Source organism: Pseudomonas spirodelae (genome assembly GCF_034653255.1).
Lineage (GTDB): Bacteria > Pseudomonadota > Gammaproteobacteria > Pseudomonadales > Pseudomonadaceae > Aquipseudomonas > Aquipseudomonas spirodelae.
Genome location: NZ_JAYEET010000042.1, coordinates 1 through 56,381, shown reverse-complemented (window position 1 = coordinate 56,381; position 56,381 = coordinate 1). Strand labels below are relative to the sequence as shown.

The following is a 56,381-nucleotide window of genomic DNA, read 5'->3' as shown; positions in this document are numbered from 1 at the left end:
CGTCGGGCCTATGCCCAGGCCGATCAGGGTGATCACAAACAGGTAGATCGCCGAAGCCTGGCCGCGCATTGAGTTAGGCATGATCTCCTGAATGGCCGCCGGGGCCACGCCAAACGGCATGCTCAGGAAGAACACCGTCGGTGCCATCAGCACCGCGGCCCACAGCGCACTGTCCATCAGTGGGAAGGTCAGCACACAGGGCACGGCACCCAACGCGGCATACAGGCCGACGCGCATGTTGGCGTCACTGCTGCCACGCTTGACCATCCAATCCGCTAGGCGACCACCGAAGACGATGCCCAGGCAACCAAACACCGCGACAATGCTGCCGTAGACGATGCCCACCTGACCGGCATCCCAGCCATAGGTGCGAATAAAGAAAGTCGGCACCCAGGCGGCACTGCCATAGCCAGCAAACGCCAGGCCGGCAAAACCGAAGTTATGGCACAGCACGGTGCGCCGGTTAGCACGGATATAACGACCAACGTCCGCCAACGGCACCGCCACCCCGGCACCAACACCGCGCCGCGCCGGCTCCTTGACCGCCAACATAAGCAAGGTGAACAACACCCCAGCCGCGCCGAGAATCAGGAAAATCAGCTGCCATGGGCGCACCTCGCCGAATACCGGCAGCATCACATCGCCCTGGGCCGAGGCAAATTTGATCACCAGGCCGCCGAGCAAAAACGCGATACCGGAGCCGAGGTAAACCCCCATCGAATACACGCTGATGGCTGTGGCACGGCGCTCGGCTGGGAAACTGTCGGCAATCAGCGAATAGGCCGCTGGCGACAACGCGGCCTCGCCCACACCCACACCAATGCGGCAGATCAGAAACTGCCAGTACAGCTTGGCCATGCCGCAGGCCGCGGTGGCCGCACTCCAGAACAGCACGCCAATGGCAATCAACCCGCGACGGCTTTTGGTGTCAGCCAGACGGCCCAGTGGAATCCCGCAGACGGTATAGAACAGCGCAAATGACAAGCCCATCAGCAGGCTCATCTGCGTGTCACTGATCATCAAATCGCGGCGAATCGGGCCGACCAACAGGTTGAGAATCTGCCGATCGATAAAGGACAGCACATACGCCACCATCAGGATGGCGACAGTCACCCAGGCACGGGTGGAAGAGGGATAGCCGTTATTGTTGTTGGGCACTGGCAGTCTCCTCGGCACCGCTGGTGCGGTGCACGACGGTTGAAAGAACTGCCAGCTTAGGCCGAGATACAGGGCAATGAGTATCGCCCTTAGGTGTTATCAATCAGACGAATGCGCGGCATCCCTTCGAGCGAATGACAGCCGCGCCACATTCAGTTAGAGCATCAATGGAGCGCGTTCACTCAGGGTTTTCAACGCGGCCACCCAGCTTGGATGATCATTCAGGCACGGTACCAGCTGCAGGCTCTCGCCGCCCGCCTCGACAAACTGTTCGCGGCCACGGTCGCCAATTTCTTCCAGGGTTTCGATGCAGTCAGCGACGAAGGCCGGGCACATCACCAGCAACTTCTTCACCCCCTTCGCGGCCAGTTCATCGAGGCGTGCCTCGGTGTAGGGTTCAATCCACTTGGCACGGCCCAAGCGCGACTGGAACGACACCGACCACTGCTCGGGTTTTAGCCCCATGCGCAGGGCAAACAGCTCGGCGCTGCGCAGGCACTGCGCGCGGTAACAATTGGCCAGCACCTCGGGTGAGGCCGTACGGCAGCAATCATCGCCCTTCAAGCAATGGCCCGTGGCGTCCAGCTTGTGCAAGTGCCGCTCCGGCAAGCCGTGAAAACTCAGCAGCAAATGGTCGAAGTCCTGCTCCAGATAGGGCTTGGCACTGTCGACCAGAGCATCCAGATATTCAGGCTGATCATAGAACGGCGGCAGGATGGAGAAGCGTATTGGCAGCTGCTGCTCACGCACCACCCGCTTGGCTTCCTCAATCACTGTGGTGGTGGTGCTGTCGGCAAACTGCGGGTACAGCGGCGCCAAGGTGACCTGCTTGATGCCCTGACTGGCCAGGCGGGTCAGCACGGTTTGCAGTGACGGCTCACCGTAGCGCATGGCCAACTCAACCGGGCCGTGCGTCCAGGATGTTTTCATCGCCTGTTGCAAGCGCTTACTCAACACCACCAGGGGCGAGCCGTCTTCCCACCAGATCGAGGCATAGGCATGCGCCGACGCCTTGGGACGGTTGATCAGAATCAGTGAAACGATCAGCCGGCGCAGCGGCCAGGGCACATCAATCACATAGGGGTCCATAAGGAACTGGTTGAGGTAGCTGCGCACGTCAGCCACGGAGGTGGAGGCAGGTGAACCCAGATTCACCAGTAACAAGGCGTGATCGGTCATGCGTAATCCTAGTTAGGCTGGCCCAGCAAATCCGCCAGTGCCACATCCAAATGAGTGAAACGAAAACTAAATCCTTGGTCCTGCAGGCGCGTCGGCAAGGCGCGCTGGCCGCCTAACAGCAACTCTGCCAGTTCGCCCAACGCCAGGCGCAGGACAAACGCCGGGGCCGGAATAAAGGCCGGCCGATGCAGCTCACGGCCCAGCGCCTGGCTGAAGGCGCGGTTACGCTCAGGCGTCGGCGCGCAGGCATTATAAGGACCGCTGGCCTCCTGCTGCTGCAGGAGAAAATCAATCAGGGCGATTTGATCGTCAATGTGAATCCACGGCATCCACTGCCGACCATCGCCCAGAGGGCCGCCCAAGCCGAGCTTGAACGGTAATAACAGACGTTTTAGAAAACCACCGTCACATGCCAATACCAACCCGGTGCGCAGCAGCACCACACGCATGCCCAGGGTCTCGGCACGCCGGGCGGTTTCTTCCCAGGCGCCGCACAGTTGCGCGGCAAAGTCCTCGCTGACGGGCGGTGAATCCTCATGCAGCTCGCGCTCGCCGCCGTCGCCATACCAGCCCACTGCCGAACCAGACAGCAACACGCCCGGCTTTTGCTCACGGCTTTGCAGCCAGGCCAGCAGTTGTTCGGTCAGGCCAATTCGGCTGGCCCATAACAGCGCTTTGCGCTTGCGTGTCCAGGGACGATCGGCAATCGGCGCGCCCGCCAGGTTGACCACGGCATCCAGCGGTTCTTCGGCCAATTCTTCGAGCCGAGCAATACCGCGCACGGCCTCACCACACAGGGCTTTTACCTGCTCGGGACGACGGCTCCACACCGTCAGCTGGTGGCCTTGCTGCAACCAATACCGGCACAGCGCGCGGCCGATTAAACCCGTACCACCCGTCAGAAGTATGTGCATCCGTTGTTCCCTCGCATGGCCGTTGCATCGCCTTTGCATAAATGACCGCTCTTGGCGGATTTATGCGCTGCTGTGGCTTTAATCCGGCCACAGGTTGTCTTAACTATAGAAAAGACCGGACATATATCGGACTAGCTTATACACAAAAACAATATTGTATAGCTTTTGTCTAAAGCGTAGCCTAACGCTTGAACACATGAGGTAGACCATGACCACTCTTCTCCCGATCGCCATTATCGGCACCGGCATTGCCGGGCTGTCTGCCGCACAGGCGCTGCATGCCGCCGGCCACCCGGTGCAACTGTTCGACAAGAGCCGCGGCAGTGGCGGGCGCATGTCCAGTAAACGCAGCGATGCCGGCGCACTGGACCTCGGCGCACAGTACTTCACCGCCCGCGACCGCCGCTTCGTCGACGTGGTGCAGCAATGGCAGGCCCGCGGCTGGGTCGCCGAATGGACCCCAAGTCTCTACAACTTCAATAACGGCCAGCTCACCGCCTCGCCAGATGAGCAGGTGCGCTGGGTCGGCAGCCCACGCATGAGTGCGATTACCCGCGCCATGCTCGGCGCCCTGCCGGTGAACTTCTCCTGCCGCATCACCGAAGTGTTTCGCGGCGAGCAGCATTGGCACCTGCAGGACGCCGACGGCAATAGTCACGGCCCGTTCAGCCACGTCATCGTCGCCACCCCGGCACCACAAGCCAGCCCCCTGCTGTCGAGCGTGCCGAAACTCGCCGGCGCGGCCGCCAGCGTGCCCATGGACCCAACCTGGGCGGTCGCATTGGCATTCCCCACCGCGCTGGAGACCCGGGTTGAAGGCTGCTTTGTGCAGGACAGCCCGCTCGACTGGCTGGCCCGCAACCGCAGCAAGCCCGGACGCGACACACAACTCGACACCTGGGTGCTGCACGCCACCAGCCAGTGGACCAAGCAACACTTGGACATGCCCAAAGAAGCGGTGACTGAACACCTGCTAGGGGCGTTTGCCGAACTGATTGGTTGCGCCGTGCCCGCCCCGGCGCTCAGCCTGGCGCATCGCTGGCTCTATGCGCGCCCCGCTAGCGCGCATCAATGGGGGGTACTGGCCGATTCTGACCTGGGTATTTACGCCTGCGGCGACTGGTGCCTGTCTGGCCGTGTCGAGGGCGCCTGGCTGAGTGGCCAAGAAGCCGCCCGGCGACTGCTCGAGCACCTGCAATGACTCCTCAAGCACGCAGTAAGCCGGCCAAACACCGGCTTAACCCGCGCAAGCTGCTGCTGTCGAAATGGACCGCCACACAGCCGCAGAACCGCGAGAAGCATTTCCTCGTCACCGAACTGTTCTGTGACGAGGAAGGCACGGTGCTGCAGATCGAACTGCAGGCCGTACTCAATCAGCGCTGCCAGCGTCTTGACTGGCGCGTGCTGGAAAACTCCGAGCAGTGGCGCATGGGCTGGAAGTAATCGCCCCACAAAGCCATACCGTAGTTGTACAAATATATTGACTTGTACAATTACAGTCCTATGATGAACCCAAGTTGTACATCCACCAGGATCTGTACAAGTCGTCATAGGAGGTTGCCCATGCGCTCACCAGAAACCATCACCGGCAAACCCAAACTGGGCATCAGTGCCTGCCTACTGGGCTCCGAAGTTCGCTATAACGGCGGGCACAAGGAATCGCGCCTGTGTAGCCGCACACTCAGTGAATACTTTGATTTCGCCCCCGTGTGCCCCGAAGTGGGGATAGGTATGAGCATCCCCCGTGAGCCGATTCGCCTGGTCGGTGACGCGCAAGCGCCGCGCGCGGTGGGCACTGTTAACCGCGAGGTGGATGTCACTGCACCGTTGACCGCTTACGGCGAGCGCATGGCGACTGAACTGACTGATATCTGCGGCTACATCTTTATGCAGCAGTCACCGTCCTGCGGCCTGCATCGGGTCAAGGTTTACCAGGACAACGGCCGCCCCAGCGAACCAGGCCGCGGCATCTTCGCCGAGGCGTTTTGCGCCCGCCATCCCAACCTGCCCGTGGAAGAAGACGGCCGCCTAAACGACCCGGTCCTGCGCGAGAACTTCATCACCCGCGTCTTCGCCTACTCCGAATGGCAACAGCTGCTGCGCGATGGCTTGAGCCGCCAAAGCTTGATTGCCTTCCACTCGCGCTACAAATACCTGCTGATGGCCACTAACCCGCAGCAATACAAGCTACTCGGGCGCATGCTCGGCAACCTCGGCCAGCATGATCTGCATGAGCTGGCGCCGCGTTATTTCAGCGAGCTGATGAGTGCGTTGAAAAGCTGCGCCACCCGCCGCAGCCACAGCAACGTACTGCAGCACATCAGCGGCTACCTCAAGCAGGCCCTGAGCAGCGAAGACAAGCAGGAAATGCAGCAACTGATCGGCCAGTACCGTCACGGTGTGGTGCCGCTGGTGGTGCCCATGACCCTGCTCAAGCACCACTTCCGCCGCCACCCTGACACCTACATCGCGCAACAGGTTTACCTGCAGCCGCACCCGGAAAACCTCAGCTTGCGTAACGCCCTATGAGTCTTGAGTCGAGCCACCCTGAGGCGAGCGCCGACGACTACCAGGCCGCCATCGCCCAGGGTTTTATGCCGATCCGCGATGTCGCGCGCATCACCGGCGTCAACGCGGTCACCCTGCGCGCCTGGGAACGCCGTTACGGCCTGATCGTGCCGCACCGCACCCCCAAAGGTCATCGCCTGTATTCGGATGAACATGTTGCGCACATTCAGGCGATCCTGACGTGGCTCAACCGCGGCGTTTCGGTCAGCCAGGTGAAGGGCCTGCTGCGCAGTAACCAGCCAGCCTTTGCCGAAGCCAGCTCGCAGTGGGAAGCCAAGCGCCAGCAATTGCAGGAAGCCATTTGCAACCTCAACGAGCGCCGCCTGGACGACTGTTTCAACAGCGAGCTGGCGCTCTACCCACCCAACACGCTGTGCGAACAACTGCTGCTGCCGCTGTTTGAGGAGCTTGAGCTGCGCTGGCGCAATCAGTTTGGAGCGCAGGCCGAGCGAGTGTTTTTCTATTCCTGGCTGCGCAGCAAGCTCGGTGCGCGCCTCTACCACAACAACCGCCAGCACAATGGCGCGCCGCTGTTATTGATCAACGTGTCTGACCTGCCCATGGCGCCCGGCCTGTGGCTGACCGCATGGCTGGTGAGCAATGCGGGGGTTGCCGTCGAGGTCTTTGACTGGCCGCTACCACCGCCTGAATTAGCCCTGGCGGTCGAACATATTCAGCCGCGCGCCGTGCTGCTGTATTCCAGCCAGGCGCTGAACAGTACGCACCTGCAACGCCTGCTGGGCGGCTATGACTGCCCTTGCCTGCTGGTCGGCCAAGTGGTGCAGATCCACGCGGACGAACTAAAGGCCATCACCCAGCAGAACGCCGAACTGAGCCTGGCGGGCGACCCGTTGGCAGCGCTGCACAGCCTCACCGACCTCAACCTGCTGCACAGCTGATGGGACATTCCATGCTGCAATTGATGTGGTTCCGCACCGACCTACGGGTCCAGGACAACAGCGCCCTGGCTGCAGCCATGAGCAGCGGCCCGACCGTGGCGCTGTACCTGATCAGCCCTGCCCAGTGGCTGGCGCACGATGACGCGCCAAGCAAGGTCGACTTCTGGCTACGTAACCTGAAAAGTCTGGCCGGCGAGCTGGGCAAACTTAACGTGCCCCTGTTAGTGCGTGAGGCTGACGATTGGAGCGCCGCGCCGCAGGTGATCGGCGAGTTATGCCAGCAACTGCAGATCAGCACGGTGCACGTCAACGAAGAATACGGCGTGCACGAAAGCCGCCGCGATCAGGGCGTGGCCGATGCACTCGATACGCTGGGGATCCACTTCAATAGCCAGCTGGATCAGATCTTCTTCAAGCCCGGCAGCGTGCTGACCAAATCCGGCACCTATTTCCAGGTCTACAGCCAGTTCCGCAAGGTCTGTTATCAGCGGTTGCACAGCGCCTTACCGAGCGTGATCGCCACACCCAAGGCTCAAGATCCTCTGGCGATCAACAGCGATGCCGTACCGGAACAGGTCCCCGGGTTTGCCACCCCCAGCGACACCCTGCGCCAGCTCTGGCCGGCGGGTGAGGCCGAGGCGCGCCGGCGCATGGATGATTTCGCCGCAGAGCAGATCGACTTCTACCAGAGCGCCCGCGACTTCCCCGCCAAACCCGGCACCAGCCAACTGTCCGCGTACCTCGCCGCAGGGGTGATCTCGCCGCGCCAGTGCCTGCATGCTGCGTTGGCCGCCAATCAGGGCGAGTTCGACAGCGGCAACATCGGCGTGGTGACCTGGATCAACGAGCTGCTCTGGCGCGAGTTCTACAAACACATCCTGGTCGGCTACCCGCGGGTGTCCATGCACCGCGCCTTCCGACCGGAAACCGAAGCGCTGGCCTGGCGTGATGCGCCGCAGGAGCTGAAAGCCTGGCAGGAAGGCCGTACCGGCTTGCCGATCATTGATGCGGCGATGCGCCAACTGCTGGCCACCGGCTGGATGCACAACCGTCTGCGGATGATCGTGGCGATGTTTCTGACCAAAAATCTGCTGATCGACTGGCGCGAAGGCGAGCGCTTCTTTATGCGCCACCTGATCGACGGTGACTTGGCGGCGAACAATGGCGGCTGGCAGTGGAGTTCCTCCACCGGCACCGATTCGGCGCCCTACTTCCGCATCTTCAACCCGCTCAGCCAGTCGCAAAAGTTTGACCCTGACGGGCGCTTTCTGCGCCAGTGGTTGCCCGAGCTGGTTGGCCTGAACAAAACCAATATTCATAACCCGGCGGCCATGGGCGGGTTGTTCGGGATTGCCGACTACCCCGCGCCGATTGTCGACCTGAGCAAGAGTCGCGCGCGTGCGCTGGCCGCCTTCAAAAGCCTGCCGCACTTTGCCGGTGAGGAGGCCTCTTGAGCGACTTTCTACGCCAGTTCGCCCAGGACTTTGCCGGGCTGAACAAAGACAACCTCGAGCGCCTGGGCCAGCTCTACAGCGACGACGCGCTGTTTTGCGACCCGCTGCATGAAGTGCGCGGGCTGGCCAATATGCAGCGCTACTTCGCCGAGATGTACGCCAACGTCAGCGAGCTGCGCTTTGACTTCTATGGCTTTGATCAAGCGCGTGAAGGTGAAGGCTACCTGCGCTGGACCATGAGCTACCGCCATCCGCGTCTGGCCAAAGGCCAACTGATCCGCGTGGAAGGCTGCTCGCACCTGCTGTGGCAAGATAAGAAGGTCTATCGTCACCGTGACTACTTCGACGCCGGCAGCCTGCTCTATGAGCATCTGCCTTTACTCGGCTCGGCGATTCGCTGGCTGAAAAGGAGGTTGGCATGAACGCACGCCGTATTTGGTTAACCGGTGCGAGCAGCGGGATCGGCGCAGCACTGGCCGAACAGCTGCTGCAGCAAGGTCATCGTTTAGCCCTCAGCGCCCGCAGCCTTGAGCCATTGCAGGCGCTGGCCAAGCGCTACCCGCAGCAGGTGTTAGTGGTGGCCGGCGATCTCAGTGATGCCACTCAAGTGCAGGCCATTGGCGAGCATATCGCCCAAGTCTGGGGCGCCCTGGATTGCGCCATCCTGAATGCCGGCACCTGTGAGTACGTTGAGGTCAGCAGCTTCGAAGCCGCCATGATCGAGCGGGTGATGCGCGCCAATCTGTTTACCGCCAGCTACTGCATCGAAGCCGCCCTGCCCTTGCTGCGCCTGGGCAACAATCCGCATCTGGTCGGCGTGGGCAGCTCGGTGACCTTTATGCCGCTGCCGCGCGCCGAGGCTTACGGGGCATCGAAAGCCGCCATGCGCTACCTGATGGACACCCTGCGTATCGATCTGCGCGCCGAGAACATTGCCGTCACCCTGGTCAGCCCCGGGTTTGTCGACACCCCGCTGACGCAGAAAAATGACTTCGCCATGCCCATGCGCTGGCCGGTGGATAAGGCCGCCCGCTATATCGCCGAGCGCTTGGCGGCACAGCCTTATGAAATCGCCTTCCCCGGCCCCTTTATTGCCATTCTCAAGCTGCTGGGCCATCTGCCCATGCGTTTGCAAGTGGCCATCGGCGCCCGCCTGGCGCGCACTGAAGCCAAAACCAAGGACAATCCATGAAAATCGCCATTATCGGCAGCGGCATTGCCGGTTTGACCAGCGCCTACCTGCTTAACCGTCGCCACGACATTACGGTATTCGAGGCCAGCGACTGGATTGGTGGGCACACCCACACCGTGGACGTGCAGGTCGATGGCCAGACCTACGCCGTGGACACCGGCTTTATTGTGTTTAACAACTGGACCTACCCGAACTTTATCCGCCTGCTCAACCAGCTAGGCGTCGGCTTCAAGGACACCGAGATGAGCTTCTCGGTCAGCGACCCAGTGAGCGGCGTGGAATACAACGGACATGGCCTCAACAGCCTGTTCGCCCAGCGCAGCAACCTGATTTCACCGAAGTTCTGGGGCATGGTGCGCGACATCCTGCGTTTTAACCGCGAAGCCTTGAACGACCTGAATCAGCAACGTATTGCCCGCGACATGACCCTCGGTGACTACCTCAAGGCCAATGCCTACAGCGAGCGTTTTATCCAGCATTACATCGTGCCCATGGGCGCGGCGATCTGGTCGATGTCTTTGCAAGACATGCTGGCTTTTCCGCTGCAATTCTTCGTGCGCTTCTTCAAAAACCACGGCTTGCTTTCCGTCTGCGACCGCCCGCAATGGTGCGTGATCGAGGGTGGATCGAGCAGCTATGTCGCGCCGCTGACCGAATCGTTCAAGCAGCATATCCGCCTCAACTGCCCGGTCACTCGGGTTGATCGTGATGAAGACGGTGTAACCGTGCACAGCGCACAAGGTAGCGAGCGCTTCGACAAGGTGGTGTTTGCCTGTCACAGCGACCAGGCCCTGGCGCTATTGGCGCAACCGAGCCGGATTGAGACTGAAATCCTCGGCGCACTGCCTTATGCCGACAACGACGTGGTGCTGCACACCGACACGCGCCTACTGCCGAAACGGCCACTGGCCTGGGCCAGCTGGAACTATCGCCTCGGCGGGCCAGTGGATCAGCCCGCAGCCGTGACCTATGACATGAATATTTTGCAGGGCCTTCAGAGCGACACCACCTTCTGCGTAAGCCTGAACCAGACCGCCTTGATTGACTCGAGCAAAATCCTCGCCCGCTACACCTACGCGCACCCGCAATACAGCCTCGCCGGCACACAAGCCCAGGCGCGCTGGGAAGAGCTGCTGGGGGTCAATCACAGCTACTTCTGCGGCGCTTACTGGGCCAATGGCTTCCACGAAGACGGTGTGGTCAGCGCGCTGCGCGTGGCCCGTGAATTTGGTGAGTTGCTGTAGTGAAAAGCCCAACAGCAATGAACAGCGCCCTGTACAGCGGCTGGGTGCAACACCGGCGGTTTAGCCCGCGCCTGCATAACTTCCGCTACCGCATGGGCCTGCTTTACCTGGACCTTAGCGAGCAAGAGCGGGTGCTTGCACTGTCGCCGCTGGCCGGCCGTGGCCGCTTTTCAGCCTTCGCCTTTCGCGAAACCGACTACCTGCCGCAGTTCACCGGCAGCGGCATGCGCCTGATCGACGCCGTGCGCCAACGGGTCAGTGAAGCCCTGGGCCGCACGCCACTGGGCCACATTTGTTTGCTGACTCAGCCACGCAGCTGGGGCCTGGCCTTTAACCCGGCAAGCTTTTTCTATTGCTATGAGGCCGACGGCCATTTGGCGGCGATTCTCTGCGAGGTCAGCAATACCCCGTTCCGTGAGCGCTATCACTATGTCGTGCCGGCCGAGGGTACAGGGCATCAGCATGTGGCCGTGACCAAGGCTTTTCACGTTTCGCCGTTTCTACCGCGCGATCTGGAATACCGCATGAGTTTCAGCCCGGCCGGCGAACGCCTGGGTATTCATATGGCCGACTGGCAGGCGGATGAAAAAATCTTCGACGCCAGCCTCAGCCTGCAACGCACGGAACTGAACCGGGCCAGTCTGCACCGCTACCTGATGCAGTTTCCCTGGATGACCGGCAAGACCGTTGCGGCCATTTACTGGCAAGCCCTGCGCCTGCTACTCAAACGCATCCCCCTGTTCACCCATCGGGCCGCTGAAGGTGATTTCCGCGTTGCCCGCACCGCATCAAAGGACGTCCCCCATGAAAAGCTCTAGCCTTGCGTCTGCCAAACACACCGTGCGCGCCGGCAGCGGCATTGGTGCCAGCCTGTTGCGCCGTGCGGTGCTGCGCCAGCTTAAGCAGTTGCGCCATGGCCAACTGCTGGTCGTCGAAGGTGAAGAACGCTTGGAATTCGGCGACGCCCATTCCAACCTCTGCGCCGAGATCCACGTTCAGGATGGTGCGCTCTGGGGCCTGGTCGCCGGCAATGGCTCGATCGGTGCTGGCGAGGCGTATATCCATGGTTACTGGACGTCCCCAGACCTGACTGCGGTGGTTCGCCTGTTCGTCAGTAACCTCGATGTGCTGGACGCGATGGAAGGCGGTTTAGCCAAGCTAGGGCGCCCACTGATCCAGGGGCTGCACTGGCTTAACCGCAACACTCGCAAGGGCTCGCGCAAGAATATCTCCGCCCACTATGACCTGGGTAACGACCTGTTCGAGCTGTTCCTCGACCCGAGCATGATGTACTCGGCGGCCATGTTCCGCAGCGTCGACGACAGCCTGGAACAGGCGCAACTCAGCAAACTCGAACGCATCTGCCAGAAGCTCGCCCTGAAACCCAGCGATCACCTGCTGGAAATCGGTACGGGCTGGGGCAGCATGGCGATCTACGCAGCCACCCACTATGGCTGCAAGGTCACCACCACCACGCTGTCGCGCGAGCAGTTCGCCTACACCGAGCAACGCATCAAGACGCTGGGGCTGCAGGGGCAAATTACCCTGCTGCTAGAGGATTACCGTGACCTCTCCGGCCAGTACGACAAGCTGGTATCGATCGAAATGATCGAGGCAGTCGGCCACCGCTTTCTGCCCACCTATTTTGAACAGTGTGCGGCCTTGCTCAAGCCTGATGGGTTGATGCTGCTACAAGCCATCACCATCCGCGACCAACGCTATGAACAGGCGAAAAACGCCGTCGACTTTATCCAGCGCTATATCTTCCCCGGCGGCGCGCTGCCGTCGGTGAACAAGATGCTCGACGTTATCAGCACCAAGACCGATATGAACCTGCACCACATGGAAGACTTCGGCCTGCACTACGCACGTACCCTGCGCATCTGGCACGACAACCTGCGCCACGCGCGGCACAAGCTGGAGCAACAGGGCTACGACGATTACTTCTTCCGCCTCTGGGAGTTTTACCTGTGCTATTGCGAGGGCGGCTTTATCGAGCGCACCATCGGCACCGCGCAGCTGCTGCTGGCCAAACCCTCGGCCCGTCCGGCGCCACTTTTGGGAAATCTAGATGGCTAAGTTAATCGTCAACACCCTGCTGTTTCAGCTCGGTTGGTTCGCCTGCGTATTTGGCGGCGACAGCCTGTGGCTGCTGATTGTCGCAGGCGTGGTGGCCGTGCATCTGCTGTGGACCAGCAGTTGGGCAGCCGAAGGCAAGCTGTTGGTCAGCGTGTTTATCGCCGGCAGCGCGCTGGACAGTTTTCTGCTTAACCTCGGGGTGTTTGATTTCGGCGAACCGCGCACCTTGATTCCGCTGTGGCTAGCCTGCCTGTGGCTGCTAATGGCCACCACCCTGAATCATTGCCTGGCCTGGACGGCTCAACCCTGGTGGCGCGGCAGTTTGCTCGGTGCCATCGGCGCACCGCTGTCCTATTACGCCGGTGCACAAATAGCCGGGGTCGGTTTGCCGTATGGCACCTGGCAGAGCCTGTTGCTGATCGGCGCGATCTGGGCCCTGGTCATGCCCGTGCTGCACGGCTTCGCCAAGCTCTACCGTGCGCAATATGAGCAAACTCAAAGAACCCGCAAGCCCGCTTAGATTGCAGCGCCAGCAAACCCCTAGGATTCTTGTAGAGCTCTTCGCTGGGTGGCTAAAAATCACCCACCCTACGTCGGCAGCAGGCGTCGCCATAACGCCGATGGCGTACACTGCGCGGCATGAGCCAAGAGATCCCGCACACCCAATTATCAGACACCCCCGCAGTCAGTTGCAGCAACTGCGCGGCCTGCTGCTGCCAGCTGGAAGTCATGCTGATCACCGATACCGGTGTGCCTAAACGCTATATCGATACTGACGACTGGGGCGGTGAAGTCATGCTGCGCCTGGATGACGGCTGGTGCGCCGCGCTGGATCGCAACACCATGCGCTGCACCATCTACGAGGTGCGCCCGCTGATCTGCCGGGAGTTTGAAACCGCCTCCCCCGAATGCCTGGATGAGCGCAAGGGCATGGCCAGCATCTACCGCTAAATGCGCCGTCTGCTGAGATAAAAAACCGGATTGCTATCCGGTTTTTTTCAACGCTCCCGAGCTCTAGAAGCTCATGCGGTAATGCAGGGTGTAACTCTCAACCCCATCATTAGGCTTTTTAAGCCCAGCGTTCGAGTAATGCAGAGCACGCACGCCGACTTCCTGCCCGGCGAAGCGCACACCGAAACCGATGCGGTCTTCAAACTGGAAGGACGAGCCCAGGTCGTTGTCCTCCAGCTCGGTGCTGCTGAATGCAGCAATACCAATGCCCGCCTCGACATAGGGTTTGAAGCGCTCGCCAGCAAACTCGTAAACGAATACCGGGCTCAGCGACAGGCTGTGGTTACTCGCCGTTTGGTCGCCCTCCCAGTAGGTGTAGGCCCCATCCCAGTAACCGGTCAGGCGACCGACATCACTGGCAAACCAGCTCTGCTGGAAATCAAACTGCGCCCCCAGGCGATAGGTCATGGTCGAGTCCCCGCTTTGCCCAATGGCCACACTCAGGTCCATTGCCTGCACCGCACTCACCGGCCCCCAAGCCAAGGCGGCCAGCGCCGCAAGGGTGATAACTTTTCTCATGGTTATTATCCTTTTCCATTCGATACGAAAAACCGCGTAACCGCTGCCAAAGAGTATAGAAATAGTTAGGGCCGTGAACAGTTCAGCCCTGATAAAACCTATGGCAGTGCACACACCTGGGCCGCTGAACCCCACAGCAAGGGCAGCACGTGCTGCATGGCCTGCGGTTCGGCACTCGACCAAAATTGCGCAGGCTGCGCAGGGCCCGTGGCGAGCAGGTCACGCTCGGCCAACAGCCGCTGCACCTGGCGCGCTACAGCCGCCCCCGTATCGATCAAACTGACCGACTCAGGAACCAGGCGGCGCAAAAGCGGTTTGATGAAAGGGTAATGGGTGCAGCCGAGGATCAGCGTGTCGCACCCTTCAGCCAATAACGGCGCGACATAACCTTGCAACAACTCACGCGTGGCGGCAGCGTCCAGCTCACCGGCTTCGATACGTTCGACCAACCCCGGACAAGGCTGGGTAATCACCCGCACATCACTGGCAAAACGGTCGAGCAAGGCGGCGAACTTGGCGCTTTTCAGCGTACCGGTGGTGGCCAGCACGCCCACCACGCCACTTTGCGTGGCGGCTGCCGCAGGCTTGACCGCCGGTTCCATGCCCACCAACGGCAGCTGCGGGTATAACTCACGCAACTCGGCCACCCCGGCCACCGTGGCAGTGTTGCAGGCCAGCACCAGCGCCTTCGCGCCCTGAGACAGAAGGAAGGCGGCCAGCACCCGGCAGCGCTCGCGGATAAATTCCGGGCTCTTCTCGCCATAGGGCACATGGCCGCTGTCGGCGACATACATCAGCGATTCGTTGGGCAATAAGCTGCGAATCTCGCGCAGCACCGACAACCCGCCAACACCGGAGTCAAACACCCCAATAGGCGCGGCTCTTGATGCGTTACTGGGCATCACTGCCACAGACACTGCAACCCGGATCACGCTTGACCCGCAGCTCACGGAAACGACAGCCCAGCGCATCGATCAATAGCAGGCGACCGACCAGTGGCTCGCCAAACGGTGCCAGTAATTTCAAGGCTTCTAACGCCTGCAGGCTGCCGACCAAGCCCACCAGCGGGCCAGCCACACCGGCTTCGCTGCAGGTCAACTCGGCTTCACTGCCATGGCCGTAGATGCAGTGGTAACAGGGGCTGTCCTCACGGCGCGGATCGAACACCGAGAGCTGACCTTCCAGGCGAATCGCCGCGCCGCTGACCAGCGGCACCTTGGCCGCCACGCACGCGGCATTCACCGCTTCACGGGTGCTGAAGTTGTCCGAGCAATCCAGCACCACATCGACCGCTGCTACAGCGGCGGCCAGCGAGTCACTGTCCAACCCCTGACGATGGGCCTGCAGGCGCAGCTGCGGGTTGAGCGCCAGCAGACGCTGGCTCGCCGAATCGATCTTGCTTTGGCCAATACTGGCGGTGTCATGAATGATCTGCCGCTGCAGGTTGGTCAGGTCGACCGTATCGAAATCCGCCAGGTGCAATTCACCGACGCCGGCCGCCGCCAGATACAGCGCCACCGGTGAGCCCAAACCGCCCAGGCCGACGATCAGCGCGCGGCTGTTTTTCAGGCGCAGCTGCCCGTCGATATCGATCTGTTGCAGGAGAATCTGCCGGCTGTAGCGCAGCAGCTCCTCATCACTCAGCATGTCGTGCGGATTCATGGCATCACTCATTATCGAAACGCCCCAGACTGATGCGCTCATGGCCGCCCAGGTCACGCCGGCTCTCCACGGCGCTAAAGCCACGCGCACTGAGCAGCTCACGCACCGCCGCCGCCTGATCGAAACCGTGCTCCAGCAACAACCAACCACCCGTCTCAAGATAGCCAGGCGCCTGCTGGATGATCAGGCGAATATCATCCAGACCATCCGCACCCGCCACCAGCGCGCTGCTCGGCTCGAAGCGCACATCGCCTTCGGCCAAGTGACGATCATCGGCGGCGATATACGGCGGGTTACTGACAATCAGTTGAAAACGCTGGCCGGCCAGGGCGCTAAACCAATGACTCTCAACGAAGCTGGCATTCCCCAGTTTGAGTCGCGCGCGATTGCGTTCGGCCAGAGCCACCGCCTCGGGGATGCGATCGACACCAGTGACCTGCCAGGCTGGGCGTTCGCTGGCCAACGCCAGGGCGATGGCCCCCGTACCTGTGCCTAGGTCCAATAAGCGCGCCTGCGTGGCGGGCAGCAACGTGAGGGCGCTTTCCACCAGCAGTTCGGTATCCGGACGCGGAATCAGGGTGTGCTCAGCAACCTCAAGCTCCAGGCTCCAGAAGCCCTGCTGGCCGAGGATATAGGCCACTGGCTCACCGGCCTGACGCCGTGCAAGCGCAACCTGGTAGCACTCAAGCTGCGCCGCCTCAACCTCACGCTCAGGCCAGGTGCGCAGGTAGCTGCGTGACTTACCCAAGGCATGGGCGAGCAATAATTCAGCGTCCAGCTGCGGCGTTGGCGAGTCGGGCAGTTCAGTGTGGGCGAGCAAGTGTTCGATGGTGGCCATGGCATTCATTCCGTAGCCCGGATGCACTCCGGGGCAGGCTTCAACGGGCGCTCCCGGCTTGCATCCGGGCGACGAGAAAACGCGAATCAGTCGCCCAGTGCCGCCAGCTGATCAGCCTGGTATTCAACCAGCAGCGGCTCAATGATCGCCTCAACCCCGCCAGCAATCACTTCGTTGAGCGAATACAGGGTCAGGTTGATGCGGTGATCGGTGACCCGGCCCTGCGGGAAGTTGTAGGTGCGAATGCGCTCGGAGCGGTCACCGGAACCCACCAGCAATTTACGCGAATCAGAAATTTCCTTATGCGCGGCGGCTTCCTGCTGGTCTTTCAACTTAGCCGCCAGCCAGGCCATGGCCTTGGCGCGGTTCTTGTGCTGCGAGCGCTCTTCCTGACATTCGACCACTGTACCGGTGGGGATGTGAGTGATGCGGATCGCCGAATCCGTGGTGTTCACGTGCTGACCACCCGCGCCCGAGGAGCGGTAGGTGTCCACGCGCAGGTCGGCCGGGTTGATGTCGATGGCCATCTGCTCATCCGGCTCAGGCAATACGGCAACGGTACAGGCCGAGGTGTGAATACGGCCCTGGGATTCGGTTTCTGGCACGCGCTGCACGCGGTGCGCGCCCGACTCGAACTTGAGCTTGCCGTAGACGTTATCGCCCTCGACCCGAGCAATCACCTCTTTATAACCGCCGTGCTCGCCTTCACTGGCCGACAACACTTCGACGCGCCAGCCCTGCTTCTCGGCATAGCGCGAGTACATACGGAACAGGTCGCCGGAGAAGATCGCTGCCTCATCGCCGCCGGTGCCGGCACGTACTTCGAGGAACACGTTGCGCCCGTCATTGGGGTCTTTGGGCAGCAACATACGCTGCAGCGTGGCTTCCAGTTCGAGCAGCTGCTCTTTGGCCTCGGCCACTTCTTCTTCGGCCATCGCGCGCATGTCCGGGTCGCTGTCTTTGAGCAGCGCCTGGGCGCCCTCAAGATCGTTCTGCACCTTACGGAACGCGCTGAACGCTTGGTATACCGGCTCAATCTCGGCGTACTCCTTGGAGTAGGCGCGAAATTGCGTCTGATTGCTGATTACTTCAGCGTCACCGAGCAGCGCGGTCAGCTCTTCGAAACGATCCTGCAACAGGTCGAGTTTATTGATCAGTGACGCTTTCATTACAGACCTTTATTTTTGGCCGAGCCGGGCGACACGCCCTCCTCGAGGGCAAACAGTTCTTGGGCCACGCCCAGCGCATCAACGCGGCCGTCAGCAGAGAATTTCTTTAGTTGCACGCTGGGGGCATGCAACAACTTGTTGGTCAGGCCACGGGCCAGTTGTGCCAGCACGTCCTCGGCCGATGTACCGTTGCTGAGTAGACGCAGGGCCTTGTTCAGCTCCTCGTCACGCAAACGCTCGGCTTGCTGGCGATAGGCCTTGAGCACATCCACGGCGGCCAGTTCACGCAGGCGCTGCATAAAGTCCTGCGCGCCAACGCTCACCAGCTCCTCAGCCGCTTCGGCAGCGCCCTGACGGCTCTTGAGATTTTCCGCGATCACCTCATGCAGGTCATCGACGGTATACAGGTAGACGTCATCCAGCTCGCCAACCTCGGGTTCAATGTCGCGCGGCACGGCGATATCGACCATGAAAATCGGTTTGTGCTTGCGCTGCTTCAGCGCCCGCTCGACCGCGCCCTTACCGAGAATCGGCAGCTGGCTGGCGGTGGAGCTGATGACGATATCGCTGTTGACCAGCTCGTCCGGGATTTCCGAGAGCAGCACCGCGTGCGCGCCAAATTGTTCGGCCAGGGTGCTGGCCCGCTCAAGCGTACGGTTGGCCACCACAATGCGCTTGATGCCCTGGTCGTGCAGGTGGCGTGCGACCAGGCTGATGGTTTCGCCCGCGCCGATCAGCAGGGCCTGGCTGCGGTGCAAGTCAGTAAAGATCTGCTTGGCCAGACTCACCGCGGCAAACGCCACCGACACGGGGTTTTCACCAATCGCGGTATCGGTACGCACGGTTTTGGCGGTGCTGAAGGTGGCCTGAAACAAACGCCCGAGCAGCGGCCCGAGGGTGCCGGCTTCACGGGCCACAGCAAACGCTGACTTCATCTGACCGAGAATCTGCGGCTCTCCCAGCACCATCGAGTCCAGCCCCGAGGCCACGCGCATCATATGCCGCACCGCTTCGTCATCGGCATGGATATAGGCACAGGCACGCAGTTCGTCGAGGCTCAAACGGTGATAGTTGGCCAACCAGGCAAGCACTTCATCAGCGCTCAGGTCATCCTGCTCAAGGTATAACTCGCTGCGGTTGCAGGTCGAGAGAATGGCCGCTTCCCGGCTGGACGTGTTGTGGCACAGCAGACGCAGGGCCTCAACCAACTGCTCGGGCGTGAAGGCCACGCGTTCGCGGACATCCACCGAGGCGGTCTTATGGTTGATACCGAGGGCAATAAAGGCCATGCACGATCGCTGACTGGGAGTGGAAGCCGGCAATTGTCCTACTTCGGCAAAGCGAGAACAACCACTGCTAGCTATTGTCCTAATAGCCAGGTTTATCCGACTCACTCAGGATCATGGCCGCCCATGGGCTTGCCCGAACGCTTGTGTCATGATGCCGAAACCGCAGGTTGGTCACATACTCGTCCTATGAATAGATCCTTTGCCTTGCTGACTGCCGCAGCTTTTTTGAGCGGTTGCCAGACCTTTGCCCCCTCTACCCCGGATGGCACGCCACCCGTGGAAGACCCCGCCGTGACTACCGCAGAAGCCAAGCCGCAGGTGTACCGCGCCTTCAGCCAGGAAACCCTGCTGTCGCTGCTGGTCGCCGAACTGGCGGGCCAGCGCAATCGTTTCGACATTGCGCTGGAGAATTATGTCGAGCAGGCCAATGCCACTCAGGATGCGGGGGTCGCCGAGCGTGGTTTCCGTATCGCCGAGTACCTGGGCGCCGAGCAATCCGCCTTGGAAACCAGCCTGCTGTGGGCCAAGACCGCACCCGAGAATATCGACGCACAGCGCGCCGCGGCGGTTCAACTGGCCCGCGCCGGTCGCTATGACGAATCCATGACGTTTATGGAGCAGGTCCTGCAGCGCCAGGGCGACACCCACTTCGACTTCCTTGCCCTGTCCGCCGCCGAGACTGACCCGGACACACGCGCAGGCCTGCTGCAGAGCTTTGATCGCTTGCAGGCAAAGTACCCAGACAATAGCCAGCTGCAATTTGGTAAAGCGCTGCTGCTGCAACAGGACGAGCGCCCACAGGAAGCCTTGGAGCTGCTTGAGCAACAACCGAGCAAAAACCGCCCGACTGCCTCCATCCTGCTGCATGCGCGCCTGCTGCAAAGCCTGGAACGCAACGCCGACGCACTGCAATTGCTGGAAAAAGGCATCAAGCTGCACCCCGATGACAGGCGCCTGCGCCTGACCTATGCACGCCTACTGGTAACCGAAGACCGCCTGGACGATGCCCGAGGCGAATTCTCCTCACTGCTGCAAGAAAACCCCAATGATGATGACCTGCGCTTCTCTTTGGCACTCGTCTGCCTGGAGGCCGAAGCGTGGAAAGAGGCCATTGTCTATTTAGAGGAACTGGTCGAGCGCGGTAACCACGTCGACGCCGCACATTACAACCTGGGCCGCGCCTATGAAGAGCTTGGTGACACCGCCAGCGCCCTGATCGAGTACGCCTTGGTTGGCCCAGGCAACGACTACCTGCCAGCCCAGGCTCGGCAAAGTGATTTGTTATTCCAGCAGCAGCGCGGCGATGAAGCCTCTGAGCGCTTGCGCCAGGCACGTGACAGCCAACCTGATTACGCCATCCAGCTGTACCTGATTGAGACCGAGGCCTGGTCCAAACAGCAGGACACCGAACACGCCTGGCAGTTGATTGAACAAGCCCTGGAGCAGTTCCCGGAAGACCTCAACCTGCTCTACACCCGCGCCATGCTGGCGGAAAAACGCGACAACCTGGCCCTGCTGGAGCAAGACCTGCGTTTTATTCTCGAACGCGAGCCGGATAACGCCATGGCCCTCAACGCGCTCGGCTACACCCTGGCTGACCGCACCACGCGTTACGCCGAAGCAAAGCAGTTGATCGAGCAAGCTCACCAGCTCAACCCGCAAGACCCGGCGATTCTCGACAGCCTCGGCTGGGTAAATTACCGCATGGGCAACCTGGACGAAGCGGAACGCCTGCTACGCCAAGCCATGCAGGCGTTTCCCGACCACGAAGTCGCCGCCCACCTCGGTGAAGTACTGTGGGCTCAGGGCAAACACCAAGAAGCCCGCACGCTCTGGCGTGAAGCCCTGAAACAGCAACCTGACAGCGAAATCCTGCGCAGCACACTGTTGCGCCTGACCGGAGCAGAGACACTCTGATGCTTGCGCGCCACCTGATAGTTTTCAGCCTGATTACATTACTCGCCGGCTGCGCCGGCCTGACTTCACGCGAAGCCCTTGAAGGCCAGGGCAACGCGCAAAGCTGGCAAGCGCATAAGCAGCAGATCAGCGGCCTGGATGCCTGGCAGATCAACGGTAAAGTCGGCATCCGCGCCCCCAAAGACTCTGGTAGCGGCACCCTCTTCTGGTTGCAGCGCCAGGATTACTACGACATCCGCCTGTCCGGCCCGCTCGGCCGCGGCGCCGCCCGACTCACCGGCCGCCCCGGCGCCGTTTTGCTCGAAGTGGCCAACCAGGGCCGCTATCAAGCCGAATCACCAGAACAACTGTTGCAAGCCAAACTCGGCCTTAACCTGCCCGTTTCACATCTGCTTTGGTGGATTCGCGGCCTGCCCTCCCCCGACAGCAAAAGCCGCTTAAACCTCGACAACCAAAGCCATCTGGCAAACCTGAGCCAGGACGGCTGGGATGTTGAATACCTCAGTTACACAGAACAGAACGGCTTCTGGCTGCCAGAACGCATCAAGCTGAACGGCTTCGACCTGCAAGTCACCCTGGTGATCAAGGACTGGCAGCCACGCCAGCTCGGTCAATGAGCGCCCCGGCGATTCCCGCTGCCGCAGAATTGATTCTGCCGGCACCGGCCAAACTTAACCTGATGCTGCACATCCTCGGCCGCCGCGCTGACGGCTACCACGAGCTGCAAACGCTGTTTCAGTTTCTCGACTTTGGCGATGAACTGGGTTTTGCCGTGCGCCAGGATGGTCAGATTCATCTGCACACGCCTATTGAAGGCGTGCCCCACGACAGCAACCTGATCGTGCGCGCCGCGCGCCTGCTGCAACAGCAAAGCGGCTGTAACCTGGGCGCCGACATCTGGCTCGACAAGCGCTTGCCGATGGGCGGTGGTATTGGCGGTGGCAGCTCGGATGCCGCCACCACTCTGCTCGGTCTCAATCATCTCTGGCAACTGGCATGCAGCGAAGATCAACTCGCTGACATGGGCCTCAGCCTGGGCGCAGACGTACCCGTATTCGTGCGCGGCCATGCAGCATTCGCCGAAGGCGTCGGGGAAAAACTCCAGCCGGTGACCCTCAGCGAGCCCTGGTTTCTCGTAGCAATTCCGCAAGTACTTGTCAGTACTGTAGAAATTTTCTCTGACCCTGAGTTGACACGGGATACTCCGCCCATTAAAGTTCGCAGCCTTCTTGAGGGGGGTGGTCATAACGACTGCCTGCCGGTGGTTCAGAAGCGTTACCCAGAAGTACGTAACGTTTTGATTTTGTTGAACAAATTTGTTCCTGCAAAATTAACCGGCACTGGAGCTTGTGTGTTTGGGAGCTTCCCAAACGAGGACGATGCTGATAAAGTCGCCCGCCAACTTCCAGGCACTTTGCCAAGTTTTGTTGCTCAAGGCCGTAACATCTCGATGTTGCACCGAAAGCTGGAAAAATTGGTCAAGAAGTGAATCTACGCTGTAAGTTGTAAAAGCAACGGGTTGTATGTAGGGGCGTCGCCAAGCGGTAAGGCACCAGGTTTTGATCCTGGCATGCGTTGGTTCGAATCCAGCCGCCCCTGCCATTCCGTCACATGACGGGTAGGCAACTCAATGCACTCGGTTACACAAGATACAGGGGCGTCGCCAAGCGGTAAGGCACCAGGTTTTGATCCTGGCATGCGTTGGTTCGAATCCAGCCGCCCCTGCCATTTTCTGTACTCATCCAGGTATACCCTCAGCCGGCAGGTACTGCGCGTGTCCAAGATGATGGTCTTTACGGGGAACGCTAACCCCGATCTGGCGCGACGTATCGTACGTCAGCTGCACATTCCCCTCGGTGATGCTTCTGTCGGTAAGTTTTCCGACGGCGAGATCATGATTGAAATCAACGAAAATGTCCGCGGTAAAGACGTTTTCCTGATTCAACCGACGTGCGCGCCAACCAATGACAACCTGATGGAACTGGTCGTGATGGCTGATGCCTTCCGCCGCTCATCAGCCACCCGAATTACTGCTGTTATCCCCTACTTTGGCTATGCCCGCCAGGATCGCCGTCCGCGCTCCGCTCGTGTGGCTATTAGCGCTAAAGTTGTGGCTGACATGCTCACCGTAGTAGGTATCGACCGGGTTCTTACCGTCGACCTGCACGCGGATCAGATCCAAGGCTTCTTCGATATCCCTGTAGATAACATCTACGGTTCGCCTGTACTGGTGGACGATATCGAAGATCAGCGCTTCGAAAACCTGATGATCGTTTCTCCAGATATCGGCGGCGTCGTGCGTGCACGTGCTGTTGCTAAATCTCTGGGTGTAGACCTGGCGATCATCGACAAGCGCCGTGAAAAAGCCAACCACTCGGAAGTGATGCACATTATCGGTGATGTTGAAGGCCGTACCTGCATCCTAGTCGATGACATGGTAGATACCGCCGGCACGCTGTGCCACGCGGCTAAAGCGCTGAAAGAACATGGCGCATCCAAAGTCTTCGCCTATGCAACGCATGCCGTGTTGTCTGGTCGCGCGATCGAAAATATCGAAAAATCTGTACTCGACGAGCTGGTGGTGACGAACACCATCCCGCTGTCCGCCGCTGCGCAATCCTGTTCGCGTATTCGCCAACTGGACATCGCACCGGTAGTCGCTGAAGCAGTACGCCGCATCAGCAATGAAGAATCGATCAGCGCGATGTTCCGTTAATTCGTAATACGCCCTGAACGCACACGCCCTGCCCTAACGGCATGGCCTTTCAACCAACCGTCCCGTCGCTGGTCGCAAGCGTAACGGACGGTTTGGTTATTTTGGAGAAATGAAATGACTGTTGAATTTACCCTGAATGCTGAAGCGCGTTCTGACCTGGGGAAAGGTGCGAGCCGCCGCCTGCGTCGTAACGTGGCCATGGTTCCTGCCGTAATTTACGGTGGCGACAAAGCCCCACAATCGATCAGCCTGCTGGCTAAAGATTTCGCCAAACTACTGGAAAACGAAGCAACCTACAGCCACGTGCTGAGCCTGAACGTTGCCGGCAGCAACGAAAGCGTAATCATCAAAGCCCTGCAGCGCCATCCAGCCAAAGGCTTTGTCCTGCACGCTGACTTCGTTCGCGTTGTCGCTGGCCAGAAACTGACCGCTATCGTTCCCCTGCACTTCATCAACCAGGAAACTTCGGTTGGCGTTAAGCAGCAAGGCGGCGAAGTCTCCCACGTCCTGGCTGAAGTAGAAGTTTCCTGCCTGCCGAAAGACCTGCCTGAATTCATCGAAGTCGACATGGCTGCCGTTGAAGTTGGCCAGATCGTTCACTTGGCTGACCTGAAACTGCCGAAAGGCGTTGAGCTGGTTGCACTGGCTCACGGTAACGACCTGGCCGTGGCTAACATCCACGCCTCCCGCGTTGCTAAAGACGCAGAAGAAGGCGCTGCCGAGTAAATCTCGCAGCGTCGGAAACCAGCTCGGCATGCGACTATGCCGAGCGATTTCCACGAAAGGGCTCCTGACATGACTGCCGTACAACTGATCGTTGGCTTAGGTAACCCTGGCCCCGAATACGACCAGACCCGGCATAATGCAGGGGCCCTTTTTGTTGAGCGCCTGGCTGACAGCCAGCGTATCAACCTCAATGCCGACAAAAAGTATTTTGGTCTGGTGGGCAAATTCAGCCATCAGGGCCGCGATGTTCGTCTGCTAATCCCCACCACCTTTATGAACCGCAGCGGCCAAGCCGTAGCGGCATTAGCGAATTTCTTCCGCATCCCGCCGGAAGCCATTCTGGTGGCCCACGACGAACTCGACATGCCCCCCGGCGTCGCCAAACTCAAACAGGGTGGCGGGCACGGCGGGCATAACGGGCTGCGTGACATCATTGCCCAGCTCGGCAATCAGAATAATTTTTACCGCCTACGGCTTGGCATCGGCCATCCTGGGCACAGCAGCATGGTCTCCAACTTCGTCCTCGGCCGCGCACCACGCAGCGAACAGGAACTGCTCGATACCAGCATCGACTTTGCCCTAGCCACCCTGCCAGAAATACTCGCAGGCGACTGGAGCAAGGCCATGCACAAGCTGCACAGTCAGAAAGCCACCTCTTAACTCTTTACCGCCATTCGCGCGAGGGACACACCATGGGATTTAACTGCGGCATCGTCGGCCTGCCCAACGTCGGCAAGTCCACCCTGTTCAACGCCCTCACCAAATCAGGGATTGCGGCAGAGAACTTTCCGTTCTGCACCATCGAGCCGAATAGCGGCATCGTGCCGATGCCCGACCCACGCCTGGCAGCGTTGGCGGCCATCGTTAACCCTAAGCGTATCCTGCCTACTACCATGGAATTCGTCGACATCGCCGGCCTGGTAGAGGGCGCATCGAAAGGTGAAGGCCTGGGCAACAAGTTCCTCGCCAACATTCGCGAAACAGATGCCATCGCCCACGTAGTGCGCTGCTTCGAAGACGACAACGTTATTCACGTTGCCAACAGCGTCGACCCCAAGCGCGACATCGAGATCATCGACCTCGAACTGATCTTCGCTGACCTCGACAGCTGCGAAAAGCAACTGCAAAAGACCACCCGCAACGCCAAGGGCGGCGACAAAGAAGCTGTCGCACAGAAAGCCCTGCTGGAAAAGCTCATACCCCACTTCAGCGAAGGCAAGCCTGCGCGCACCCTGATGAAGACTCTGGGTGACGACGAAAAGCAGCTGATCAAGGGCTTCCATCTGCTCACCAGCAAGCCGGTGATGTACATCGCCAACGTCGCCGAAGACGGCTTTGAGAACAACCCACTGCTCGACATCGTCCAGGCCATTGCAGACGCCGAAGGTGCCCCCGTGGTGCCCGTGTGCAACAAGATCGAAGCAGAAATCGCCGAACTCGATGACGGCGAAGAAAAAGACATGTTCCTCGAAGCCCTAGGCCTGGAAGAACCCGGCCTAAACCGCGTGATCCGCGCCGGCTACGAACTGCTCAACCTGCAAACCTACTTCACCGCAGGTGTCGAAGAAGTCCGCGCCTGGACCGTGAAAGTCGGCGCCACTGCCCCACAGGCAGCCGGCGTAATCCACACCGACTTCGAAAAAGGCTTTATCCGCGCCGAAGTCATCGCCTACAACGACTTCATCCAATACAAGGGTGAGGCTGGCGCAAAGGAAGCCGGCAAATGGCGCCTGGAAGGTAAGGAATACATCGTTAAGGACGGCGACGTCATGCATTTCCGTTTTAACGTGTAAGCATTTGATCGCGCGCATAAATTTTCGCTAAAGAGTGTTGACACATACCCTGAATACGCGAATAATGCGCGCCACTCGGCTACGTAGCTCAGCTGGTTAGAGCATAGCATTCATAATGCTGGGGTCCGGGGTTCAAGTCCCTGCGTAGCCACCAAACACCTGTTTATAGCTGTCTCTGACAGCCTACTAAACAGCCCAAGAAGCCCGCCTAGTGCGGGCTTTCTTGTATCTGGCTGTTCACCTCTGTCTACCCCTATACCTTCCCACCGTGTATGCCCCTGTGTATGCTTCAACAAAAGTTGAACTGAGGGCATACACAAAAATGAAGCGTTCAGAGATCAAACGCCGCCCCCTGGCTGATACCACCCTTGCCGGCCTAGAGCCTGAGGCCACGGCATACCGTGAACTTGACGGCGCGGGCCTGTATTTCCGGGTGAAGCCCAACGGCAACAAGTCATGGGAACTGCGCTACAAGAAGCCAGACGGCAAGTGGTCATGGCTTGGCCTGGGTGGCTACCCCGAAGTGAGTGGTTCACTGGCCAGACAAAAGGCTGCCGACCTGAGGGCCGATGCCTCTGAGGGGAAAAACCCGCTCGCCAGTAAGCAGGCCCGCAAGGCTGAAGAACAGGCAGCAGCAGATAACACCTTTGAGCACCTGTCACGGGAGTGGTACGCCTCTCGCCTCAACAGCTGGGACGCTGGCACCGCCAAGCGGGTGATGGGTGCACTTGAACGCCATGTGTTCCCCGCCTTCGGCAAGCGTCCGTACACCGGCATATTGTCTATGGAGTGGATGGAGCTGCTGCGCGGTATGGAGCAGCAAGGCATTCTGGAACAGATGAGCCGGGTGCGCGCCTACTGCAAGGACGTGTACGACCTGGCGCGTGTGACAGGCCGTGCAGTGAACAACCCATTGGACGGCGTGCATAAGTTCCTGTCAGCCGGTAAGGCCGAGAACTACGCCCACGTCTCGACTGATGAACTGCCCGCCCTACTCCGTGCCATTCAGTCATACCCACACGCCAAGGATGTTCAGCTAGGTTTGCGCCTGCTTACCCTGCTGGCCGTCCGCCCCAGTGAACTAAGGGAAGCCCAGTGGTCGGAGTTCGACTTTGCCAAGAAGCTGTGGACGATCCCGGTAGAACGCAAAGGCCGCAAGAAGGGCCGCGAACACCTGGTGCCACTCTGCCGCCAAGCCATTGCCCTTCTGGAAGAACTACGCCCGATCACTGGAGCCTATCCGCTGCTGTTCCCTGGGCGTAGCGACCGCACCAAACCCCGAAGCGATACCGTGTTTCTAATGGCCCTGCGCCGCCTGGGCTATGAGGGCCGGCAGACTGGCCACGGTTTCCGCCATATCGCCAGCACCATCCTTAACGAACATGGTTTTACCGCTGACCATATCGAAGCCCAGTTGAGCCACAAGGCACCCGGTGTGCGCGGCATTTACAACAAAGCCCAGTACCTGGAGCAACGCACCACCATGCTGCAATGGTATGCCGATCACCTGGACAAACTAGCCGCGGGCAACGTGGTGGCGGGCAACTTCGGTAAGGCGGTTTAGGCATGCAAACCCGTACCCATGAAAACCCCGGTGTAACTTGTGTAATTGGTGTAATTAAAAGCCTAAAGGCCAGCAATGGCGGGGCTTTCAGCCACATTACACAATTGCATAAAGCCGCATACACCAACGCAAAACAACACCAATTGTGTAATGAAAAACCGCTGTTTCGGCTTACACCGCCCCCGTTCGTGCCTGCTGGCCGCTCTGATGTTAGCGTGGCCCGCCGTACACCAGCGCAAGCCGGCGCGAGGCTTGCGCGCGTCAATTGGGGCATGGGGCAATGACTACACCAACAAACAACAGGGTCGTTATTAAATTCGATGCGGGCGGGCGTCTTTGGTCTATCAAGTTACCCTGGGCGCTGCCCGCACTTGAAGCAGTGTTGGGTAAACGGTTGCCTCTAAATTACGTCTGTGATCTTGAGCTAGAGGGTCAAACTCTCGTTTTGTATGAGTGGGGAATGCTGCTCCATATTATTCGCCCCGGCACCAGCACCATTGTCGAGATTCAATATCCGCTATGGCCTTTCTCTGCCTGGCTGGATTTTATGGAGCGCCATGGCACACCGCGCGCGCTGATAGTGGGCGTAGCAGGCACGCAGGCTCTGGAGTGGCATGCACAGTATTTGCCGTGGGCTAGTGCCTTAAATAAATTGATGGCGGCATTTTCTATCGAAATTTTTGGCGTTAAGCCAGCGGAGCTAATAGCCTGGTCTCCCGAACTCGCCGAGGATGCAGAATTCCAAGCCTATGTAGGGGGGCTTTTCCTTAAGGGTCGTTTACCAAAAGGTCAGGGGCGGCCCAAAAAGCCGCCGCCCGCCCACATTCAAAGCTTGGGCTTACTGGCTATCGAGGCCTGTAGATCGTCAACTGCGACGGACATGATGGCGGCGTGTCGTCTGGCTTGTGAGCATAGGCCTGACTGGGTGCCGAAGCGCTGGCAAGTCGGTGACACCCAGCCGGGCGAACACCTATACCGGGCGTTGCGTAAAATAGATGGCACTGTGGTTGACGACATTCTGCATTTGGAAGCCCTGCCCCACTGGGCGGAACAAAAGCCGTACTACAGCAAGTAAGGTGGCTTGTCTATTGGCAAGAATTAGCCGTTTAGTTTCCAATTCCTAGCGCGCCACTACTCCCGCAATCTTTCCTCGTCGCTACCAGTCGAGGAACCTGAAATGAACCACCACGCGCAAGACTTCTCCCGCTCGCTATTGCTCAGCAAAGGCCATCATCCTGGCTTTGGCGCTGCCCATACCGATCTATTGACCACTGGGCAAGTTGCCGACTTTCTCGGTATGTCGCCCCGCACGCTTGCAGGCTGGCGCGCCAGGCGCTGGGGCGGTCCTGCATGGGTGAAATGCGGCTCGCGTGTTCGTTACCGTAAAGCCGATGTTATGGCCTGGCTGGAGGCCGGCAAGCGGCAAGGCGGTGAAGTATGAGCGCTGCGAACGTGAGCCCAATCAAACCTCCTGCGTCACCTGCCGGCCAGCTTGACCCAGCCACCACCCTGATTCGCATGCCCGAAGTGCAAGCCATCGTTGGACTTGCCCGCCCCACCATTTACAAGCTGATGCGCCAGCCTGAAAGCGGCTTTCCGTTGCCGGTGAAGTTGAGCGAAAGCACCGCCCGTGGTGCACCGGTGGCGTGGGTGTTGGGCGAAGTACAGCAATGGGTGCGCTCGCGGATCGCCGCGCGCGGGAATGCCGCCGCATGATGCCGATATTCCTGCCGCATAACTTGCTAGATAACCCTGCGGCGCTTGCGCTTCCCGGCTTTAGCGAGCTGCAACGGCGTGGCCATTTGGGGCTAAAGGCGCTGCGTGACCACGCCCTGGCCGAGGGTGCCCACGTGATGTTCGTGCTTTGGCCGGGGGGCACTTGGACGATGCTCGCCATCGAGCCGCCTGAAGATGCACAGGTGAGCGATGCAAGCCAGTTGATCCCCAGCTTGCTGTTGGCCGGTGAGGCGCTGGCCGAGTTTGAGCACCGCGCCCGCCAAGGTGAATACCTGGGCTGGTTATCGCTCAAGCGTCCGCCGCCTACCGTGCACTGAAAACAAAAACGCCCACGGATAACCGTAGGCGTCATGTCGAAATACAGCTTAGCCACCCCGAGCAGCTAAACCGCGAGGCCATCCTATGCCCACTATTTGCCTTCAGCAAGCGCCGCTTGCGTTCCCCAAAACACCGCGCTACTCTGCCGCGGTCGCTGCAAATTCAGCGAACGGGCGTCGCGGCCCGAACAACTCTAGGCGCACAAGCGCCCACCATCCGAAAGCAGGCGCTTTTTTTGTGCCCGCCGTTTCGTGTTATGGCGGCTGTGCGTGGGACACCTTCGGGTGTGCCGGGTGCCTAGAGTCCCGGTCCGCGAACCCGCGTACAGCTGCCACCCTAATTCGTTTCGCGGCGAACCGTGGCAGTTCCTCAACTCTAGGAGCGCCACCCATGAAGCACCCGCACGCCCTCAATCCGTCCGCCATTCAACAGCACGCCGCCTCGCTGAAGGCCCGCGCCATCGCCGCGCTGCATGCTGATTCGTCCCTCTCCGTCCGCCTGGCCCGCTACAACGCTGCAATGGCCAAAGCTCGCGCCTTGGAAGTTGCCGGGGGTGCGCAATGAATACCCGCCTAGAAACGCTGCGCGCTTGTGAGGCTCAACTAAATGCGGGCAGCGATGCGCTGGCCATCTTGAGCGGCCTGTTTACTGCCATGCGCTCACTTGATAAGGCAGACGCTGACGCCGTGGCCAGGGCTGGCCGCTATATCGCTGACGACTTCGCCAACATGCTGGATGTTGATGCTGAGAACCTGCGCATTGAAGCGGCCCGCATGGCTGGGGGTGCGCAATGAACATCACGAATGCCGTAGAAATAGCGGACATGTACGTTACACGCGCCGCCGCTGCACCAACGCCTGAGCTGCTTAGTCTGTTGTACCGGAGCAGCTTAAACAGCATTCATGCCATGTACGCGGCTGGCCTGCTGAGCGCCGCCGAAAATGAGGAATGCTTAAAGCGGTTTGTGGATACCTGCCAACGCCGGCAAATCGAAATCACGGGGGTGCGCCCATGAGCAACCCTGCCGACAACAAACCAAAGTACCCAACCTTTGCCGAGGTGAAAGCCGCTGCGCTGCGGGCAATCACTCAAGTGCTGGCGCGCTGGCTGCCAGGCGGCAAGGTCACGGACGGCGGTAAGGAATACACCGCCCCTAACCCACGGCGCGCCGACAAGCATGCTGGCTCTTTTAAGGTGAGCTTGGCCAAGGGCACCTGGTGTGACTTTGCGACCGGCGAAAAGGGCGGGGATTTAATCGACCTGGTGCGCTACCTAGACGGCGGCACGGACGTGGAAGCCTGCAACAAGCTGGCAGACTTCCTCAACGTCACGGCAGGCAGTGTGCCCGTTGCGGCCAGCAGCAAGGCCAAGGCACCGGAGTGGGTGCCCGTGCTGCCGATTCCTGATGAGGTGATGCGCAAGTGCCCGCCCAAACATCGCCAGCACGGCGAGCCGGCAAAGGTGTGGATTTATAAAGACGCCGAAGCCCGCCCCCTGTTTGTGCTGTATCGCTTTGACCTGGGGCCGGATGAAAGCGGCACGCCGCGCAAGGTGTTTGCCCCGCTGACCTGGTGCAAGAACAGCAGCGACGGTGCCGAGCAATGGCGTTGGCAAGGCTTGTCGGAACCGCGCCCGCTGCTGCACCTCGATCACCTGGCCGCGCGTGCTGCTGACCCGGTGGTGGTCTGCGAAGGTGAGAAAGCCGCCGATGCTGCTGCCGAGCTGTTGCCCCACTACGTTGCCACCTGCTGGCCGAACGGTTCCAACTCATTGCAGAAAGCAGATTTTGCCCCGCTGGTAGGCCGTGACGTGCTGCTGTGGCCCGACAATGATGCGCCCGGTTTGGCTTGCATGGATGCACTGGCCGAACGCTTGCGCCAGCTTGGCGCGGCGTCTGTGCGGGTTATGGCGCTGGCCATATTCAGCCAGCGGCCTGGCTTGGCCGGTGATGCTGTGACCTTCGCACCTGGTGGAGAATGGGCCGAAGGTGATGATGCCGCCGATGCTGCGGCCAAGGGCTGGACGCCTGCCCACTTGGCCGAGCTGGAGCGCACCGGGGAGCTGTTCGCCTTGGTTCCAGTTGCTACACCAGCAACCAAAGCCAAGCCCGCTGCCAGCAGCAAAAGTGCCCGCAAGCCCAAGGCCGAAACGGTGCCGGGTGGCTTTCGTGTAACCGCCGATGGGGTGTTTTATTCGGGCGACGATGGCGAGCCGCGCCACGTGTGTTCCCGCTTGGAAATACTGGCCCGCACCCGTGATGCCAAGGGCAGTAACTGGGGGTTACTGGTTGAGTTTGACGACCCAGACGGCGACAAAAAACGCCTGAATATATCGGCCAGCAGCATGGCCGGGGACTTTGGCAAAGAGGTGCTAGGCCCGCTGGTAAACATGGGGCTACGCCTTGCCCCAGTGCGTGCAGCGCGCAACTCTCGCAACGACTTGCAAAGCTACCTGCAAGGCTATGACAGCGCCGAACGCGCGCGCCTGGTCACGCGCTTGGGTTGGCATGGCAATGCTTACTTGTTGCCGGATCGCGTGATTGGTAACTGTGGCGAGCACCTGCATTTTTATGAGGCTGGCGCGGCGCTACCGCCGATTAGTCAGGCCGGCACCCTGGAGCAATGGCAGCAGCAGATAGGCGCGCTTTGCGTTGGCAACCATCGCTTAGCCTTTGCCACCAGCATTGCCTTTGCTGGGCCGCTGCTGCAATTGCTTGGGCAGGAATCGGGCGGCTTTCACTTCCACGGGATCAGCTCCAGCGGAAAAAGCACCACTGGCCGGGTGGCCTGTTCGGTGTATGGCCCGCCCGCTTTTGAGCGCTCATGGCGCAGCACTGATAACGCGCTTGAGAGTATCGCCGCCGCCCACTCTGACGGCCTGCTGGTGTTGGATGAAATCAGCCAGTGTGACCCGCGCATTGTGGGTGAAACTGTCTACATGCTGGGCAATGGCACCGGCAAGGCACGCGCCAATGATCGCGGGCAGGCAGGCAAGCCAGTGCAGGAATGGCGGCTGCTGTTTGTGTCGAGCGGTGAAAAGACTTTGGCCGAAACGATGGCCGAGGCTGGGCGGGAACTGAAAGCCGGTATGGAAGTACGCATGCTGGCGATGCATGCCGATGCGGGCCAAGGCTTTGGCCTGTTCGATACCCTGCATGGTTTTGATGGTGGCGCGGCTTTATCCGATGCACTTCAGGCCAGGGTAAAGAAGTATTACGGCACGCCGCTGCTGGCCTTCCTCACGGCCCTTTGTGAGCCCGGCAAGTTGCTCGCATACACCGCCATGTTGCGGAAAACGGCGGAGCGGTTCGCAGCCGAAGCGTTACCCGCAAACGCCAGCGGCCAGGCACACCGCGCCGCTGCCCGCTTTGGTTTGGTTGCCGCTGCTGGCGAACTTGCAACGGCGCTGGGCGTTACTGGCTGGCCGGATGCGACCGCCCATAAAGCGGCTAAGGCTTGCTTTGCTGCGTGGCTGGCTGAGCGTGGTGGCGCTGGGCATTTGGAAGGTGACGCCATCGTGACCCGACTGCGTTTGGTGGTGGAGCGTTCCGGGGAAAGCCGCTTTACCCGCTGGGACGGTATCGCCGCCAAGACGGACGATCATGCCCCGCGCACCACTGACCGCCTGGGCTTTCGTCGCACACTGGATCACGGCTATGGCGATGTGCTGACCACGACTGTGACCTTTTATTTTTTCCCCACCGCTTGGCGTGACGACGTGTTTAAGGGAATGAACCTACGCACGGTTAATCGTGAGCTGATCGAGCGCGGCATTTTGCAGCCAGACCCCAAGGGCAAAGCCGCCCAAGTCGTGACCATGCCCGGCATGCCGAGTGGGCGCGCCTATGTGGTGGCCGCTGCTGCTTTGTTCTCCAGTGAAACCGAAGCCGAGGCTGCTTAGCGGCCCGCTCAAACGGGAGAACAGCCGGCGCTTTCGGGCCTGGCCTGCCCACGAATTAACAGACCCTTTATCGAATTGGAGTTACACCATGAATGACTACCGCAAACAAATTAAGCAGCACCAGGACGCAATTGAAAGCCTTAACGAGCAACTGGCCCCACTTCGGGAAATTGCCAAGCTGGCCGTACTTCAGTACCACAACAACAGAACCTCCCGCCCTGCCTATCCTCATGCTGAAGAGGGTGCTGTAGCACAGGCCGAGGCTGAGCTTGACCACCATAAGAAGGAAGTGGCGCGGCTTGAGCGGTTGGCCGATTGGGAGGAAGGCGTAAACGGTGCGAGCGCCACCATGGGGCGCACTCGTGAAAAGGTTGCTGCTGCACAGAGTGAGCTTTCAGCACTGCAAGCCCAGCGCCAAAGTATTAAAGAAACGTTATCAACCCTGTTGGCTGAGCAGCAGAATGCTCTAGGTATTGCTGTTGAGGCTGAGCAAACCGCAGCGCGGGAATATGCAAAGGCAAGGGTTGGTGGAACGGTAGCGGCTGAGAAAAAAGCACAGGGGGATCTTCAAACCGCCTCTGCGGCACTGGCATTAATCCGGGCCGGTGATTCGGCTACAGAGGCTGTAGCTGATGCAGTTAAAGCCGAGATATTGGTAATCGATCAGGCTATTGATGCAGCAGCCGAGCAGCTTGATGCAATGCGTAGCGAGCTGCTAAAGGCCACCCGCTACCTGTGGGCCGATAGACTTGAGAAAGCCACGTATGAGCTGGCAGCGCTTGCGGCTCATGTTAATGCAGCTGAGCGGGAACTCGGTTGGCGATACGGGTCTGTTGATGATTTGAACCTGCCTCTACTGTCGCCAGGCGGGGGCAATCGATTCATTGATAAGCGTTACGTGTTGGAGATAAGCGAGGGGATCAGCTTCGACGTGCTGACAGCCGCATAACGTTCAACCGCTCTAAACCCAACCGCTGGTGTAATCACGCCAGCGGTTTTTTATTGCCTGCGCACAACCCAGCGCATTACACCATTGGTGTAGTTTTGCATTGGTGTATGCGGCTTTATGCAATTGTGTAATGTGGCTGAAAGCCCCGCCAATGCTGGGTTTCAGGCTTTCGATTACACCTTTTACACAAGTTACACCGGAAATTTGAGGGGTACGGTTTTGCATTCCCCCCTCCGCCCCGTTAGGGGTGTGGCCAGCAGCGGGCAAAGTCTTGGCGGTGCGCTGTTGTGCGTGAGCCAAACTCACGTTGAGGCCGGCTTTTACGGGTCCTCTGGAAGGGGTGCCACCCTACACGGGTAATTCGAGCCCCGCCCGTTTTCTAGCTGGGAATTTGGCAGGCATGTCCGTCTTTATTACCTTGGCTCACGTTGAAGGCTGACCAGAGAGGCAAGGCAATTGCTGTTCAGAAATCAGCCAAGAATCACCCCAGCAGCCGGCACCGTGTATGCCCTGGTGTATGCCTAACAAAATACGAAACAATCAAATCCAATAAAATCAGGCACTTAGCCATCCAGTTCAATTGACTGCGTACCACCAAACAAAACAAGGGTTTACCGAAAGGTAAGCCCTTTTTTGTGCGCGCGAGTGACTACAGCGCGCCTACACCGTCCCTCGCCTGCTCGGCCTGCAGCTTCGCCAACTGAAGCTTCGCAATCTCAAGCTGTAATCGCTGCACCTCATCTATTACTGGCTGAACTCGGCGATGCCACTGCCAAAAACCATATAGCGACAGCCAAAAGCCGATGCCTGAAATAGCACCAAGGACAATTGAATAGATATCTCTATTCTTCTTGCCGACCTCAAGCAAACGCTCATGCATTGCGATCTTTGCCTTAACAGAAGGGCTAGGTGCTTTCTGCTCCTTTAAAGTTTCAAGCTCCACAACTGATGTGAAAACCAGCTGGTTGGTTGACTGATTAACGTAGACCAGAGCACCACACGCAAAGACGAAAAGTAGCAGCCCGAAAAGCGCATAGAACTTAAAGATGTTGTCGGTTGGTACGGGTATCTTGCTTTCCATAGAGCGCCCTGAGCCTGATCCTGTTGGAGCTGAAGTATGGCGACTTAGCTGAGTGGATGACAACGGAGACTCCCTCGACCTGGAGCTAGGCAATTGCATGGCCACTTTGCTGGAGCGGGGAAAGCCTTAGGGCTGATTCCAGATGATCCGGTGACAGATGTGCATAGCGCATGGTCATCGTAATTGAGGAACGCCCAAGGATGCGTTGCAGGCTGAGAATGTCGACACCGGCCATCATGTAGTGGCTGGCAAAGGTGTGACGCAAGATGTGGGTTAGCTGCCCTGGTGTATCGAAGCCACAGCGCTCATAGGCACCACGGAAAGCAGCCCTACAGGATATGAACAGCCTACCGGTTCCGGGCATGGCTACCTTTAACGCGGCCTCCTCCACTTCCTTTGGTATCGGCACTGATCGGGACTGGCGATTCTTAGTCCGGTGGAAATGTGCCTTACCGCCAAATATGGCAGCACGACCTAGGCTTTCGGCTTCATCCCAACGCGCACCAGTGGCCAAGCAAATCAGGGCAACCGGGTATGTGTGGTTGTTGCTGGACTTGCGGCACTCATCGAGCAGCTGGTTGATTTGCTACAGGGTGAGAAATGTCAGCTCAGTTTGGTCGGTCTTGATCTGACGGATCTTGGCCAGCGGGTTTACACCATTCCAAGCACCCAGCCTGATCAGCTCAGAGAACACAGCGGACAGATAACGCTGCTCATGATTGACGGTGTGCGGTGAGGCTTCTTTTAGACGAGCTTGCCGGTAGCGCGCCCAGGCCAGCGACTCGAACTGTGACGCCTGCGGATTGCCCAGCCGCTCGACAATCGCCTTGGTGCGGGACAAGCGGGCTTTATGATCCTTGAGCGAGCAGCCGTGCAGGTCATACCAAACATCAACCAGATCAGACAGGCGATCATCCAGCGGTCGGCCAGTATGGTTGTAGGTGGCGAAGTAGTCCGACTCATAGCGCTGGGCTGCAGCCTTGGTCAGAAAGCCTTTCTTACGCACACGGCGACCAGCGCGACCGTTTTCGTAAAAATCAGCTGTCCACGTTTTACCGTCCTTGCGTGCAGTCATACCGTCCCGCCCCAACCGGACCTCCTTACCTGATATAGCGGCAAGGCTGGAGTGCGCCAGCAGTATCCCATACCATAGCCATCCCCAATGGGCGCCAAGTAAGCAGTGATCTAACAGACACACGCCTGCAACGACGCAGCCAAAGCTGCTGGATTATTCTGCGACAGTAGTTATCTACTCGGGCACTTAGCATTTACTGGAAGAGTTGCCGGCCTAACGCAGTAAGCACATACAAAACACTACAAGGAGGTAGGCATGAGCGCCGCCCGCACGATCAAAACGCTAACCATCATGCTCGCTTTTGTCGCAATGACAGGCTGCGCCACTAAAAAGAACTTCTATGCTACTGACGGAAGCCGGGCCGATGGCACGGTGGACATGGCGTATGACTTTGCCCAGTTCGAGCAGCCTGTAATCGATATTGCTCAAGCCAAATCTATCGCCAAATCAAAGTGCCGGGTATGGGGCTACAGCGATGCAGAGGCTTTCGGCGGCAGGCAGCAAAACTGCCACCAGACCAATGGGTACGGCACCTGCATTGCTGGCCAAATCGTTCACAAGTACCAGTGCATCGGCAACATCAGCGAAGCACCAATGATCCAGCCGGCGGCCGCTCCACTATCAGCAGCGCCAGCGGCGGCAGGCAGTCTCAGCAAAGGCGAATGGCAACAGATCCAGCTCAATCAACTCAAGCTGGAGTCAGGGCTGTCTTACGAGGAATACCAGAAGCGGTACCGGCAGATCATGGGGCAGTAAGCCCCCTCTTGCCGGTAATCAGTACACACGGAGGTGTTAACGATGGGCTTCTTGTCAAAAAGCCTCACCCCTGCCCAAGCATCCGCATCAACGTGGATGAAGATGCGGATATAGCCGAACTGGAGCAGCCATGCAAATCGATTGGTTTAACAGCTGCTAGCTCGGCCCTGCGTGCCCAACAGCAAACCTGTAAAGATCAACGCCGCGCCAAACCAGTGGTAGTTCTGCAGCCCTTCGCCCAACAGTAGCCAGCCCAGTACGGCGGTGAACACCGGCATCAGGTAGTTTGAGAGTGCAGCCTTAGCGGCGCCTAGAACGCGAATAGCGTGATTCCAGGCGAGGTAGGCGAGTAGTGAGGCAAAGACGGCGGTGTAGCCGATAGCGGCGAGGTTATGCGCCGTCAGGCTGAAGTGTGCACCCTGGGCCAGTTCATACAGGTAGAACGGCAAAATCAACGGTACGCCCAGCAGCATCAGCACACCGAGCAGGGCCAGCGGCGGAATCGGCAGCAGGTGGGCAGCCCAGCGCCGCAACAGCAATGAATAAAGCGCCCAATCGGCCACCGCCAGCAGCATGATCAGATCGCCCTTATTGAACGCCAGGCCGCTAAGGCTGGCCCAGCTGCCTTTGCTAATCAGCACCAGCAAACCGCACGCGGCTACCGCCATACCCCACCAAGCGCGTCGATGTGGCCACTCGCCGAGGAGTAGGCCGGCACCAATAAAGGTCATCAGCGGCAAACAGGTATTGACCAAGGTGATGTTGATCGCAGCGGTGGTTTGCGCGGCAGCATACAACAGGCTGTTGTAGGCGGCGATACCGACGCCAGCGAGCACCAACAAGCGCCAACCAGCCGCGCGCAGCTCAGTGCGATGTAACCACAGCGGCTTGGCTACAAAAGGCAGCAACAGCACGAGTGCCAGGCTCCAGCGCCAGAAAGACAAGGCAAACGGCGGGATCTCACCGGCAAATGCCCTAGCCACCAACGCATTACCAGACCAGCAGAGGGTTGCCAGCACAAGACCGGCCAGCGCTATACGCACGGAAGATTGCATAGCCTAACGCTGCCCGAGCGGACGCAGGCGGTATTGCGGCGGTAATTGCTCCATGCCGCTGACTGCCACATTAAGGTTCTTCCAGCGGCCATCCTTGATGCCGTAGATGCAGCCATGCACCGACAGCGACTGACCGCGGTGCCAGGCGTTCTGCACGATAGTGGTATGGCTGACGTTGGCCACCTGCTGAATCACGTTGAGTTCGCATAGGCGGTCGACCTGTTCTTCCTCGCTGGGCAATTGCGCCAGGTGCTCGCGGTGCTCGTAGTACAGGTCACGAATGCTGCGCAGCCAACCATCAATCAGGCCGAGCTGGCCGTCCTGCATCGAGGCGCGCACGCCGCCGCAACCGTAGTGGCCGGTGACCAGGATATGTTTGACCTTGAGCACATCCACCGCGTACTGGATCACCGACAGACAGTTGAGGTCGGTGTGCAGCACCACGTTGGCCACGTTGCGGTGCACGAACAGATCGCCCGGTAGTAAACCGACAATCTCGTTGGCCGGCACGCGCGCATCGGAACAACCGATCCACAGGTATTCCGGCACCTGTTGCTGGACCAGCTTTTCAAAGAACTCAGGGTCTTCCTCTTTGATCGCCTCCGCCCAACGTGCGTTGTTATCGAAGAGGTGCTGTAGATCGCTCATGGTTCATTCCCGGGTTCGTCGATGCGCACCATAGGAGCGCCACGGGCTTTTGACAAGCATGTGCGCCCTGCCGTCACAGCCGACCGACTCAGGTTCGACGGCGGCGCAGCAGCCAGATTATCAGCAGCACGCCCGCCAGCATCACCAGGCTCACGCCCCACTGCAGCGCTCCGGCATAGCGATACAGATCAGCCGGCTGCAGGCTCGGCTCACGCCGCATGCGTGGCTCGGCTGCTGCGCCCTGAGTCGGAATATCGGCCAAGCCGTCGCCATCCAGGTCAGGCAGGCTGCGAATATGGTCGAGCAGTCCCTGCCACTCCTTGTACTCCTGCACGCCGGGCTGCTGCGGGTCAGCATCGATGATCGCTGCCTTGAGCGCGGCGAGCGGCTGCCCCTGAGCATTCTTGGGCTGCACGCTGAGCAAGCCCTTGGTCAAGTCACTGACCAGCCAGGTGAAGCTGCCCACGTAGCTGGTCGCACCAATGCTATAGAGCCGCTGATCGGCCAGATCCAATGGCGTGTAGCCCTTGAGCGGGTCACCCAGTTCAATCCGGCTGACCCGGTCAAACGGCACGCGCCAGGGGTTGTAGCTAAAGCGCAGCCCCGACACCCGCGGGTAATAGCTTTTACTGGCACGCACTTGATACGCCAGCAGCAACACCTCAAGCAGACTTTTCATCTCCTGACCGCTGACATACACCTTGATCAGCGGATAACCCGGCGCATCATCGAACTCCCCCACACCCAGCGGGGCGATGCGAAACAAGTCAGACACCGATTGCACGCCATCGCGGCCCTGAATCAAATTGTCGCGGATGGTGCCATTGCCGGTGAAGGACACATCGCTGCCCGTGGCATGGCGCAGGGCATCGGTGACCAGATTGCCGAGGATCGGGTCGTCGTACTCGCGGGTCAGGGTCTTATCGACCTTGGCCAGCGGCTGATCGAAGGTGTAACCCTTGGGGGCCAGCATCTGCGCGCTGACGATCTGTTTAAAATCCTCAATCTTGGCGGTGATCGTAGCGCTGCCGGCAATCTGGTCGTTGATTGGGTGCAGCTGGTAATCGACAACCTGCGGCTTGCCGTCCGCCGGCAGACGCATATGCAGCTCGCCCAGGTGCTGAATCTCCGAGCCGGCCTGCATCACTGGCGTACGCCCGTTGACCAGCACAGGTTGCGCCAACGCCGTGTGCGAGTGACCGCCGACCACGATATCGATGCCAGGCACCTGCTCGACCAGCTCAACCTCCTCACCGCGCCAGCTGCCATCTTCCTGCTGCACCACGCCCATGTGCGAGAGCAAAATCACCACCTCGGCGCCCTCCTCGCGCAGCTTGGCAACCATGGTCTGAGCGGTCGCGACCGGGTCGGCAAACACCGCCGGTTTGATCATCGGGCTGACCGCTACGGCGTTGTTACCGAGCAGGCCGAACAGACCAAAGCGGATGCCGCCCTTGTCGATCAACTTGTACGGCGCAATGAGCCCAGCTTCAACGTGCGCCTGTAGGTTGTCGTCTTCCTTGCGCGCGGGGTCAAAGCCGAGGTTACTCGACAGCAAAGGCATCAGCGCATCGCCCTTGATCTTGTACGCTGCGCTGATCATCGCGGCCAAGCCGGCCGGGCGAAAATCGAACTCGTGGTTGCCCAGGGTCGCGGCGTCGTAGCCCAGCTCGGTCATCAGGCGCAGCTCGCCGCCCGTTTCGCGGGTCACTGTGTGAAACAGCGTGCCCATGCTGAAATCACCACCGTCAAGCAGCAGCACCGGCTGCTCACCGGCCGCGGCGCGGCGCTGCTCCAGCAATGTGGCCAGACGCGCGACCCCGCCGACGGTGTCGTCATCACCGGTGGTGGCTGGGGTGTACTCATTATTGGGGCCGAAGCCGAGCAGGCGCGACTGCCAATCGTTGGTGTGCAGGATGGTAAAACTGCGCTCGGCGCTGGAGGCCTGAGCGGCGGCAAATAGACAAGACACCGCGAGCAACGCAGCAGACAGGCGCATGACAAATCCTTAGGCAGTGGGCCGGACACAGCGGCCGCTGAGGGCAGCGCATCAGTATGCGACAAGCCCTGCGTAAGGTCAGCGGCGGATCACGCCGCGCGCGGTAGCCAATTGTGTCAGCGCCTGGCGCGAGGGGCACGACAGGCTAAACCGTTCAACGCCATTCGCGGCTAAAGCCGCTCCCACAGAGTCGAGACCTCAAGGGTGATGCGGCGCTAGTCGAACAGCGGGCACACCATCACCAAGGCATCTTCACGGCCACCAACGGCCGGGTAGTAATCACGGCGCCTACCGACTTCGTTAAACCCGTAGCGTTCGTAGAGGCGATAAGCCGCCTGATTGCTCGCGCGTACTTCAAGGAAACAGTCATTGGCGCCCTGCGCCTGGGCTTGCTGCATCAGGTGTTCAAGCAACTTAAGGCCCATGCCACGGCCCTGGCTTTCCGCCTTGACGGTGATATTGAGCAGGTGCGCCTCATCCAGGATGATCTGGATAACACCGTGACCGACTTGCTGCTCGCCCTCAAACATCACCCAGCAGTTATAGGACGTCAGGCTGTCGGTAAAGATGCCGCGCGTCCAGGGGTGGCTAAAGGCGGCGTATTCGATTTTCAGCACCGCATCGATATCCGCCGCGGTCATCGGGCGGAAGCTGATTGCATCACTCATTCAGGTTGACTCGGCAAGCATTAGGAACCGCGGCACACAGGCCGGGAAAAGATGTATTCACGTAGCAGCCAACCAGCGCTGGCGCACGCGGCGCATGGCCTGCCAAAGCTCACGCTTGCGCGCGGGCTCATCCATCAGCAACTCCAGACCTGGCAATGCCCAGGCTGCGCCAAGCCCTTCAACCTGCAACTCGCGGTTGTATGCATCGGCATCCGCCTCACCGGCAAAGCGAATGGCCGGCAAACCGACCAGCCACAGGCAGCTGCACGGCTCCTGCTCTTCCAGGCGCGCGCCGACAAAGCTCTGCACAAACTCCAGCGCAGCGCCTGGGCCTTGGTCAATCTGCCCGCGCACCAGCAGCGGCCAGCGCACCGGCTCGCCAATCAACTGCGGGCTGTCCGGCAAGCCGGCGGCGCGCAGCAGATCCTTGAGCAGCAGATACGCCGGATCACGGCCTTGTAGTGGCTCGCCAGTGGGCAGCTCGACCAGCACGGCACAAGCACCGGCACGTAACAGTTGCAGGGCAAAACGTGGCGGCGTAACAGGGGCAGGCTTTGGCTCAGCACTCTCAGACTCGCCCTCAACAACCGGGGCTACGGCCTGACGCGCCACAACAGTTGGCCGTGGCACTTCAATTTTCGCCCGCACAACTGCCAGCTCTTCGGCGGCCGGCGGCACATAAGCCGGTGCTGCTTCAGCCACCGGCTGACGCTCTACTGGCGCGGCCAGCGCGGGTGGCTCAAGTTCAGGCGCAGCCTGCGCTTGCAGCAGCTCCGGCCGCGAGGGCGCAGCAAACGGCAGCTCCACACGCGGCAGCCAGCTGACCACCTGCATGGCGCTCAGGTAGGCACGACGACGCAGCTCTGTGATCAAACGTCAGCCGCCTGTGGGTGGGCTTTTTGCCCGGCCTGCATCAGGTTCAATGCATTGATATAGGCCTTGGCCGAGGCCACCAGAATATCGGTGTCGGCGCCATTGCCGTTGACGATGCGGCCGCCCTTCTCCAGGCGCACGGTTACCTCGCCTTGCGAGTCGGTACCCTGGGTGATGGCGTTGACCGAATACAGCTGCAGGTTGGCGTCAGAGCTGGCGACCGACTCAATGGCTTTGAAGATTGCATCCACCGGCCCCGAGCCCTGAGCGCTGGCGTTGTGCTCGGCACCCTCAACGCTGACCACCACCTGGGCCTGCGGCACTTCACCAGTTCTGCTGGCCACGTCCAAGGTGATCAGCTTGAAATGCTCCGGCGCTTCTTCGGCCAGGGTGTCGGAGACCAGCGCCTGCAGGTCTTCGTCGAAAATTTCGTGTTTCTTGTCGGCCAGGTCCTTGAAGCGGGCAAAGGCAGCATTCAGCTCGGCTTCACCCGCCAGGACGATACCTAGCTCATCCAGGCGCGAGCGGAAGGCATTACGCCCGCTCAATTTGCCCAGCGACAGCTTATTGGTGTGCCAGCCGACTGACTGCGCGGACATGATCTCGTAGGTTTCGCGGTGCTTGAGCACGCCGTCCTGATGAATACCCGACTCGTGTGCGAAGGCGTTGGCGCCGACGATGGCCTTGTTCGGCTGCACCGGAAAACCGGTGATACCGGAAACCATACGCGAGGTGCTGAGGATGTGCGGCGTGTCGATGCGCGTATGCACGCCGAGCAGGTCTTCGCGGGTTTTGATCGCCATAACGATCTCTTCCAGCGCGGCGTTACCAGCGCGCTCGCCCAAGCCATTGATGGTGCACTCGACCTGACGCGCACCCGCGACCACGGCAGCCAGGGAGTTGGCGACTGCCAGGCCCAGGTCGTTGTGGCAATGCACGGAGAACACTGCCTTGTCGGCGTTCGGCACGCGGTTGAGCAACTGGCGAATAGTATCGGCGTACTGGTGCGGAATCGCATAGCCAACCGTGTCGGGAATGTTGATCGTCCGTGCGCCGGCATCGATGGCCGCCTCGATGATGCGGCAGAGGAAATCGATTTCCGAGCGACCGGCGTCTTCGCAAGAGAACTCGACATCACTGCACAGGTTACGCGCGCGCTTGATCGCATGCACGGCCTGCTCTACCACCTGGTCGGGCTGCATGCGCAGCTTGTGCTGCATATGGATCGGGCTGGTGGCGATAAAGGTGTGGATACGCCCGCTGTTGGCACCCTTGAGCGCTTCGGCGGCGCGGTCGATGTCTGCATCCAAGGCGCGGGACAGGCTGCACACGGTGCTGTCCTTGATGCTCTCGGCAATCGCCTTGACCGCGGCAAAGTCACCGGGGCTGGCGATGGCAAAGCCAGCCTCGATTACATCGACGCGCAAGCGCTCCAGGGCCTTGGCGATGCGCAGCTTTTCCTCACCGGTCATGGATGCGCCAGGGCTTTGCTCGCCGTCACGCAGGGTGGTGTCGAAAATAATGACGCGGTCGTTGCTGCTCATGCTGGTGTCCTCACGGAGTCGCAGATGCACAGGCCCGACGCTGGGGCCCATGTCGATAGGCGTTGATTGTCGCGTGAAACGCCGCGGGCGGGAAGCGCGGCGCACATCAAGGCCGCGTCGCGGCTAAAGCCCCTCCCACACCTTAGAAAGCAAAACGCCCACCAAAATGGCGGGCGTTTTGTTTGGATCGAGCCTTTACCGCTGATGGGTATCGCTTCGCTCAACCCATCCTACGGTCTGATTAAGCGAGCTAGAGCGAGACAAGGCAAAAAACGGCGGGAAAGCGGAGTGTACTTTTGTACATGAGCATTTCCCGCCGTTTTTTAACGCCGTATCGCCGACGCGCAGCCAATCAGAGGGCTTGATCCCAGGGGCGGTCGCCGTTGGCGTCCTTAATCCGGGTCGGCAGGCCCATCACGTCCAGCAGCTTGAGGAACGGCTCGGCCGGCAGTTCTTCAACGTTGGCCATGCGCGCCACATCCCAGTCACCACGGGCCACCAGCAACGCGGCGGCCACCGGTGGCACACCCGCGGTGTAGGAAATGCCCTGACTGTCGGTCTCGACATAGGCGTCTTTGTGGTCAGCCACGTTGTAGATAAACAACTCAGCCGGCTTGCCGTCTTTGGTGCCTTTGACCAGGTCGCCAATGCAGGTCTTGCCGCTGTAGCCCGGCGCCAGCGAGGATGGATCGGGCAGCACGGCCTTGACCAGTTTCAACGGCACCACATCCAGGCCTTCGGCGGTTTTCACCGGCTGTTCAGACAGCAGCCCCAGGCTGTTAAGTACGGTAAACACGTTGATGTAGTGCTCACCGAAGCTCATCCAGAAGCGCACGTTGGGTACGTTCAGGTGCTTGGACAGGGAATGCACTTCGTCATGCCCGGTCAGGTAGAGATTCTGTTCACCGACTACCGGCAGATCGTCAGTGCGTTTCACTTCAAACATGCTATTGCTGGTCCACTGGCTGTTCTGCCAGCTCCAGACTTGGCCGGTGAATTCACGGAAATTGATTTCCGGATCGAAATTGGTGGCGAAGTACTTGCCGTGCGAACCGGCGTTGACGTCGAGGATGTCGATCGACTCGATACTGTCGAAGTACTGTTGCTGCGCCAGAGCAGCATAGGCATTCACCACGCCTGGGTCGAAACCGACACCGAGGATCGCAGTCACACCTTTATCCTGGCATTCGGCCAGGTGCTTCCACTCATAGTTACCGTACCAAGGCGGCGTTTCGCAGACCTTGCCCGGTTCTTCGTGAATGGCGGTGTCGAGGTAGGCGGCGCCGGTATCGATGCAGGCGCGCAGCACCGACATATTAAGGAAGGCCGAGCCGACGTTGATGACGATCTGCGATTCAGTTTCGCGGATCAGTGCTTTGGTTGCTTCAATATCCAGCGCATTCAGGGCATAGGCCTGGATTTCGGCCGGCTGCTTCAAGCTGCCTTTAGCCTTTACGCTGTCGATGATGGCCTGGCATTTGGAGATGTTGCGCGACGCGATAGCAATCCGACCGAGTTCGTCGTTGTGCTGCGCGCACTTGTGGGCCACCACCTTGGCGACACCTCCTGCACCAATGATAAGAACGTTCTTTTTCAATTTCTTTATTTCTCCTTCAAGTGTTAGCTAGCAGAACCTGCCCACAGGTTTGTGAACACGCAGAGCGCCTCAAGATAGGCTGGACAGATAATCATCAAAGCCAAACTCGCGAACCACTTCGACGCTGCCGTCGAGTTGCTTCACCACGATGGACGGCATTTTCAGGCCGTTAAACCAGTTTTTCTTAACCATGGTGTAACCCGCTGCGTCGATAAACGACAGACGATCGCCGATGGTCAGCGGACGATCGAATTGGTACTCACCGAAGATGTCGCCCGCCAGGCACGACTTGCCGCACACCATGTAGGTGTACTCGCCGTTGCAGGGCTCCATCTTGGCGTTGAGCCGGTAGATCAACAGATCGAGCATGTGCGCTTCGATGGAGCTGTCGACTACGGCCAGATGCTTGCCGTTGTAGAGGGTGTCGAGCACCGTGACTTCCAGCGAGGAACTCAGGGTGATTGCTGCTTCGCCCGGCTCCAGATACACCTGCACGCCGAAGCGCTCGGAGAAGGCCTTGAGCCGCGCACAGAACTGATCCAGCGGATAGTCGTCGCCGGTGAAGTGAATACCGCCGCCGAGACTGACCCACTCAACCTGCTGCAGCAGGTGACCGAAGCGCTCCTCGATGGTGGTCAGCATCTGGTCAAACAGCTCGAAGCTGCCGTTCTCACAGTTGTTGTGGAACATAAAGCCACTGACTTTATCCATCACTGTGGCGATCTTTTCCGGGTCCCACTCGCCCAAACGGCTGAATGGTCGCGCCGGGTCGGCCAGCAGGTAATCCGAGCTGCTCACCTGCGGATTGACGCGCAGGCCACGCACCTTGCCGGCGGACGCGTCAGCAAAACGCTCAAGCTGGCCGATGGAGTTGAAGATGATCTTGTCGCAATTGGCCAGCATCTCGGGGATTTCGTCATCCGCCCAGGCCACGCTGTAAGCGTGAGTTTCACCGGCGAACTTCTGCCGGCCGAGCTTGAGTTCGTACAGCGACGACGAGGTGGTGCCGTCCATGTACTGCTGCATCAGGTCGAACACCGACCAGGTGGCGAAGCACTTGAGCGCCAGCAGCGCCTTGGCGCCTGAATGCTCACGGACATAGGCGATCTTTTCCAGATTACCCAGCAGCTTTTGCTTGTCGATGAGGTAGTAAGGTGTCTTGATCATCTCGATGCCTATGCAAGGTCGGCAGGCAGGCAATCAGCAGTGCTGACCCCTCCCCAAAAAGTGGGGGCGAATTGTGCCGACAACCGGCGCATATCGAAAGAGCAAGGGGGGTATTTCGTCGATTACCTGTCCACTATTGGCACATGCCGATAATCCCCGCCGAGCATGCAGCGGCGCCCACACGGCAAACAGGGTGCCGGCGGGCGATGACAGCGACATGACAAACGGCTAGGGCGCAGCCGATAACTGACACTCAAGACTTGGCCATGGCATGCAGTACAATCGCAACTTTTTCGCGCCAAGCCCACGCAGCGGATGCCCCGATGATTGATCCCAAGCGCGTACTGCGCGCCCTTGCTGAACACTGGACGTTACTCGAGCCGCTCTGTGAGCGCTTCGATACCGGCACCCTGAGCCTGGTGGAACTGCGCCTGCAGCTCAGCACCCAGCTGCCTGAAGGCACGCCAACCGATGTCACCGCCCTGCTCGACCAATGGATTCGCCTGGATATCCTGGTGCCGGTGGCCAAAAGCCCCAACCGCTTCGAGCTGAACGCGCAGATCCACGACTTCCTCGCCTACCTGCGCCGCGAGCATCGCCTGGGCCTGTGCCTGGAGATCGAAGCTTACCTGCGCCATTTGGAGCGCCTGGCCGGCTATATCAAAGACGCCTTTGAAGTCCGCGATGCCCCCGATTTGGCCCGTCAACTGCGCCTGCTCGACATGCGCGTACGCGATGTACTAAAGAAGCTGGCCAATGACGAGCAAGCCCTGGTTGCCGTGGCCGAACGCGCCAAGACCAGCGACCGGCAGATTCCGCTGCGCCAGCGTTACGCCGAGGTGCTGGCCACCTGGGACGAATACGTCGAACCGATGATCCAGCTTGTGGCCGCCGACGGTGCCTTTGAACAAGGCGTGTATCGCGTCGAGCACGTGCTGCTGCGCCTGCTTGGCGAACAGCAGCGCCTCGGCCAACTGGTGGATGATGACCTGCTGCTGCGTACCCACGCACGCATTCTGGAAATGCAAACCACCGCCCAACTGACCCTGCGCCGCGCCCGCGAACTGCTGCTGCCACTGCGTGAAGAAGCGCGCCGGCACAACGCGGTAACCCGTGGCGCGGCGCTGGCGCTGGCAGCAATCCGTAAAAAGGGTCTGGATGCCGTACCGCAGGCGTCCTTGCCGCTGTTCAGTCGCCCGCAAAGCACCTTTCTCGGCACCGCCTCGCAGGTTGAGGCTTACGTTTACGCCCTGGCTCGCTTCGAGCCCAAGCCGGCGCAATTCCCCAAAGCGCACAGCAGTCGCAAAGGCGAATCCCCGCGCGCACCGCGTACCGCACGGGAAATGATCGAACGCTGCGAGCAAGCCCTGCCGCTGCCGGACCTGATGGTCTGGCTGCTGGAGCAGGAGCCAGAAGGCGCCACCGACGAATTGCTCTACTGGTTCTCGCGCCTGTCGCGCGACAGCCGCTTCCAGCGTGAACGCCTTGAGCGCCGCGACTACCTCACCCGCGAGCATCAGGTCAGCCTGAGCTCCTTTGCCCTGATCAAGCCGGCCGGGACCACTACCGCATGAATATCGACCTGAAAGAACTGACCCAGCTCGCGCCGATCTTCCGCGAGTTGTTCAAGGGCTACCACATCAGCCGCAGCAACCCGGAGCTGTATACCCAGCTGGCCGGCCAGCAGGATGCCTACCGTGCCCTGTTTAAGGCTTTGGGCTATGAGCTGACCTGCGACAGCCGTGGCTTCTATTACTTCGTGCCCGAGCAGATGGGCGCGCAGGTCAACAAGACCGCCCAACGCCTGGCGCTGTTCACCTTTATTTTGGTCGAGCACCTGGCTGACCAAGGCCGTGACCCGCTGGCCGTACTCGACGGCGGCAGCCTCGGCCGCGATGAATTGCCGGCACTGCTGGAAAAATACCGCGACCTGTTCCTCCAGGCCGAAGTCACCAGCGTCGAAGAGCTGGAAGAAAAAATCATGCGCCGCCTGACTCAGCTCGGCTTTGCCAGCGAAGACAACGGCATCTACCGCTTCCTCGCGCCCATGCACCGTTTCCTCGATGTGTGCCTCTCGGTGCAGCAAGACCGCGACCTGGCCGCCACCCTGCACAGCAGCCTGCCGCTGCCGACGCCAGTACTGCTGGATGAGGAAGTCGAAGAGGAAATAATCAGCCTCGCCGAACCAGAGACTGACGAATCCGAAGAAGACGCCCTGGCCCGCGCCATGGCCGAAGAACGCGATGCCCAGGAGATCGACGCATGAGCCAGGAACGCTACGGCATCCGCCGCTTCGCCCTATTGAATACCGCTGGCTACAGCCTCGGCCTGTTCCCACTGGAACACCCGTTGTCGGTGTACGGCGCCAACAACCTGGGTAAATCCGCCTCGATCAACGCGCTGCAGTTCCCGATTCTGGCGCGCATGTCCGATATGAGCTTCGGCAAGTACAGCCTGGAACAGTCGCGCAAGTTCTACTTCGCCAGCGACACCAGCTACATCCTCGTCGAAGTCGCTCTGCCCCATGGCTCCCATGTAATCGGCGTGGCCGGGCGCGGACCAGGCGGCGGCTTCGGTCACCAGTTCTTCGCCTATCAGGGCACTCTTGAGCTTGAGCACTACCAGAAGAACGGCACCTGCCTGCGCCAACGCGAGCTGTTCAACAACCTCGAGCGCGAAGGTATCAAAGCCTACGAACTCAAGCCTGATGAACTGCGCCGCCTGCTAGTCGGCGGGCATACCTCGATTCCGCTGGATCTGACCCTGATCCCGCTGCGCTCCACCAGCGAGCAAAGCCTGAAGACCTTCCGCGCGCTGTTTATCAACCTGCTGCATATGCGCGAGATCACCGCCGCTAAGCTCAAGCAGCTGTTCCTCGATGCCTTCGAGCACAGCCTGCGCTCGGGCAGCGTCGACTACATAGCCGCCACCGAGGAAGCCTTCCGTGACGTACGCCGCATGGAGCAGGACTACCAAGCGCTGGTCACTGCCGGCCCACTGATCGAAGCCCTGGCCGCAGGCGTCAACCAGCGCGAACTGCTGCGCGGCAAACTGCACCGCATCTCGCCGCTGCTCGACTCGCTGCTCGGCACCTGGCAGGACTACGCCGGCGCACGCCGCGAAGAGCTGGTGATTCAGGCCGAGCATTACCGCGGCGAGCAGGACGGCCTGCAGCAGGAACAACGTGGCGGCACCCAGGAGCTGATGCGCATGGAGCGCGAAATCAGCGAAATCCAACGCTGGCTCGGCGAGCTATCGGTGCTGAAAAACCGCTTCGCCCTGGTCACCGACGCTAAGGTGCTGGAAGAACAGTTGCTGGTTGCCAAGGATGCCCACGACGAACTCGCCGGTGCCTTGGCGCAGTCGCGGCAGTTCTCCGCCGAGGACCTGGACGAGCGCTTGCGTGATCTGGAAAAACGCCTGAAATCGGTCAAGCAGCAACTCGAGCACGCCGACAACAACAGCTACTCACGCCTGCGTGAAGAATTCAGCCAGCAGGACGTTGATCGCCTGATGCGCCTGTTCAATGGCCAACTGTTCAGCCTGCCGTTGGGTGAGAAAGGTATTCAGGTTGCCGAGGGCGACGCCTGGGTGAAATCCCTGGAGACGATTCTCGACGGGTTTAAAGGCGAGCACTTCGAAGTGCCGGGCCTGAGCATTGATCTGTCGTCTATCGAGCCGCCGGCCCTACAAGCCCTAGCCGACCGCGCCGCCCTGCGCGATCAGAAAGACCGCCTCGACCGCGAATACAAACAGCTGAAAACCCAGCAGGCTGTCGCAGCCGACCGCGCCGCCAGCAAGGCCCAGGCCGAGCAGTTCTATCAAGCGGTGCTGGACGCGCAGAAAGCCCTGGAAGACTTCCGCAAAAGCCAGACCCTGGCCGTGGAAGAACCGCAAAAACTTGAGCAACTGGCCCAGCTGGAAGCCGCCCAGGACGAACTCAAACGCACCTCGGATGCCTTTACCGAGCGCGTGCAACAACTCTCCGCCAAGCTGCAACTGATCGGCCGCCAGCTTGCCGATCTGGAAGCCAAGGAACGCACCCTGGAAGACGCCCTGCGCCGCCGCCAACTGCTCCCGGCCGACCTGCCCTTCGGCACCCCGTTTACCGACCCCGTAGACGACAGCCTGGACAACCTGCTGCCGCTGCTCAATGACTACCAAGATGCCTGGCAAGGCCTACAGCGTGTTGACGGGCAGATCGAGGCGCTTTACGCGCAAGTACGCCTGAAAGGCGTGGCCAAGTTCGACAGCGAAGACGATGTCGAGCGCCGCCTGCACCTGCTGGTCAATGCCTACGCCCACCGCCAGGACGAAGCCATCACCCTGGCCAAGGCGCGTCGTGCGGCCGTTACCGACATCGCCCGTACCCTGCGCAACATCCGCAGCGACTACGACAACCTGGAACACCAGCTGGCACTGTTCAACCGCGAGATCAACAAACGTCAGGTCTCCAACCTAGAGAGCTTCCGCATCGTCCTCGCGCCGAACAAGGATGCACTCAAGCATATCGACCAGATCATCCACAGCGCCGGTCAGTATGAAGAAGGCGAAACGCTCTCGGTGTTCGACCTGCAGCAAAGCAGCGATCAGGACAGCAAGAACGAAGAAGCCAAGGACTATCTGTCACGCCTGGTGGCTGCTAACCACAATCAGTTGGGGTTGAAGGACCTGTTCGAGCTGGCCTTCGAGATCACCAAGGTGCATGGCCAGCCGGTTATCCACACCGATATCGATGGCGCGGCCTCCAACGGCACCACCATGACCATCAAGGCGCTGACCAACATGTACCTGTTGCTGCACCTGATGGATCGCGACCAGGCCGGCAAGGTGCGTTTGCCGTACTACCTGGATGAGGCGGCGGATATCGATGAGAAGAACCAGCAGGCGCTAATCGAAACCAGCTTGCAACTAGGCTTCGTGCCGATTCTGGCCTCGGTCAAGCCGCAGGTATCGGCCCATGTGGCCATCGACCTGGAAGGTGGCAGCGGACCGAATGGCATCTATATCGATGAAGCGGATTGGAAATATATCCAGCGTCGAGACAGCGACAAGGCCAACGTCGAACCGACGAGCGTAACCGCCGAACTGGCATAAGGTGTAGGGTTAGCGGCGCAGGCACGTATCGTCGATACAACGAAGCATCCGGCCGCCGCGTAACCCAACAAGCGGATGCACGTCAGCACAGCCAAAAACTACAAGGGCCGCTATTGCGGCCCTTGTCGATTATTGCTCCAGCGCAATCTTTGGCGCCCAGCGTAACCACTCCTCGTTCACCTCATCGTGCAGGGCAAAGGTCTGCCCTGGCCGCGCTGGGCCACCCATCTGCGGGTTATCCGGCGAAGCGAAGGCGATACCGCCTTCCAGCAAAGCCTCCAGGGACTCAGTACGCACTTTCACACCGCTAAACAATCCAGCATCAACACCAATGCCGCTGGCGTTCCAGAAGCGGCTCGCGCTGCGCACCAAAGGCGCATAACGTGGCTCGATCAAAATATGGATCAGCACCCTATCCGATGTGGGGCCCAGCTCGAAATGGGTCACTTTGCCCACCGGCACTTCACGGTAGCTGACCACCACACCCGGCTTGATCGAGCCTCGGCGCGCCGCACTCAGCACCAACCGTAACCCCTGCTCACGGGCGTTCTGCGTCGGGGCAGATTCAGCAGCAGTGAAGTTGGTTTGTACCGCGCCGCTTTTATTCGCTGGACGCACCTCTAGGTATTGCCCGCTGACCAGGGTTTCCAGGTTAGCCGCACGGGTCAGACTGACCTCCGGTTTGACTACCCAGAACTGTGTGCCTGCACGGGCAATCTGTTTAGTGGCCTGGGTTACACGGGCATGCAGAATCACAGCCTGCAAATCATCCGTCAGCTCAATGCGCTCGACCTTGCCAACATCAAGTCCCTTGTAACGAATCGCCGAGCCCTCACTCAGGCCGTCACCCCGGGGGACTCGTATGGTCAAGGCGACACCTTTCTCAAGGGCGGTGTCCTGGCTGCTATACAGGGCGAAACGCTGTATCCGCTTGCTACTTTTCGCGGCCTGCGGATTGGGTGTTTCAAACGCAATGCCGCCGGCGAGCAACGTCTGCAACGATTCACTCTTGACCTCGACACCGGACAGCCCGCCTTTCAAGGTAATACCACTGGCATTCCAGAAACGCGTGCTGCTGTTAACTAGGTGCGCATAGTCAGGTTCAATGTGTACGCCAAACGCCACTTGCTTGTTATCCCGTGACAGTTGGTAACTCTGCACTGAGCCAACTTTAAGTTGCTTGAACAAGATCGGGCTACCAACCTCCAAAGAACCGCGCACGTCGCTAAACAGCACCAAATGCAAGCCAGGAGATGCCAGATCGAGGGGCGGAGCCTTAGCCCTGGCGACAAAGTCACGCTGCGGCGCTGCGCCCTGCTCACCCGGGCGAATTGCAATGTAATTGCCTTTGACGAGCGCTTCGAGCCCGGTAATGCCTGCCAGGGATATGGATGGTTTGACCATCCAGAAGTCAGTGCCCTCAACCAGATAATCTTCGGTGCGCGGGTCGAGCATCAACTCAACCTGAGCACCACTGAGGTCATCATCAACCTTAAAGGTCTTCAGGTGACCCACCTGAATGCCCTTGTACATGACAGGCGTCCGCCCCGGCTCCAGACCATCAAATTCATGCAGTTTCAGCGATACGCGAATGCCAGCCTGGGCACTGTCGAAATCTTCATAGAGACGAAATGGCAGGCTTGGGTCAGTCGCCGGACTGTCCTTGCGATGCTCGGGAGTGGCGAAGGCAATCCCCCCGGCAACAATGCTTGCCAGCGACTCCGTGCGCACTTTTATGCCTGAGAGGCCAGCGTCGATGGATACACCGCTGGCATTCCAGAAGCGCGTATGTTTACGCACCAGAGGCGCAAACTCTGGCTGGATGAAAATTTTCACCTCGATAAGGTTCTGGTCTTCAACCAGGGCATAACTCTTTACTCGCCCCACCTGAATCTGTTTGTAGAAAACCGGGCTGTCCCTATTCAACGAGCCAAGCCGGTCGGCCTTGAGGGTTAGGTGCAAACCCGGAACTGTGTCAGCCAGTGGCGGCGGCTCGCTCAGCGCAGTGAATTCGCGCGTAGGCTCACCATCACCGGGGCTGGCAGTGATGTAGTTACCCGAAACCAGAGTTTCCAGCCCGGTGATACCGGCCAACGAAACGCTCGGTTTAACCAACCAGAAACGGGTATTGGTACGCAGGTGCTGCTCAACGCGTTTGTCCATTTCAAGGGTCGCACGCACACCACGCTGCTCGCCGCTGTCCTCCAACTGCAAAGCCGTGACCTTACCAATCGGCATGCCCTTGAAGATCACCTCAGTTTTGCCCGGCTGAATGCCGTCACCACTGTCGAACATCACCTGGATCTCGATACCGGCTTCGTTATAGGCGCGCCATCCCAGCCAGCCGCCAATCAGCAGCGCAATGAGCGGCAACACCCAAATAGCCGACCAGTTTGAAGCGGGGCGTGTCTTAGCCAACGGCAAATCATTCATGGTCGTCATCCGGATCCGTGTTGTCCCAAATCAAGCGGGGGTCAAAAGTTAAAGCGGCCAACATAGTCAGCACCACCACACTGGCAAAAGCCATGGCCCCATAGCCAGGGACAATACTGGCTAAGCTGCCAAAGTTGACCAGCGCCACCAGAATCGCGATGACGAAAATATCCAGCATCGACCAGCGTCCAATCCACTCGATAAACCGGTACATCAACACCCGCTGGCGCGGCGACATCGGTTGGTGCCGTTGCACGGAATACAGCAACAAGGCGATCCCAACCAACTTGAAGGTGGGCACCAAAATGCTGGCGACAAAGACCACCGCGGCAATGGGCAGCATGCCGTAGTTCACCAATTCGATAACACCCGACATGATCGTATCGGACTGCCCCTTGCCCAGTGAATTGACCGTCATGATGGGCAGCAGATTAGCCGGGATATACAGCACCGCCGCTGTCAGCAGCAAAGCCCAGGTACGCGTCAAACTATTGGGTTGCCGTGCATGCACAAGCCCGCCACAACGCGTGCAAAACTGTTTGCCTTGCTCAGTCTGTATTGGGTTGAGCTGATGGCATTCGTGGCAAGTCAGTAAACCGGCATCAATCGCCCGCATGCGCATCCTCCCCTGATAGAGCGTCCCAGATTTGATGTGGTGACATGGTCACCTCAAGCCAGACCTGAACCAGTAACAACGCCACAAAACACATTAGCCCGAGACCAATGCTTAGCTCAGCAAGATCGACCAGCTTCACAATGGCCACCAGAATGCCCATCAGGTAAACCTCGAGCATGCCCCACTCGCGCATATGGTGATAAATGCGATAGAGCAATAAACCATAGCTGCGCCCGATATCCAGGCGGATGCTCAACAGCACCACAAACTGACAGAGTAGCTTGAGCAGCGGTACGGCCATACTGCATAGGAACACGACCACTGCAACGCTTTGCATACCGTTGTTATAAAGGCCGAGAACGCCACTCCAAACCGTGTCATTCGAAGCCTGCCCCAACAAGTTGAGTTGCATGATCGGCAAAAAATTAGCTGGGATATATAACAGTAAGGCCGCAATCACCAACGCCATGCTGCGGCGTATAACCTGTGTACGTTGGGTATACAACTCACACCCACAGCGTGGACACTCAACTCGCTCGCCAGCGCAAGCCTGGGGCCTACGCTGCAACAGATCGCACTCATGGCAGGCAATAAGCTGATTAAGCTCAAGCCCGGAAAGTATTTCAGAGGATGCCAGATCGGCCATGAAAAGAACTCTGATGAAGGTGCGTTAAAGCACCAAAGCTACGCACAGTTTGGTTGCCTATCAAGGCTTGGTCGCGCGGCTTAACTTTCTGTGCCCAAAGTAAAACCCCCGACCAGTTTCCTGATCGGGGGTTTTGGTGTAGGTGCTTGACGATGACCTACTCTCACATGGGGAGACCCCACACTACCATCGGCGATGCATCGTTTCACTACTGAGTTCGGGATGGGATCAGGTGGTTCCAATGCTCTATGGTCGTCAAGCGATTCAGCTGAGATGTCGTGCTGCTTGCGCGGCTCGCTACCTCGAATTGGGTATGTGATGTGGTTTGTAG

The 56,381-nt window shown here is 59.7% G+C and carries 55 protein-coding genes, 3 tRNA genes, 1 rRNA gene and 1 pseudogene (1 of these 60 running past the window's edge); 36 read left to right on the top strand and 24 right to left on the bottom strand.

The annotated features are described in order from the left end of the window. The 3 genes from SOP97_RS14045 to SOP97_RS14035 form a co-directional block, all read right to left on the bottom strand. Positions 1–1,158, bottom strand: the 5' portion of a protein-coding gene (locus SOP97_RS14045; RefSeq protein WP_322949660.1) for a spinster family MFS transporter. 174 nt of this gene lie to the left of the window's left edge; only the first 1,158 of its 1,332 coding nucleotides appear in the window; it begins with the start codon at positions 1,156–1,158; its stop codon lies off the left edge, out of view. A gap of 156 nt (positions 1,159–1,314) precedes the next feature. Continuing rightward, positions 1,315–2,337, bottom strand: a complete 1,023-nt coding sequence (gene hemH / locus SOP97_RS14040; RefSeq protein ID WP_322949658.1) for a ferrochelatase — start codon at positions 2,335–2,337, stop codon at positions 1,315–1,317. Between the two features lie 8 nt (positions 2,338–2,345). Continuing rightward, the gene (locus SOP97_RS14035) at positions 2,346–3,251 is read right to left on the bottom strand and encodes a TIGR01777 family oxidoreductase (protein ID WP_322949656.1); all 906 of its coding nucleotides are present in this window, start codon (positions 3,249–3,251) and stop codon (positions 2,346–2,348) included. Positions 3,252–3,459: 208 nt separating this feature from the next. On the opposite strand from SOP97_RS14035, the gene SOP97_RS14030 reads away from it, so the two are divergent. The 12 genes from SOP97_RS14030 (at position 3,460) to SOP97_RS13975 (ending at position 13,638) form a co-directional block, all read left to right on the top strand. Beyond that, positions 3,460–4,452: an NAD(P)/FAD-dependent oxidoreductase gene (locus SOP97_RS14030; protein ID WP_274088436.1), complete on the top strand. Its 993-nt coding sequence runs from the start codon at positions 3,460–3,462 to the stop codon at positions 4,450–4,452. Next, positions 4,449–4,694 carry a TIGR02450 family Trp-rich protein gene (locus SOP97_RS14025; protein ID WP_322949654.1) on the top strand — a complete coding sequence of 82 codons (246 nt, stop codon included), beginning with the start codon at positions 4,449–4,451 and terminating at the stop codon, positions 4,692–4,694. The genes SOP97_RS14030 and SOP97_RS14025 overlap by 4 nt, the downstream gene beginning before the upstream one ends. Before the next feature lie 120 nt (positions 4,695–4,814). Continuing rightward, on the top strand, positions 4,815–5,780 hold the full coding sequence (locus tag SOP97_RS14020; protein ID WP_322949652.1) for a YbgA family protein: 966 nt from the start codon (positions 4,815–4,817) through the stop codon (positions 5,778–5,780). Next, positions 5,777–6,718 carry a MerR family transcriptional regulator gene (locus SOP97_RS14015; protein WP_274088439.1) on the top strand — a complete coding sequence of 314 codons (942 nt, stop codon included), beginning with the start codon at positions 5,777–5,779 and terminating at the stop codon, positions 6,716–6,718. The genes SOP97_RS14020 and SOP97_RS14015 overlap by 4 nt, the downstream gene beginning before the upstream one ends. A 14-nt stretch (positions 6,719–6,732) precedes the next feature. Continuing rightward, on the top strand, positions 6,733–8,172 hold the full coding sequence (gene phrB / locus SOP97_RS14010; protein ID WP_322949764.1) for a deoxyribodipyrimidine photo-lyase: 1,440 nt from the start codon (positions 6,733–6,735) through the stop codon (positions 8,170–8,172). Continuing rightward, positions 8,169–8,594, top strand: a complete 426-nt coding sequence (locus SOP97_RS14005; RefSeq protein ID WP_274088440.1) for a nuclear transport factor 2 family protein — start codon at positions 8,169–8,171, stop codon at positions 8,592–8,594. The genes phrB and SOP97_RS14005 overlap by 4 nt, the downstream gene beginning before the upstream one ends. Further along, a complete protein-coding gene (locus SOP97_RS14000; protein ID WP_274088441.1) occupies positions 8,591–9,364 on the top strand; it encodes an SDR family NAD(P)-dependent oxidoreductase in 774 nt (257 codons plus the stop codon). The genes SOP97_RS14005 and SOP97_RS14000 overlap by 4 nt, the downstream gene beginning before the upstream one ends. After that, positions 9,361–10,608: an NAD(P)/FAD-dependent oxidoreductase gene (locus SOP97_RS13995; RefSeq protein ID WP_322949648.1), complete on the top strand. Its 1,248-nt coding sequence runs from the start codon at positions 9,361–9,363 to the stop codon at positions 10,606–10,608. The genes SOP97_RS14000 and SOP97_RS13995 overlap by 4 nt, the downstream gene beginning before the upstream one ends. 17 nt (positions 10,609–10,625) lie before the next feature. Beyond that, a complete protein-coding gene (locus SOP97_RS13990; protein WP_322949647.1) occupies positions 10,626–11,426 on the top strand; it encodes a DUF1365 domain-containing protein in 801 nt (266 codons plus the stop codon). Beyond that, positions 11,413–12,687 carry a cyclopropane-fatty-acyl-phospholipid synthase family protein gene (locus SOP97_RS13985; protein ID WP_322949645.1) on the top strand — a complete coding sequence of 425 codons (1,275 nt, stop codon included), beginning with the start codon at positions 11,413–11,415 and terminating at the stop codon, positions 12,685–12,687. Before SOP97_RS13990 ends, SOP97_RS13985 begins: the two co-directional genes overlap by 14 nt. Continuing rightward, positions 12,680–13,207, top strand: a complete 528-nt coding sequence (locus SOP97_RS13980) for a DUF2878 domain-containing protein (protein WP_322949643.1) — start codon at positions 12,680–12,682, stop codon at positions 13,205–13,207. Before SOP97_RS13985 ends, SOP97_RS13980 begins: the two co-directional genes overlap by 8 nt. A 119-nt stretch (positions 13,208–13,326) precedes the next feature. After that, positions 13,327–13,638, top strand: coding sequence for a YkgJ family cysteine cluster protein (locus SOP97_RS13975; protein ID WP_322949642.1), 312 nt, complete (start codon positions 13,327–13,329; stop codon positions 13,636–13,638). Positions 13,639–13,701: 63 nt separating this feature from the next. On the opposite strand, the gene SOP97_RS13970 is transcribed toward SOP97_RS13975, so the two are convergent. The 6 genes from SOP97_RS13970 to hemA all read right to left on the bottom strand — a co-directional run bounded on the left by SOP97_RS13970 (position 13,702) and on the right by hemA (position 19,175). Further along, the gene (locus SOP97_RS13970) at positions 13,702–14,217 is read right to left on the bottom strand and encodes an acyloxyacyl hydrolase (RefSeq protein WP_274088447.1); all 516 of its coding nucleotides are present in this window, start codon (positions 14,215–14,217) and stop codon (positions 13,702–13,704) included. Between the two features lie 98 nt (positions 14,218–14,315). Continuing rightward, entirely contained in the window at positions 14,316–15,119 is an 804-nt protein-coding gene (gene murI, locus SOP97_RS13965) for a glutamate racemase (RefSeq protein WP_274088448.1), read from the bottom strand. Then, on the bottom strand, positions 15,109–15,864 hold the full coding sequence (locus SOP97_RS13960) for a molybdopterin-synthase adenylyltransferase MoeB (protein WP_274088501.1): 756 nt from the start codon (positions 15,862–15,864) through the stop codon (positions 15,109–15,111). The genes murI and SOP97_RS13960 overlap by 11 nt, the downstream gene beginning before the upstream one ends. Positions 15,865–15,883: 19 nt before the next feature. Beyond that, positions 15,884–16,717, bottom strand: a complete 834-nt coding sequence (gene prmC / locus SOP97_RS13955; RefSeq protein WP_322949639.1) for a peptide chain release factor N(5)-glutamine methyltransferase — start codon at positions 16,715–16,717, stop codon at positions 15,884–15,886. 86 nt (positions 16,718–16,803) lie between these two features. Next, positions 16,804–17,886 carry a peptide chain release factor 1 gene (prfA, locus tag SOP97_RS13950; protein WP_274088450.1) on the bottom strand — a complete coding sequence of 361 codons (1,083 nt, stop codon included), beginning with the start codon at positions 17,884–17,886 and terminating at the stop codon, positions 16,804–16,806. Continuing rightward, positions 17,886–19,175, bottom strand: a complete 1,290-nt coding sequence (hemA, locus tag SOP97_RS13945) for a glutamyl-tRNA reductase (RefSeq protein WP_274088451.1) — start codon at positions 19,173–19,175, stop codon at positions 17,886–17,888. Before hemA ends, prfA begins: the two co-directional genes overlap by 1 nt. Positions 19,176–19,361: 186 nt before the next feature. On the opposite strand from hemA, the gene SOP97_RS13940 reads away from it, so the two are divergent. From SOP97_RS13940 to SOP97_RS13845, 20 genes are all read left to right on the top strand, one after another. After that, positions 19,362–21,092, top strand: a complete 1,731-nt coding sequence (locus tag SOP97_RS13940) for a tetratricopeptide repeat protein (RefSeq protein ID WP_322949636.1) — start codon at positions 19,362–19,364, stop codon at positions 21,090–21,092. Next, positions 21,092–21,709 carry a lipoprotein insertase outer membrane protein LolB gene (lolB, locus tag SOP97_RS13935; protein ID WP_322949634.1) on the top strand — a complete coding sequence of 206 codons (618 nt, stop codon included), beginning with the start codon at positions 21,092–21,094 and terminating at the stop codon, positions 21,707–21,709. Before SOP97_RS13940 ends, lolB begins: the two co-directional genes overlap by 1 nt. Then, positions 21,706–22,581 (top strand): 4-(cytidine 5'-diphospho)-2-C-methyl-D-erythritol kinase, encoded by an 876-nt coding sequence (ispE, locus tag SOP97_RS13930; RefSeq protein WP_322949633.1) that lies wholly within the window; start codon positions 21,706–21,708, stop codon positions 22,579–22,581. Before lolB ends, ispE begins: the two co-directional genes overlap by 4 nt. Before the next feature lie 38 nt (positions 22,582–22,619). Then, positions 22,620–22,694 (top strand) — tRNA-Gln (locus tag SOP97_RS13925). Between the two features lie 51 nt (positions 22,695–22,745). Next, positions 22,746–22,820 (top strand) — tRNA-Gln (locus SOP97_RS13920). Positions 22,821–22,866: 46 nt separating this feature from the next. After that, positions 22,867–23,808, top strand: coding sequence for a ribose-phosphate pyrophosphokinase (locus SOP97_RS13915; RefSeq protein ID WP_090251437.1), 942 nt, complete (start codon positions 22,867–22,869; stop codon positions 23,806–23,808). A gap of 114 nt (positions 23,809–23,922) precedes the next feature. Continuing rightward, entirely contained in the window at positions 23,923–24,534 is a 612-nt protein-coding gene (locus SOP97_RS13910; protein ID WP_322949629.1) for a 50S ribosomal protein L25/general stress protein Ctc, read from the top strand. A 69-nt stretch (positions 24,535–24,603) separates the two neighbouring features. Then, on the top strand, positions 24,604–25,194 hold the full coding sequence (gene pth, locus SOP97_RS13905; RefSeq protein ID WP_322949627.1) for an aminoacyl-tRNA hydrolase: 591 nt from the start codon (positions 24,604–24,606) through the stop codon (positions 25,192–25,194). Between the two features lie 32 nt (positions 25,195–25,226). Further along, positions 25,227–26,327, top strand: coding sequence for a redox-regulated ATPase YchF (gene ychF, locus SOP97_RS13900; RefSeq protein WP_274088457.1), 1,101 nt, complete (start codon positions 25,227–25,229; stop codon positions 26,325–26,327). 77 nt (positions 26,328–26,404) lie between these two features. Further along, positions 26,405–26,481 (top strand) — tRNA-Met (locus SOP97_RS13895). Positions 26,482–26,649: 168 nt separating this feature from the next. Further along, positions 26,650–27,891 carry a tyrosine-type recombinase/integrase gene (locus SOP97_RS13890; RefSeq protein WP_322949624.1) on the top strand — a complete coding sequence of 414 codons (1,242 nt, stop codon included), beginning with the start codon at positions 26,650–26,652 and terminating at the stop codon, positions 27,889–27,891. A 2-nt stretch (positions 27,892–27,893) separates the two neighbouring features. Then, a complete protein-coding gene (locus SOP97_RS13885; protein WP_322949622.1) occupies positions 27,894–28,175 on the top strand; it encodes a hypothetical protein in 282 nt (93 codons plus the stop codon). Continuing rightward, entirely contained in the window at positions 28,172–28,966 is a 795-nt protein-coding gene (locus SOP97_RS13880) for a hypothetical protein (protein ID WP_322949620.1), read from the top strand. The genes SOP97_RS13885 and SOP97_RS13880 overlap by 4 nt, the downstream gene beginning before the upstream one ends. 102 nt (positions 28,967–29,068) lie before the next feature. Continuing rightward, positions 29,069–29,332 (top strand): helix-turn-helix transcriptional regulator, encoded by a 264-nt coding sequence (locus tag SOP97_RS13875; protein WP_322949618.1) that lies wholly within the window; start codon positions 29,069–29,071, stop codon positions 29,330–29,332. Further along, on the top strand, positions 29,329–29,607 hold the full coding sequence (locus SOP97_RS13870; RefSeq protein WP_322949616.1) for a helix-turn-helix transcriptional regulator: 279 nt from the start codon (positions 29,329–29,331) through the stop codon (positions 29,605–29,607). Before SOP97_RS13875 ends, SOP97_RS13870 begins: the two co-directional genes overlap by 4 nt. Next, positions 29,604–29,945 carry a hypothetical protein gene (locus tag SOP97_RS13865; protein ID WP_322949615.1) on the top strand — a complete coding sequence of 114 codons (342 nt, stop codon included), beginning with the start codon at positions 29,604–29,606 and terminating at the stop codon, positions 29,943–29,945. The genes SOP97_RS13870 and SOP97_RS13865 overlap by 4 nt, the downstream gene beginning before the upstream one ends. A gap of 391 nt (positions 29,946–30,336) precedes the next feature. Then, positions 30,337–30,510 carry a hypothetical protein gene (locus tag SOP97_RS13860; protein WP_322949613.1) on the top strand — a complete coding sequence of 58 codons (174 nt, stop codon included), beginning with the start codon at positions 30,337–30,339 and terminating at the stop codon, positions 30,508–30,510. Continuing rightward, positions 30,507–30,740, top strand: a complete 234-nt coding sequence (locus SOP97_RS13855; RefSeq protein WP_322949611.1) for a hypothetical protein — start codon at positions 30,507–30,509, stop codon at positions 30,738–30,740. Before SOP97_RS13860 ends, SOP97_RS13855 begins: the two co-directional genes overlap by 4 nt. 217 nt (positions 30,741–30,957) lie before the next feature. Beyond that, entirely contained in the window at positions 30,958–33,846 is a 2,889-nt protein-coding gene (locus SOP97_RS13850; RefSeq protein WP_322949609.1) for a DUF927 domain-containing protein, read from the top strand. Positions 33,847–33,934: 88 nt separating this feature from the next. Next, a complete protein-coding gene (locus SOP97_RS13845) occupies positions 33,935–34,795 on the top strand; it encodes a hypothetical protein (RefSeq protein ID WP_322949607.1) in 861 nt (286 codons plus the stop codon). A gap of 12 nt (positions 34,796–34,807) precedes the next feature. Here the strand turns inward: SOP97_RS13845 and SOP97_RS13840 are convergent, their stop codons facing one another. From SOP97_RS13840 to SOP97_RS13830, 3 genes and pseudogenes are all read right to left on the bottom strand, one after another. Beyond that, on the bottom strand, positions 34,808–35,020 hold the full coding sequence (locus SOP97_RS13840) for a hypothetical protein (RefSeq protein WP_322949605.1): 213 nt from the start codon (positions 35,018–35,020) through the stop codon (positions 34,808–34,810). Between the two features lie 424 nt (positions 35,021–35,444). Further along, entirely contained in the window at positions 35,445–35,876 is a 432-nt protein-coding gene (locus SOP97_RS13835) for a hypothetical protein (RefSeq protein ID WP_274089427.1), read from the bottom strand. An 85-nt stretch (positions 35,877–35,961) separates the two neighbouring features. Continuing rightward, positions 35,962–36,951 (bottom strand): annotated as a pseudogene (locus SOP97_RS13830) (phage integrase). 255 nt (positions 36,952–37,206) lie between these two features. On the opposite strand from SOP97_RS13830, the gene yecR reads away from it, so the two are divergent. Next, entirely contained in the window at positions 37,207–37,707 is a 501-nt protein-coding gene (yecR, locus tag SOP97_RS13825) for a YecR family lipoprotein (RefSeq protein ID WP_274089428.1), read from the top strand. 146 nt (positions 37,708–37,853) lie between these two features. On the opposite strand, the gene SOP97_RS13820 is transcribed toward yecR, so the two are convergent. The 8 genes from SOP97_RS13820 to SOP97_RS13785 form a co-directional block, all read right to left on the bottom strand. Continuing rightward, on the bottom strand, positions 37,854–38,762 hold the full coding sequence (locus SOP97_RS13820; protein WP_322949602.1) for a DMT family transporter: 909 nt from the start codon (positions 38,760–38,762) through the stop codon (positions 37,854–37,856). Positions 38,763–38,765: 3 nt separating this feature from the next. Then, positions 38,766–39,410, bottom strand: a complete 645-nt coding sequence (can, locus tag SOP97_RS13815; RefSeq protein ID WP_322949600.1) for a carbonate dehydratase — start codon at positions 39,408–39,410, stop codon at positions 38,766–38,768. A gap of 88 nt (positions 39,411–39,498) precedes the next feature. After that, positions 39,499–41,409, bottom strand: a complete 1,911-nt coding sequence (locus tag SOP97_RS13810; RefSeq protein WP_322949598.1) for a bifunctional metallophosphatase/5'-nucleotidase — start codon at positions 41,407–41,409, stop codon at positions 39,499–39,501. A gap of 215 nt (positions 41,410–41,624) precedes the next feature. Beyond that, positions 41,625–42,077, bottom strand: coding sequence for a ribosomal protein S18-alanine N-acetyltransferase (gene rimI / locus SOP97_RS13805; protein WP_322949596.1), 453 nt, complete (start codon positions 42,075–42,077; stop codon positions 41,625–41,627). A gap of 57 nt (positions 42,078–42,134) precedes the next feature. After that, on the bottom strand, positions 42,135–42,950 hold the full coding sequence (locus SOP97_RS13800) for an energy transducer TonB (RefSeq protein WP_322949594.1): 816 nt from the start codon (positions 42,948–42,950) through the stop codon (positions 42,135–42,137). Then, positions 42,947–44,494 (bottom strand): 2-isopropylmalate synthase, encoded by a 1,548-nt coding sequence (locus tag SOP97_RS13795; protein ID WP_322949593.1) that lies wholly within the window; start codon positions 44,492–44,494, stop codon positions 42,947–42,949. The genes SOP97_RS13800 and SOP97_RS13795 overlap by 4 nt, the downstream gene beginning before the upstream one ends. A 352-nt stretch (positions 44,495–44,846) precedes the next feature. Further along, positions 44,847–46,091: a saccharopine dehydrogenase family protein gene (locus SOP97_RS13790; protein ID WP_322949591.1), complete on the bottom strand. Its 1,245-nt coding sequence runs from the start codon at positions 46,089–46,091 to the stop codon at positions 44,847–44,849. 69 nt (positions 46,092–46,160) lie between these two features. Next, a complete protein-coding gene (locus tag SOP97_RS13785) occupies positions 46,161–47,258 on the bottom strand; it encodes a carboxynorspermidine decarboxylase (RefSeq protein ID WP_322949589.1) in 1,098 nt (365 codons plus the stop codon). A 323-nt stretch (positions 47,259–47,581) separates the two neighbouring features. On the opposite strand from SOP97_RS13785, the gene mksB reads away from it, so the two are divergent. Genes mksB through mksF form a run of 3 tightly spaced genes read left to right on the top strand, consistent with a single transcriptional unit; the run spans position 47,582 to position 52,355 of the window. Further along, on the top strand, positions 47,582–48,832 hold the full coding sequence (mksB, locus tag SOP97_RS13780) for an Mks condensin complex protein MksB (RefSeq protein WP_322949588.1): 1,251 nt from the start codon (positions 47,582–47,584) through the stop codon (positions 48,830–48,832). After that, complete coding sequence (gene mksE / locus SOP97_RS13775) at positions 48,829–49,524, top strand: Mks condensin complex protein MksE (RefSeq protein WP_322949586.1); 696 nt, start codon at positions 48,829–48,831, stop codon at positions 49,522–49,524. Before mksB ends, mksE begins: the two co-directional genes overlap by 4 nt. After that, the gene (gene mksF, locus SOP97_RS13770) at positions 49,521–52,355 is read left to right on the top strand and encodes an Mks condensin complex protein MksF (RefSeq protein ID WP_322949584.1); all 2,835 of its coding nucleotides are present in this window, start codon (positions 49,521–49,523) and stop codon (positions 52,353–52,355) included. The genes mksE and mksF overlap by 4 nt, the downstream gene beginning before the upstream one ends. A 129-nt stretch (positions 52,356–52,484) precedes the next feature. Here mksF and SOP97_RS13765 read toward each other — a convergent pair whose 3' ends face one another. The 4 genes from SOP97_RS13765 to rrf form a co-directional block, all read right to left on the bottom strand. Continuing rightward, the gene (locus SOP97_RS13765; protein WP_322949582.1) at positions 52,485–54,788 is read right to left on the bottom strand and encodes a PqiB family protein; all 2,304 of its coding nucleotides are present in this window, start codon (positions 54,786–54,788) and stop codon (positions 52,485–52,487) included. Next, a complete protein-coding gene (locus SOP97_RS13760; RefSeq protein WP_322949581.1) occupies positions 54,781–55,404 on the bottom strand; it encodes a paraquat-inducible protein A in 624 nt (207 codons plus the stop codon). Before SOP97_RS13760 ends, SOP97_RS13765 begins: the two co-directional genes overlap by 8 nt. Beyond that, positions 55,391–56,050, bottom strand: a complete 660-nt coding sequence (locus SOP97_RS13755) for a paraquat-inducible protein A (RefSeq protein ID WP_322949579.1) — start codon at positions 56,048–56,050, stop codon at positions 55,391–55,393. Before SOP97_RS13755 ends, SOP97_RS13760 begins: the two co-directional genes overlap by 14 nt. Positions 56,051–56,194: 144 nt before the next feature. Next, a 5S ribosomal RNA gene (rrf, locus tag SOP97_RS13750) occupies positions 56,195–56,310 on the bottom strand. Between the last annotated feature and the right edge of the window lie 71 nt (positions 56,311–56,381).

Bases quoted from the DNA above. Each gene is read 5' to 3' on its own strand.
- hemH (WP_322949658.1), bottom strand. From the start codon at position 2,337: ATGACCGATCACGCCTTGTTACTGGTGAATCTGGGTTCACCTGCCTCC.
- SOP97_RS14035 (WP_322949656.1), bottom strand. From the start codon at position 3,251: ATGCACATACTTCTGACGGGTGGTACGGGTTTAATCGGCCGCGCGCTG.
- SOP97_RS14030 (WP_274088436.1), top strand. From the start codon at position 3,460: ATGACCACTCTTCTCCCGATCGCCATTATCGGCACCGGCATTGCCGGG.
- SOP97_RS14025 (WP_322949654.1), top strand. From the start codon at position 4,449: ATGACTCCTCAAGCACGCAGTAAGCCGGCCAAACACCGGCTTAACCCG.
- SOP97_RS14020 (WP_322949652.1), top strand. From the start codon at position 4,815: ATGCGCTCACCAGAAACCATCACCGGCAAACCCAAACTGGGCATCAGT.
- SOP97_RS14015 (WP_274088439.1), top strand. From the start codon at position 5,777: ATGAGTCTTGAGTCGAGCCACCCTGAGGCGAGCGCCGACGACTACCAG.
- SOP97_RS14000 (WP_274088441.1), top strand. From the start codon at position 8,591: ATGAACGCACGCCGTATTTGGTTAACCGGTGCGAGCAGCGGGATCGGC.
- SOP97_RS13995 (WP_322949648.1), top strand. From the start codon at position 9,361: ATGAAAATCGCCATTATCGGCAGCGGCATTGCCGGTTTGACCAGCGCC.
- SOP97_RS13990 (WP_322949647.1), top strand. From the start codon at position 10,626: ATGAACAGCGCCCTGTACAGCGGCTGGGTGCAACACCGGCGGTTTAGC.
- SOP97_RS13985 (WP_322949645.1), top strand. From the start codon at position 11,413: ATGAAAAGCTCTAGCCTTGCGTCTGCCAAACACACCGTGCGCGCCGGC.
- SOP97_RS13980 (WP_322949643.1), top strand. From the start codon at position 12,680: ATGGCTAAGTTAATCGTCAACACCCTGCTGTTTCAGCTCGGTTGGTTC.
- SOP97_RS13975 (WP_322949642.1), top strand. From the start codon at position 13,327: ATGAGCCAAGAGATCCCGCACACCCAATTATCAGACACCCCCGCAGTC.
- SOP97_RS13970 (WP_274088447.1), bottom strand. From the start codon at position 14,217: ATGAGAAAAGTTATCACCCTTGCGGCGCTGGCCGCCTTGGCTTGGGGG.
- murI (WP_274088448.1), bottom strand. From the start codon at position 15,119: ATGCCCAGTAACGCATCAAGAGCCGCGCCTATTGGGGTGTTTGACTCC.
- SOP97_RS13960 (WP_274088501.1), bottom strand. From the start codon at position 15,864: ATGCTGAGTGATGAGGAGCTGCTGCGCTACAGCCGGCAGATTCTCCTG.
- prmC (WP_322949639.1), bottom strand. From the start codon at position 16,717: ATGGCCACCATCGAACACTTGCTCGCCCACACTGAACTGCCCGACTCG.
- prfA (WP_274088450.1), bottom strand. From the start codon at position 17,886: ATGAAAGCGTCACTGATCAATAAACTCGACCTGTTGCAGGATCGTTTC.
- hemA (WP_274088451.1), bottom strand. From the start codon at position 19,175: ATGGCCTTTATTGCCCTCGGTATCAACCATAAGACCGCCTCGGTGGAT.
- SOP97_RS13940 (WP_322949636.1), top strand. From the start codon at position 19,362: ATGAATAGATCCTTTGCCTTGCTGACTGCCGCAGCTTTTTTGAGCGGT.
- lolB (WP_322949634.1), top strand. From the start codon at position 21,092: ATGCTTGCGCGCCACCTGATAGTTTTCAGCCTGATTACATTACTCGCC.
- ispE (WP_322949633.1), top strand. From the start codon at position 21,706: ATGAGCGCCCCGGCGATTCCCGCTGCCGCAGAATTGATTCTGCCGGCA.
- SOP97_RS13910 (WP_322949629.1), top strand. From the start codon at position 23,923: ATGACTGTTGAATTTACCCTGAATGCTGAAGCGCGTTCTGACCTGGGG.
- pth (WP_322949627.1), top strand. From the start codon at position 24,604: ATGACTGCCGTACAACTGATCGTTGGCTTAGGTAACCCTGGCCCCGAA.
- ychF (WP_274088457.1), top strand. From the start codon at position 25,227: ATGGGATTTAACTGCGGCATCGTCGGCCTGCCCAACGTCGGCAAGTCC.
- SOP97_RS13890 (WP_322949624.1), top strand. From the start codon at position 26,650: ATGAAGCGTTCAGAGATCAAACGCCGCCCCCTGGCTGATACCACCCTT.
- SOP97_RS13885 (WP_322949622.1), top strand. From the start codon at position 27,894: ATGCAAACCCGTACCCATGAAAACCCCGGTGTAACTTGTGTAATTGGT.
- SOP97_RS13880 (WP_322949620.1), top strand. From the start codon at position 28,172: ATGACTACACCAACAAACAACAGGGTCGTTATTAAATTCGATGCGGGC.
- SOP97_RS13875 (WP_322949618.1), top strand. From the start codon at position 29,069: ATGAACCACCACGCGCAAGACTTCTCCCGCTCGCTATTGCTCAGCAAA.
- SOP97_RS13870 (WP_322949616.1), top strand. From the start codon at position 29,329: ATGAGCGCTGCGAACGTGAGCCCAATCAAACCTCCTGCGTCACCTGCC.
- SOP97_RS13865 (WP_322949615.1), top strand. From the start codon at position 29,604: ATGATGCCGATATTCCTGCCGCATAACTTGCTAGATAACCCTGCGGCG.
- SOP97_RS13860 (WP_322949613.1), top strand. From the start codon at position 30,337: ATGAAGCACCCGCACGCCCTCAATCCGTCCGCCATTCAACAGCACGCC.
- SOP97_RS13855 (WP_322949611.1), top strand. From the start codon at position 30,507: ATGAATACCCGCCTAGAAACGCTGCGCGCTTGTGAGGCTCAACTAAAT.
- SOP97_RS13850 (WP_322949609.1), top strand. From the start codon at position 30,958: ATGAGCAACCCTGCCGACAACAAACCAAAGTACCCAACCTTTGCCGAG.
- SOP97_RS13845 (WP_322949607.1), top strand. From the start codon at position 33,935: ATGAATGACTACCGCAAACAAATTAAGCAGCACCAGGACGCAATTGAA.
- SOP97_RS13840 (WP_322949605.1), bottom strand. From the start codon at position 35,020: ATGCAAAACCGTACCCCTCAAATTTCCGGTGTAACTTGTGTAAAAGGT.
- SOP97_RS13835 (WP_274089427.1), bottom strand. From the start codon at position 35,876: ATGGAAAGCAAGATACCCGTACCAACCGACAACATCTTTAAGTTCTAT.
- yecR (WP_274089428.1), top strand. From the start codon at position 37,207: ATGAGCGCCGCCCGCACGATCAAAACGCTAACCATCATGCTCGCTTTT.
- SOP97_RS13820 (WP_322949602.1), bottom strand. From the start codon at position 38,762: ATGCAATCTTCCGTGCGTATAGCGCTGGCCGGTCTTGTGCTGGCAACC.
- can (WP_322949600.1), bottom strand. From the start codon at position 39,410: ATGAGCGATCTACAGCACCTCTTCGATAACAACGCACGTTGGGCGGAG.
- SOP97_RS13810 (WP_322949598.1), bottom strand. From the start codon at position 41,409: ATGCGCCTGTCTGCTGCGTTGCTCGCGGTGTCTTGTCTATTTGCCGCC.
- rimI (WP_322949596.1), bottom strand. From the start codon at position 42,077: ATGAGTGATGCAATCAGCTTCCGCCCGATGACCGCGGCGGATATCGAT.
- SOP97_RS13795 (WP_322949593.1), bottom strand. From the start codon at position 44,494: ATGAGCAGCAACGACCGCGTCATTATTTTCGACACCACCCTGCGTGAC.
- SOP97_RS13785 (WP_322949589.1), bottom strand. From the start codon at position 47,258: ATGATCAAGACACCTTACTACCTCATCGACAAGCAAAAGCTGCTGGGT.
- mksB (WP_322949588.1), top strand. From the start codon at position 47,582: ATGATTGATCCCAAGCGCGTACTGCGCGCCCTTGCTGAACACTGGACG.
- mksE (WP_322949586.1), top strand. From the start codon at position 48,829: ATGAATATCGACCTGAAAGAACTGACCCAGCTCGCGCCGATCTTCCGC.
- mksF (WP_322949584.1), top strand. From the start codon at position 49,521: ATGAGCCAGGAACGCTACGGCATCCGCCGCTTCGCCCTATTGAATACC.
- SOP97_RS13765 (WP_322949582.1), bottom strand. From the start codon at position 54,788: ATGAATGATTTGCCGTTGGCTAAGACACGCCCCGCTTCAAACTGGTCG.
- SOP97_RS13760 (WP_322949581.1), bottom strand. From the start codon at position 55,404: ATGCGGGCGATTGATGCCGGTTTACTGACTTGCCACGAATGCCATCAG.
- SOP97_RS13755 (WP_322949579.1), bottom strand. From the start codon at position 56,050: ATGGCCGATCTGGCATCCTCTGAAATACTTTCCGGGCTTGAGCTTAAT.